51 protein-coding genes (2 of these 51 running past the window's edge) are annotated in these 57,671 nt (G+C 63.1%); 11 read left to right on the top strand and 40 right to left on the bottom strand.

Annotated elements, in window-relative coordinates; genetic code table 11:
- From sufD to BTW07_RS09675, 15 genes are all read right to left on the bottom strand, one after another.
- Positions 1-92 carry the beginning of a Fe-S cluster assembly protein SufD gene (sufD, locus tag BTW07_RS09605; protein ID WP_075569955.1) on the bottom strand. Its footprint begins 1,246 nt before the window's first position, so the window shows 92 of its 1,338 coding nt (coding positions 1-92); its start codon is at positions 90-92; the stop codon falls past the left edge of the window.
- Positions 89-841, bottom strand: coding sequence for a Fe-S cluster assembly ATPase SufC (gene sufC, locus BTW07_RS09610; RefSeq protein WP_075569956.1), 753 nt, complete (start codon positions 839-841; stop codon positions 89-91). Before sufC ends, sufD begins: the two co-directional genes overlap by 4 nt.
- Before the next feature lie 75 nt (positions 842-916).
- Complete coding sequence (sufB, locus tag BTW07_RS09615; protein WP_075569957.1) at positions 917-2,359, bottom strand: Fe-S cluster assembly protein SufB; 1,443 nt, start codon at positions 2,357-2,359, stop codon at positions 917-919.
- 102 nt (positions 2,360-2,461) lie between these two features.
- A complete protein-coding gene (locus BTW07_RS09620) occupies positions 2,462-2,941 on the bottom strand; it encodes an SUF system Fe-S cluster assembly regulator (RefSeq protein WP_075569958.1) in 480 nt (159 codons plus the stop codon).
- Positions 2,942-3,163: 222 nt separating this feature from the next.
- Positions 3,164-4,456: an adenylosuccinate synthase gene (locus BTW07_RS09625; RefSeq protein WP_075569959.1), complete on the bottom strand. Its 1,293-nt coding sequence runs from the start codon at positions 4,454-4,456 to the stop codon at positions 3,164-3,166.
- An 89-nt stretch (positions 4,457-4,545) separates the two neighbouring features.
- On the bottom strand, positions 4,546-5,727 hold the full coding sequence (locus BTW07_RS09630; RefSeq protein ID WP_075569960.1) for an ATP phosphoribosyltransferase regulatory subunit: 1,182 nt from the start codon (positions 5,725-5,727) through the stop codon (positions 4,546-4,548).
- Between the two features lie 264 nt (positions 5,728-5,991).
- Positions 5,992-6,957 carry a protease modulator HflC gene (gene hflC, locus BTW07_RS09635; protein ID WP_075569961.1) on the bottom strand — a complete coding sequence of 322 codons (966 nt, stop codon included), beginning with the start codon at positions 6,955-6,957 and terminating at the stop codon, positions 5,992-5,994.
- On the bottom strand, positions 6,957-8,204 hold the full coding sequence (hflK, locus tag BTW07_RS09640; protein ID WP_075569962.1) for an FtsH protease activity modulator HflK: 1,248 nt from the start codon (positions 8,202-8,204) through the stop codon (positions 6,957-6,959). The genes hflC and hflK overlap by 1 nt, the downstream gene beginning before the upstream one ends.
- A gap of 198 nt (positions 8,205-8,402) precedes the next feature.
- The gene (gene hflX / locus BTW07_RS09645) at positions 8,403-9,725 is read right to left on the bottom strand and encodes a ribosome rescue GTPase HflX (protein ID WP_075569963.1); all 1,323 of its coding nucleotides are present in this window, start codon (positions 9,723-9,725) and stop codon (positions 8,403-8,405) included.
- Between the two features lie 14 nt (positions 9,726-9,739).
- Positions 9,740-9,991, bottom strand: coding sequence for an RNA chaperone Hfq (gene hfq / locus BTW07_RS09650; protein ID WP_075562615.1), 252 nt, complete (start codon positions 9,989-9,991; stop codon positions 9,740-9,742).
- A 127-nt stretch (positions 9,992-10,118) separates the two neighbouring features.
- On the bottom strand, positions 10,119-11,075 hold the full coding sequence (miaA, locus tag BTW07_RS09655; RefSeq protein ID WP_075570019.1) for a tRNA (adenosine(37)-N6)-dimethylallyltransferase MiaA: 957 nt from the start codon (positions 11,073-11,075) through the stop codon (positions 10,119-10,121).
- Between the two features lie 54 nt (positions 11,076-11,129).
- Entirely contained in the window at positions 11,130-13,109 is a 1,980-nt protein-coding gene (mutL, locus tag BTW07_RS09660) for a DNA mismatch repair endonuclease MutL (RefSeq protein ID WP_075569964.1), read from the bottom strand.
- Between the two features lie 27 nt (positions 13,110-13,136).
- Complete coding sequence (locus BTW07_RS09665) at positions 13,137-14,585, bottom strand: N-acetylmuramoyl-L-alanine amidase (protein ID WP_075570020.1); 1,449 nt, start codon at positions 14,583-14,585, stop codon at positions 13,137-13,139.
- A gap of 122 nt (positions 14,586-14,707) precedes the next feature.
- On the bottom strand, positions 14,708-15,202 hold the full coding sequence (gene tsaE, locus BTW07_RS09670; protein ID WP_075569965.1) for a tRNA (adenosine(37)-N6)-threonylcarbamoyltransferase complex ATPase subunit type 1 TsaE: 495 nt from the start codon (positions 15,200-15,202) through the stop codon (positions 14,708-14,710).
- A complete protein-coding gene (locus BTW07_RS09675; RefSeq protein ID WP_075569966.1) occupies positions 15,186-16,703 on the bottom strand; it encodes a bifunctional ADP-dependent NAD(P)H-hydrate dehydratase/NAD(P)H-hydrate epimerase in 1,518 nt (505 codons plus the stop codon). Before BTW07_RS09675 ends, tsaE begins: the two co-directional genes overlap by 17 nt.
- Positions 16,704-16,881: 178 nt before the next feature.
- Here BTW07_RS09675 and queG point away from each other — a divergent pair, with 178 nt between their 5' ends.
- Complete coding sequence (queG, locus tag BTW07_RS09680; protein ID WP_075569967.1) at positions 16,882-17,973, top strand: tRNA epoxyqueuosine(34) reductase QueG; 1,092 nt, start codon at positions 16,882-16,884, stop codon at positions 17,971-17,973.
- A gap of 56 nt (positions 17,974-18,029) precedes the next feature.
- On the opposite strand, the gene orn is transcribed toward queG, so the two are convergent.
- Positions 18,030-18,599, bottom strand: coding sequence for an oligoribonuclease (gene orn / locus BTW07_RS09685; protein WP_075569968.1), 570 nt, complete (start codon positions 18,597-18,599; stop codon positions 18,030-18,032).
- Between the two features lie 136 nt (positions 18,600-18,735).
- On the opposite strand from orn, the gene rsgA reads away from it, so the two are divergent.
- Positions 18,736-19,779, top strand: a complete 1,044-nt coding sequence (rsgA, locus tag BTW07_RS09690; RefSeq protein WP_075569969.1) for a small ribosomal subunit biogenesis GTPase RsgA — start codon at positions 18,736-18,738, stop codon at positions 19,777-19,779.
- 448 nt (positions 19,780-20,227) lie between these two features.
- On the opposite strand, the gene BTW07_RS09695 is transcribed toward rsgA, so the two are convergent.
- Positions 20,228-21,544 carry an NCS2 family permease gene (locus tag BTW07_RS09695; RefSeq protein WP_075569970.1) on the bottom strand — a complete coding sequence of 439 codons (1,317 nt, stop codon included), beginning with the start codon at positions 21,542-21,544 and terminating at the stop codon, positions 20,228-20,230.
- Positions 21,545-21,846: 302 nt separating this feature from the next.
- Here BTW07_RS09695 and BTW07_RS09700 point away from each other — a divergent pair, with 302 nt between their 5' ends.
- Together BTW07_RS09700 and asd are read left to right on the top strand one after the other, a co-directional pair.
- Positions 21,847-22,677: a sulfurtransferase gene (locus BTW07_RS09700; protein ID WP_075569971.1), complete on the top strand. Its 831-nt coding sequence runs from the start codon at positions 21,847-21,849 to the stop codon at positions 22,675-22,677.
- A gap of 132 nt (positions 22,678-22,809) precedes the next feature.
- Positions 22,810-23,655, top strand: a complete 846-nt coding sequence (gene asd / locus BTW07_RS09705; RefSeq protein ID WP_075569972.1) for an archaetidylserine decarboxylase — start codon at positions 22,810-22,812, stop codon at positions 23,653-23,655.
- An 18-nt stretch (positions 23,656-23,673) separates the two neighbouring features.
- Here the strand turns inward: asd and BTW07_RS09710 are convergent, their stop codons facing one another.
- Entirely contained in the window at positions 23,674-24,273 is a 600-nt protein-coding gene (locus tag BTW07_RS09710) for a TetR/AcrR family transcriptional regulator (RefSeq protein WP_075569973.1), read from the bottom strand.
- A gap of 186 nt (positions 24,274-24,459) precedes the next feature.
- Between BTW07_RS09710 and BTW07_RS09715 the strand changes: the two genes are divergently transcribed.
- Genes BTW07_RS09715 through arfB form a run of 3 tightly spaced genes read left to right on the top strand, consistent with a single transcriptional unit; the run spans position 24,460 to position 26,645 of the window.
- Entirely contained in the window at positions 24,460-25,740 is a 1,281-nt protein-coding gene (locus BTW07_RS09715) for an FAD-dependent oxidoreductase (protein ID WP_158025875.1), read from the top strand.
- Positions 25,740-26,186: a nucleotide triphosphate diphosphatase NUDT15 gene (locus BTW07_RS09720; RefSeq protein WP_075569975.1), complete on the top strand. Its 447-nt coding sequence runs from the start codon at positions 25,740-25,742 to the stop codon at positions 26,184-26,186. Before BTW07_RS09715 ends, BTW07_RS09720 begins: the two co-directional genes overlap by 1 nt.
- A 42-nt stretch (positions 26,187-26,228) precedes the next feature.
- Entirely contained in the window at positions 26,229-26,645 is a 417-nt protein-coding gene (arfB, locus tag BTW07_RS09725) for an alternative ribosome rescue aminoacyl-tRNA hydrolase ArfB (protein ID WP_075569976.1), read from the top strand.
- Between the two features lie 28 nt (positions 26,646-26,673).
- Here the strand turns inward: arfB and BTW07_RS09730 are convergent, their stop codons facing one another.
- The 7 genes from BTW07_RS09730 to BTW07_RS09760 all read right to left on the bottom strand — a co-directional run bounded on the left by BTW07_RS09730 (position 26,674) and on the right by BTW07_RS09760 (position 35,889).
- Positions 26,674-27,804, bottom strand: coding sequence for a M20/M25/M40 family metallo-hydrolase (locus tag BTW07_RS09730; protein ID WP_075569977.1), 1,131 nt, complete (start codon positions 27,802-27,804; stop codon positions 26,674-26,676).
- Positions 27,801-28,997, bottom strand: a complete 1,197-nt coding sequence (locus BTW07_RS09735; RefSeq protein ID WP_075569978.1) for a M20 aminoacylase family protein — start codon at positions 28,995-28,997, stop codon at positions 27,801-27,803. Before BTW07_RS09735 ends, BTW07_RS09730 begins: the two co-directional genes overlap by 4 nt.
- Before the next feature lie 46 nt (positions 28,998-29,043).
- The gene (locus BTW07_RS09740) at positions 29,044-30,564 is read right to left on the bottom strand and encodes a M81 family metallopeptidase (protein WP_075569979.1); all 1,521 of its coding nucleotides are present in this window, start codon (positions 30,562-30,564) and stop codon (positions 29,044-29,046) included.
- Positions 30,565-30,629: 65 nt separating this feature from the next.
- Positions 30,630-32,354: an ABC transporter ATP-binding protein gene (locus BTW07_RS09745; RefSeq protein ID WP_075569980.1), complete on the bottom strand. Its 1,725-nt coding sequence runs from the start codon at positions 32,352-32,354 to the stop codon at positions 30,630-30,632.
- Positions 32,351-33,154 (bottom strand): ABC transporter permease, encoded by an 804-nt coding sequence (locus tag BTW07_RS09750; protein ID WP_198651260.1) that lies wholly within the window; start codon positions 33,152-33,154, stop codon positions 32,351-32,353. Before BTW07_RS09750 ends, BTW07_RS09745 begins: the two co-directional genes overlap by 4 nt.
- A gap of 86 nt (positions 33,155-33,240) precedes the next feature.
- On the bottom strand, positions 33,241-34,188 hold the full coding sequence (locus tag BTW07_RS09755; RefSeq protein ID WP_075569982.1) for an ABC transporter permease: 948 nt from the start codon (positions 34,186-34,188) through the stop codon (positions 33,241-33,243).
- 63 nt (positions 34,189-34,251) lie between these two features.
- Complete coding sequence (locus BTW07_RS09760; RefSeq protein WP_208605396.1) at positions 34,252-35,889, bottom strand: ABC transporter substrate-binding protein; 1,638 nt, start codon at positions 35,887-35,889, stop codon at positions 34,252-34,254.
- Between the two features lie 217 nt (positions 35,890-36,106).
- On the opposite strand from BTW07_RS09760, the gene BTW07_RS09770 reads away from it, so the two are divergent.
- A complete protein-coding gene (locus tag BTW07_RS09770; RefSeq protein ID WP_083941734.1) occupies positions 36,107-37,054 on the top strand; it encodes a LysR family transcriptional regulator in 948 nt (315 codons plus the stop codon).
- 18 nt (positions 37,055-37,072) lie between these two features.
- On the opposite strand, the gene epmA is transcribed toward BTW07_RS09770, so the two are convergent.
- From epmA to efp, 3 genes are all read right to left on the bottom strand, one after another.
- Complete coding sequence (gene epmA / locus BTW07_RS09775; protein WP_075569984.1) at positions 37,073-38,062, bottom strand: EF-P lysine aminoacylase EpmA; 990 nt, start codon at positions 38,060-38,062, stop codon at positions 37,073-37,075.
- The gene (locus tag BTW07_RS09780) at positions 38,059-38,829 is read right to left on the bottom strand and encodes an SDR family oxidoreductase (protein WP_075569985.1); all 771 of its coding nucleotides are present in this window, start codon (positions 38,827-38,829) and stop codon (positions 38,059-38,061) included. The genes epmA and BTW07_RS09780 overlap by 4 nt, the downstream gene beginning before the upstream one ends.
- Before the next feature lie 230 nt (positions 38,830-39,059).
- On the bottom strand, positions 39,060-39,626 hold the full coding sequence (efp, locus tag BTW07_RS09785; RefSeq protein WP_075569986.1) for an elongation factor P: 567 nt from the start codon (positions 39,624-39,626) through the stop codon (positions 39,060-39,062).
- Positions 39,627-39,723: 97 nt separating this feature from the next.
- On the opposite strand from efp, the gene epmB reads away from it, so the two are divergent.
- A complete protein-coding gene (epmB, locus tag BTW07_RS09790; protein ID WP_083941736.1) occupies positions 39,724-40,770 on the top strand; it encodes an EF-P beta-lysylation protein EpmB in 1,047 nt (348 codons plus the stop codon).
- 35 nt (positions 40,771-40,805) lie between these two features.
- Here epmB and BTW07_RS09795 read toward each other — a convergent pair whose 3' ends face one another.
- From BTW07_RS09795 to BTW07_RS09805, 3 genes are read right to left on the bottom strand one after another with little or no spacing between them, the layout of a single operon-like run.
- The gene (locus BTW07_RS09795) at positions 40,806-41,153 is read right to left on the bottom strand and encodes a DUF2834 domain-containing protein (RefSeq protein WP_075569987.1); all 348 of its coding nucleotides are present in this window, start codon (positions 41,151-41,153) and stop codon (positions 40,806-40,808) included.
- Positions 41,154-41,194: 41 nt separating this feature from the next.
- Entirely contained in the window at positions 41,195-42,595 is a 1,401-nt protein-coding gene (locus BTW07_RS09800; protein ID WP_075569988.1) for an ATP-binding protein, read from the bottom strand.
- Entirely contained in the window at positions 42,592-43,254 is a 663-nt protein-coding gene (locus BTW07_RS09805) for a response regulator transcription factor (RefSeq protein ID WP_075569989.1), read from the bottom strand. Before BTW07_RS09805 ends, BTW07_RS09800 begins: the two co-directional genes overlap by 4 nt.
- Before the next feature lie 322 nt (positions 43,255-43,576).
- Between BTW07_RS09805 and BTW07_RS09810 the strand changes: the two genes are divergently transcribed.
- Positions 43,577-44,311 carry a glycosyltransferase family 2 protein gene (locus BTW07_RS09810; protein WP_075569990.1) on the top strand — a complete coding sequence of 245 codons (735 nt, stop codon included), beginning with the start codon at positions 43,577-43,579 and terminating at the stop codon, positions 44,309-44,311.
- 214 nt (positions 44,312-44,525) lie between these two features.
- Here the strand turns inward: BTW07_RS09810 and BTW07_RS09815 are convergent, their stop codons facing one another.
- The 5 genes from BTW07_RS09815 to BTW07_RS09835 form a co-directional block, all read right to left on the bottom strand.
- The gene (locus BTW07_RS09815) at positions 44,526-45,035 is read right to left on the bottom strand and encodes a DUF3465 domain-containing protein (RefSeq protein WP_075569991.1); all 510 of its coding nucleotides are present in this window, start codon (positions 45,033-45,035) and stop codon (positions 44,526-44,528) included.
- Positions 45,036-45,359: 324 nt separating this feature from the next.
- Entirely contained in the window at positions 45,360-45,704 is a 345-nt protein-coding gene (locus BTW07_RS09820; RefSeq protein ID WP_075569992.1) for a protealysin inhibitor emfourin, read from the bottom strand.
- Entirely contained in the window at positions 45,701-46,753 is a 1,053-nt protein-coding gene (locus BTW07_RS09825) for a M4 family metallopeptidase (RefSeq protein WP_075569993.1), read from the bottom strand. The genes BTW07_RS09820 and BTW07_RS09825 overlap by 4 nt, the downstream gene beginning before the upstream one ends.
- A 68-nt stretch (positions 46,754-46,821) precedes the next feature.
- The gene (locus tag BTW07_RS09830; RefSeq protein ID WP_075569994.1) at positions 46,822-47,703 is read right to left on the bottom strand and encodes an alpha/beta hydrolase; all 882 of its coding nucleotides are present in this window, start codon (positions 47,701-47,703) and stop codon (positions 46,822-46,824) included.
- Positions 47,704-47,785: 82 nt separating this feature from the next.
- Entirely contained in the window at positions 47,786-49,954 is a 2,169-nt protein-coding gene (locus tag BTW07_RS09835) for a TonB-dependent siderophore receptor (RefSeq protein ID WP_075569995.1), read from the bottom strand.
- Between the two features lie 157 nt (positions 49,955-50,111).
- Between BTW07_RS09835 and BTW07_RS09840 the strand changes: the two genes are divergently transcribed.
- Positions 50,112-51,065, top strand: coding sequence for a helix-turn-helix transcriptional regulator (locus tag BTW07_RS09840; RefSeq protein WP_144076883.1), 954 nt, complete (start codon positions 50,112-50,114; stop codon positions 51,063-51,065).
- A 29-nt stretch (positions 51,066-51,094) separates the two neighbouring features.
- Here the strand turns inward: BTW07_RS09840 and BTW07_RS09845 are convergent, their stop codons facing one another.
- From BTW07_RS09845 to parE, 4 genes are all read right to left on the bottom strand, one after another.
- The gene (locus BTW07_RS09845; protein WP_075569997.1) at positions 51,095-52,837 is read right to left on the bottom strand and encodes an HD domain-containing phosphohydrolase; all 1,743 of its coding nucleotides are present in this window, start codon (positions 52,835-52,837) and stop codon (positions 51,095-51,097) included.
- A 242-nt stretch (positions 52,838-53,079) separates the two neighbouring features.
- The gene (serB, locus tag BTW07_RS09850; protein WP_075570024.1) at positions 53,080-54,297 is read right to left on the bottom strand and encodes a phosphoserine phosphatase SerB; all 1,218 of its coding nucleotides are present in this window, start codon (positions 54,295-54,297) and stop codon (positions 53,080-53,082) included.
- Between the two features lie 70 nt (positions 54,298-54,367).
- Entirely contained in the window at positions 54,368-56,620 is a 2,253-nt protein-coding gene (parC, locus tag BTW07_RS09855; RefSeq protein WP_075569998.1) for a DNA topoisomerase IV subunit A, read from the bottom strand.
- A 1-nt stretch (position 56,621) separates the two neighbouring features.
- Positions 56,622-57,671, bottom strand: partial view of a DNA topoisomerase IV subunit B gene (gene parE / locus BTW07_RS09860; protein ID WP_075569999.1) — the 3' portion only. The gene runs 831 nt beyond the window's last position; the window shows 1,050 of its 1,881 coding nt (coding positions 832-1,881); its start codon lies beyond the right edge, outside the window; its stop codon occupies positions 56,622-56,624.

Raw genomic sequence — 57,671 nt, forward strand, 5'->3', positions numbered from 1 at the left:
GCCGCGCCAGCCTGCCGGCGTGCCGCTACCCAACTGGGATCCCCGCCTCGGCGCGCAGTCAGACGCTCGAGAAAGCGTTCCGGTGCACTCATGCGACAGACTCCTCCAGCACCCAGTCATAGCCCCGTTCTTCGAGTTCGAGCGCCAGGTCCTTGCCACCGCTCTTGACGATGCGGCCATCGACCAGCACATGAACGTGATCCGGCACGATATGATTGAGCAAGCGTTGGTAGTGAGTCACCAGCAGGATCGCGCGGTCGGCGTTGCGCAGCGAATTGACCCCATCGGCGACGACCTTCATGGCGTCGATATCCAGGCCGGAGTCGATCTCGTCGAGCATCGCCAGCTTCGGCTGCAGAATCAGCATCTGCAGAATCTCGTTGCGCTTTTTCTCGCCGCCGGAAAAGCCTTCGTTGACGGCACGCTGCAGGAAGCTCGGATCCATCTTCATATCGGTGCTTTTTTCACGCACCAGCTTCATGAATTCCGGCGCCGGAATTTCCCCCTCGCCACGCGCGGCTCGCTGAGCATTGAGGGCGGCCTTGAGCAGATAGATATTCTTGACCCCGGGGATCTCGATCGGGTACTGAAAGCCCAGCAACAAGCCGGCGCGAGCACGCTCCTCGATTTCCATCTCGAGCACATCCTGGCCTTCGAACAGAATCGTGCCCTGAGTCACCTCATAACCGTCTTTCCCGGCGATCACGGCCGACAGTGTCGACTTGCCGGCGCCGTTCGGGCCCATGATGGCGTGAACCTCACCGGCATTGATGGTCAGGTTGAGACCCTTGAGGATCACCTTGTCCTCGACCGTGACGTGAAGATCTTTGACTTCGAGCATGTGTCACCCTTGAAACGAGAGAGACCGCCGACGCAGCCTCCCGGATTGGCGTGTAAATTCGACTGTGGCGGCGGATCAGCCTACCGAGCCTTCCAGCGTCACGTTGAGCAGCGCTTCCGCTTCGACCGCGAACTCCATCGGCAGCTCCTGAAAGACATCCTTGCAGAAGCCGTTGACGATCATGCTCACCGCGTCCTCTTCATCGATACCGCGGGCGCGGCAGTAGAAGAGCTGATCGTCGGCGATCTTGGAGGTGGTCGCCTCGTGCTCGACAGTGGCGGTACTGTTGCCGATTTCCTGATACGGGAACGTGTGGGCACCGCACTGATCGCCGATCAGCAACGAATCACACTGGGTATAGTTGCGCGCGCCCTTGGCGCGCGGCCCGATCTTGACGAGGCCGCGGTAAGCCTGGTCACTACGACCGGCGGCGATACCCTTGGCAACGATGGTCGAACGGGTGTTCTCGCCGATATGGATCATCTTGGTGCCGGTGTCCGCCTGCTGACGACCGTTGGTCACGGCAACGGAATAGAATTCACCGATACTCTCCTTGCCGCGCAGCATGCAGGAGGGATACTTCCAGGTGATGGCAGAGCCCGTCTCGACCTGAGTCCAGCTGATGCGGGAGCGGTCGCCACGGCAATCGCCGCGCTTGGTGACGAAGTTGTAGATCCCGCCCTTGCCGTTCTCATCCCCCGGATACCAGTTCTGCACCGTGGAATACTTGATGTACGCATCCTCGAGCGCGACCAGCTCGACCACCGCTGCATGAAGCTGGTTCTCATCGCGCATCGGCGCGGTACAACCCTCGAGATAGGAGACCTGGGCCCGCTTGTCGCAGACGACCAGCGTACGCTCGAACTGCCCGGTATTGGCGGCGTTGATGCGGAAATAGGTCGACAGCTCCATCGGGCATTTCACGCCCTCCGGCACGTAGACGAACGAGCCATCGGTAAAGACTGCCGAGTTGAGCGCGGCAAAGTAGTTATCCGACTGCGGTACCACCGTGCCCAGATACTGACGCACCAGCTCCGGGTATTCCCGGATGGCCTCGGAGATGGAGCAGAAGATCACGCCAGCCTCGTGAAGCTTGTCCTTGAACGTCGTGGCCACCGAAACGGAATCGAACACCGCATCGACAGCAACACCGGCCAACGCAGCCCGCTCATGCAGAGGAATACCCAACTTCTCGTAGGTTTCGAGCAGTTTGGGATCGACCTCGTCCAGACTCTGCGGGCGATCTTCCGGTTTCTTCGGCGCACTGAAATAAGAGATCGCCTGATAGTCGATCGGCGGGTACTCCAGATGCGACCACGATGGCGGCGTCATCTTCAGCCACTGGTGATAGGCCTCCAGACGCCACTCGAGCATCCATCGCGGCTCTTCTTTCTTCTGGGAAATGAAGGCGATCGTGCTTTCGTCAAGCCCAGGCGGCACGGTCTCGCTTTCGATGTCGGTCACGAATCCCTGCTTGTATTCGCGACGGACCAACTGCTCCATCTCTTCGCTAGCCATGGTCTTCTCTCCTCTCCACCGAGAGTCTTAGGACGAAGACACGGTCCCGACGAGTGCGGGTGGCAACGAGCCGCCACCTCCCACCGTCATCGCCACGCCTTCTTAATGTTCGCGCACTGCCCCGATCGAAGAGGGCAACGTCACGCTTTGAATCGGTAACTGCACCGGCAGCTTGAGCGGGCTGGACTGGGCGAGATGCGCCAGCGTGACGCACTCGAGCAGTGTCCGCACCGCCTGCGACACCCGCTGCCAGTTGTCCGCCACACCGCAGGTATCCAGCAAGTCACACTCGCCATCGGCGTGGCTGCACTCGGTCATTCCGATCGGCCCTTCGATGGCGGCGATGATGTCGCTGGCCGTGATCTCCGCCGGAGACCGGGACAGCACATAGCCACCGTGAGAGCCCCGACGGGATTCCAGCAACCCACTCCTGGCCAGCATCTTGAGCGTCTTGCCCACCGTGGGGTGAGGAAGATTGACCTGCCCTGCCAACTCGGTCGCGGTGTGCGCCTGCTCGGGGTCCCGTGCAATCTGCGCCATGATCACGGCCGCGTAATCCGTCAATTTCGATAGCTTCAGCATGCGGTGATGCCCTCTCGATCCTGACAGCTGCCATATAGGACCATTTTAGTCCTCTTTACACACGCTGTGAACCCTAACCGTCGGCGCGAACGGCATGCCCGCCCGCGATCGTGCATCGGTCGATCAGGTCGGCGCTGAGTACACGACGGCCGGTTCTCCAAAACGACTCGACCCGCTGCCGGAAGCAGCGGGTCGAGCTCTTCGATCACGACCCCATCAGGATCAGTCGAACGGATTGCGCAGCACGATCGTCTCGTTACGGTCGGGGCCGGTGGAGATGATGTCGATGGGCGTCCCCACCTCCTCTTCCAGGAACGCAATATAGGCCCGTGCGTTGGCCGGCAGACCATCGATCGTTCGCACCCCGATGGTGGATTCGCTCCAGCCCGGCAGATCGTGATAGAGCGGTTCGATCGCCTCGTAGCCTTCGGAGTCGACGGGATTATCGATGGTCTCGCCATCCTTGCTGCGATAACCGACGCAGACCCGAATGTTCTCGAGACCGTCGAGCACATCGAGCTTGGTCAGGCAGATCCCCGATACCGAGTTGATCTGCACCGCGTGGCGCAATGCCACCGCATCGAACCAGCCACAGCGGCGCGCGCGCCCGGTCGTGGCACCGAATTCATGGCCTTTCTCTGCCAGATGCCGGCCGAACTCATCGAACAGCTCGGTGGGGAACGGGCCGGAGCCGACACGCGTGGTATAGGCCTTGGTGATACCCAGCACGTAGTCGAGATAGAGCGGGCCGACGCCAGAACCGGTGGCGGTGCCACCGGCCGTGGTATTGGAGCTGGTGACGTAGGGATAGGTACCGTGATCGATATCCAGCAACGAGCCCTGGGCGCCTTCGAACAGGATGTTCTCGCCGGACTTGCGAATATCGTGGACCAGCGAAACCGTGTCGCAGACCATCGGCCGCAGCTCTTCGGCAAAATCCATCGCCTGATCCAGCACTTCCTGGAAATCGACGGCCGGTTCGCCGTGATAACGGGTCAGCACGAAATTGTGATAGTCGAGCACTTCGCCCAGCTTGGAGGCGAATCTTTCACGGTGCAGAATATCGCCCAGACGCAGGCCGCGACGTGCGACCTTGTCTTCGTAGGCCGGCCCGATGCCCCGTCCGGTAGTCCCGATCTTGGCAATTCCACGGGCCTTTTCGCGCGCCTGATCGAGGCGAACATGGTACGGCAGGATCAGCGGACAGGCGGGCGACAGACGCAGGCGCTTGCGCACCGGCACGCCCTTGGCTTCCAGCTCCTTGATCTCCTCCATCAGCGCTTCCGGCGACAACACCACGCCGTTGCCGATCACGCAGATCTTGTCTTCACGCAACACGCCGGAAGGGATCAGGTGCAGGACCGTCTTGTGACCATCGATCACCAGTGTATGGCCGGCATTGTGCCCACCCTGGAATCGCACCACGGCACTGGCGGACTCGGTCAACAGATCGACGACCTTGCCCTTGCCCTCGTCGCCCCACTGAGTACCCAATACGACTACGTTCTTGCCCATTGCTCTCGTCTCTTGATCAACCCGTCGCGATCCGGTCATTCGTCGCGATTCGTTCGCTGTACCCATGTCGGCGCGTGGCCGTCATCGGCTTAGTTCAGCGGCTCGGTACGCCACTCGCCATCCTGGAGCACCAGGTGGCGATTGCAGCGGTGTGCGCCCGGACCGGTCTGCTGGTCGGGCAAGGCCTGGATCACGCGCTCTCCCTGCGCCCGCAGGCGATTGATGGCATCGTTGAGCGCGGCATTCTCCCGATTCGGCGCCCAGATACCATTGGTTGGCGGCTCTCGCTCGGCCAGAGTCGCCAACTGCTTGAGATCCATGGAAAATCCGGTGGCCGGACGGGCACGACCGAAGGCCCGACCGGTGTCGTCGTAGCGACCACCCTTGCTCAGCGCCTGACCGTACCCCGGTACATAGGCCGCAAACACCATCCCGGTGTGGTACTGATAGCCGCGAAGTTCGGCCAGATCGAAGTAGAACGACACCTCGGGATGCTCGGCCACGACGCCACGATGCAACCGAACCAGTTGGTCGAGTGCATCCATCACCGCGTCCGGGGCACCGGCCAGCGCCAGCCGGGCATGCTCCAGAATCTCCGCCCCGCCATGCAGCCGCGGCAGCTCGCAGAGCATCCGGGCAAGCTCGGGATCCGCGACATTGGCAGTCACCAGCTCGTCGATCACGATATAGGCCTTGCGCTCGATGGCATCGAAAAGTGCACGCTCGACGCCATCCTCCCACACGACGGCACCCATCAGTTCGCGATAGATCGCAATGTGGCTAAGCGCCAGGTGGATCTCTCTGGCCCCCGCCGCCTCGAGACTGGACAGCGCCAGCCTCAACACTTCGATATCGGCATCCAGCCCCGCGTGGCCGAACAGTTCGACGCCAACCTGCATCGGGCTTCGGCCGCCCTGATGCTTGTCCGCCTGCGCACGCAGCACCGTGGCGCAGTAGCAAAGTCGCACCGGGCCCTGGCGCTTCAGCGAATGTGCATCCATGCGCGCGACCTGCGGAGTCACGTCGGCGCTGGCGCCCATCATTCTGCCGGTCAACTGATCGGTCAGCTTGAAGGTCTGCAAATCCAGGTCGGTGCCGGTGCCGGTCAACAGCGAATCGAGAAATTCGACCGGCGGCGGCATGACCAGGTCGTAACCCCAGCGGTCGTACAGGTCGAGCAGCGTCCGACGCAACTCCTCCATCCGGGTTGCCTGCGGCGGCAGCACTTCATCCATGCCGTCGGGTAGCAACCAGCGGTCAGCGATCGTCATGAGCTTGTCCTGCCCAGCGTTGATTCGGTAATGATCGGGAGCAAAGGAAAGCTTCGCCATCCCATGTTAGTCGCAGCCGCAGAGCCGCGAGGTACAGCTGCCTTGCGCGAAGACCGGATCGTGTCAAAACGGGATTGCGCATAAACAGGCCGCACAAAAAAGCCGGGCGAAACCCGGCTGAACGATGGTATCACGAAACCCCCGCGGGGAAATCCCGTGGGGGTTCGATTTCCTAGATGTCGGTAGCATTCACCGGTCCGATCCTCATGGCGCCGAAGACCCCGTCGGTGTCGGATTTTTCAGATAGCGGAAGAAGTCGCTGTCATCCGGGCTCAGCACCAGCAGATCCTTGCCCTCGCCGTTGAAGCTGTCACGGTAGGCCTGCATCGAACGATAGAACGAGAAGAAGTCCGGTGCCTGCTGATAGGCGCTGGCGTAAATTTTCGCTGCCTGCGCGTCACCTTCACCCCGTGTGGTCTCCGCTTGTTGACGACCGTTGGCCAGAATTTCCTGACGCTGACGGTCGGCATCGGCACGAATCGCTTCGGCCTGCTGAGAGCCTTCGGCCCGATAGGTTCTGGCCGCCTGTTCCCGCTCCGAGTTCATGCGCTCGTAAACGGCCTGGGTCACCTCCGGGGGAAGCTCGATTCGCTTGACGCGGATATCGAGGATATGAACCCCCAACTCGTCGCGCATCGCCTGATCGAGCTGCTGCACCGGCTCGACCATGAGCTCTTCGCGGGCGCCCTCGACGGTGTCGGCGCCCTTGTCCGTGCCGGGGAGACCCTTGGCGTTGCTCTCGGCCGCGATTCGCTCCTGAATGATGGAGGACATCTCGGTCTGGCCGAACTTGTTGCGCAATGCCTCGTCGGTCCGCGGCGCGATCAGGTTTTCGGCGACCTGGATATTGCCACGCGTTGCCTCGTAGAACTGCTGGGGATCGGCGATCTTCCACTTCACGAAGGAGTCGACGATCACCGCCTTGGAGTCCGCGGTCAAATAGCGCGTGGCGCTGGAATCGACCGTCTGCACGCGCACATCGAAGATCCGCACGGTGTTGAACACCGGCAGCTTGAAGTGCAGGCCGGGGCCGATATCGTTTTCGATCACTTCACCGAAGCGCAGCTTGATGGCGCGTTCGGTTTCATTGACGACGTAGAAACTGGCGCTGGCGAACCAGGCCAGCAGTGCCAGAATGATGACCCCGATCAGGGCGCGATTGTTAAACATTAGCGACCCTCCCGCAGGCCGGAGCTACGCGTCGGCTGCTGCGAGCCACTGTTCATGTGATCCACTACCTGCTTTGAAATCTGTTCGAGCTGCTGCATGCTCATCGAGGACGAATCGCTCTGGCTGCTCTTGCCGCCGGACTGCATCTGATTGAGCGGCAGCACGGTCACGGCGTTGCCGTCGCCAAGATCGACGAGCGCCTTGGGCGTCTTGCTCAGCACCTGGCTCATGGTCTCCAGATAGAGGCGTTCACGCGTCACATCCGGCGCCTGGCGATATTCGCCCAGCAACGAATTGAAACGATTGGTCTGGCCGGTAGCATCGGATACCGAAGCGGCCTTGTAACCGTCGGCCTCCTCGATCAGACGCCGCTGCTGACCCTTGGCCTCGAGCACGACTGCCTGACTATAGGCATTGGCCTGGTTGATCGAGCGCTGCCGCTCTTCCCGGGCCCGGATGACGTCGTCGAAGGCGTTCTGGACCTGGTCCGGTGGCGCGGTCGACTCGACGTTGACGGTCTGCAGGCGCAGGCCGGTGCCGTAGGCGTCCATGTAAGCCGTCAAGCGCTCGAAGACCCGTTGTCCCAACCGGTCACGGCCGGTAGTCAGGATCTCCTGCAGATGCATGTTGCCGACTTCCTGGCGCAATGCGGAATCCATCGCATTCTGCAACGTCATTTCCGGCTCGTTGACGTTGACCAGAAATGCATGTGAATCGCTGACCACATACTGTGCCGAGACGCTGACCCGGACGATGTTTTCGTCGCTGGTCAGCATCGAGTCGGTCTGGGTCGCGGAGCGAATGCTGGTCACGTTGACGTTATCCACACGATCAATGATCGGCGGATTCCAGTGCAGACCGGGATTCAAGGTATCGGTGTACTTTCCAAGCCGGAAGACCACGCCGCGCTCGGACTGGTCGATCAAGTGGAAACCGGATCCGGCCCAGATCACGGCCGCAACGATCAGCACCAGGATCGGCAATATGAAGGGATTGCGCTTGCTGCCATCGGAGCCGTCACCGCCGGACCCACCGCCCGAACCGGAACGCTTGCCGCGACCGCCGAGCAGACGACTGATCTTGTCCTGAAACTTCTTCAGCGCTTCGTCGAGATCCGGTGGCCCCTGATTACCCCTGCCATTGTTGCCACCACCGTTATTGCCACCATTACCACTCGGGCGCTTTCCTCCTCCACCGCCCCAGGGGTCCTGCTGGTTGTTGCCACCACCAGGCTCATTCCAAGCCATACCTAGTCTCCAAGATGCAGTCAAAGCGTTGCGTCGGGCCAAAGCATTACGCGTGGCATCGGGAGCATGAGCCGCCGTGGCGTTGCACCGGTGTGCACAGGGCAAGGCTAGATCGGACCGAGGCCCAATCCCTGCCACCCTGCATCATTCGGGTCCGATCGTCGGACCACGAAGCTCCCCTGCGTCGTTTTCCTCACCTCAAACCTGTTCCCAATCGGCAACCGGCGTTTTTTCGGAGGTGGGCAAGTAATCGTCGGCGCGTTCGCCCAAGCGAGCCATCATCTGCATAAACTCTCGCCGGGGCAAGCGAATCTCCAGATTCGAGCGGCCATCCTCGTCGAACGTTTCTTCCTGTACGGCCTGCGATTCGTGCAGTGCCGCTCGTAGTCGACCCTGCTCGGGCGTCAGCGTCAAGCGGATATCGAGGATATCCTCGGCCAGCCATTCGCCGAGCGCTTCCCGCAGCAGTTCGAGGCCTTCGCCGTCACGCGCCGAGAGCCAGACGACCTGCGGGAATCCATGACTGTCGCGCTCGATTCGCGGCGAGGTGCCCAGCAGATCGATCTTGTTCATGACCAGCAGTCGAGGCACATCGTCGGCGTCGATCTCAGACAGCACACTATCGACCTGAGCGACATTGAGCTCGCGGTCCGGATCGGCGGCGTCGATCACGTGCACGATCAGGCTGGCTTCGGTGGCCTCCTGCAGCGTGGCCCGAAAGGCCTCGACCAGCTTGTGCGGGAGATGTCGAATGAAGCCGACCGTATCTGCCAGCACGACCTCGCCGACGTCCGGCACATCGAGGCGACGCAGCGTGGGATCGAGCGTGGCAAATAGCTGATCGGCGGCATAGACCTCCGCCGAGGTGATCGCGTTGAACAAGGTCGATTTGCCGGCGTTGGTATACCCCACCAGCGAGACGCTCGGGATTTCCGCCCTCGCCCTGGCGCGCCGGTTCTGATCGCGCTGCTTGCGGACCTTCTCCAGGCGCTTGTGAATCGACTTGATCCGCCCACGCAGCAGGCGACGGTCGGTCTCGAGCTGGGTTTCACCCGGGCCGCGCAGACCAATACCGCCCTTTTGTCGCTCGAGGTGGGTCCAGCCACGGACCAGCCGGGTGGACATGTACTCGAGCTGTGCCAGTTCGACCTGGAGCTTGCCCTCGTGGGTCCGCGCGCGCTGCGCGAAGATATCGAGAATCAACCCCGTTCGATCGAGCACGCGACACTCCAGCGCACGCTCAAGATTGCGTTGCTGAGAGGGAGACAGGGCATGATTGAAAATGACGAGTTCAGCACCGTGGACGCCGAGGGCGGTCTTGACCTCCTCGAGCTTGCCACTGCCGATGAAGGAACGAGGATCGGGACGGCGCCGACTGCCCTGAATCAGGGTAGCCGACTCCGCCCCGGCAGAGCGCACCAGCTCCAGGAGTTCACCCGGATCTTCGCGCTCCTGCTCGTCCTGAAAGTCCACATGGACCAGAATCGCCGTTTCGCCGGCGTCGGGACGTTCGAAAAACAATCACTACCTCTCGATTAGCTATCGAGTCCGGGCGCTGCGGCGGGATCCTGCGGCGGCAACCGGACGTTGCGGGACGGTACGACCGTCGAAATGGCATGCTTGTAAACCATCTGACTGACGGTGTTGCGCAGCAGGATGACGAATTGATCGAAAGATTCGATCTGTCCCTGCAACTTGATGCCGTTGACCAGAAAAATGGAAACCGGGATGCGCTCCTTGCGCAGAATGTTCAGGTACGGATCCTGAAGGGACTGTCCTTTGGACATGTTGCTCTCCCTAATGCTGTTATGAGTGATGCTGTTTTAGTTGGGCGGCGATTCGTTCTGACTCGGCATCACACCAGCGGCATCGCGTGCCGCGAGTATAGGTCTCGACGAAGCCCGCCATTTTACGCTAACTGCCGTGGTCACGCACGATTTTCGCAATCTGATCACCAGCATTTGCCGCGCAGCTGTCGACCCAGTGAAGGTCCGGCCAGCGCCTCAGCCAGGTCAGCTGGCGCTTGGCCAGCTGGCGCGTGGCGGCGATACCGCGCTCACGCAGTGCGACGTGATCATAGGCGCCTTCGAGATGCTCCCACACCTGCCGGTAACCGACGCTCTTCATCGATGGCAGGTCCGGATGAAGATCGCTCCGCTGTTTCAATGTAGCCACTTCCGACACGAATCCACCAGCGAGCATGATATCGAATCGCTGGGCGATACGCGCATGCAGAACGTGACGCTCGGCAGGCGCGAGAGCTATGGACAACAGCCGCCACGGAAAGTTTTCACGCTGCTGTCGTCGCCAGTGTTCGGAAAGCGCCACGCCGCTCAATCGATAGACTTCCAGTGCCCGAATCAGACGCTGGCGGTTACGCGGATGGATCGCCTCGGCCGCCTGGGGATCGAACCCGGCGAGCTCCGCATGCAGCGCCTCGAACCCTTCGCGCTCGCCGCGCTGGCGAAGTTTTTCGCGCAGTGCCGGATCGGCTTCCGGCATGGTGGCGACCCCGTCGATGAGACGCTTGGCGTACATCATCGTGCCACCCACCAGCAGCGGCAATTTGCCGCAGGCTGTGATCGCTTCCATTTCACGCAACGCATCGCGGCGAAATTCCGCCGCCGTGTAGGCTTCGGCCGGATCACGAATATCGATCAGCCGATGAGGTGCCCGCGCCAGCTCGTCGGGCGACGGCTTGGCCGTGCCGATGTCCATGCCGCGATAGACCATCGCCGAGTCGACGCTGATCAGCTCGGCGCCGAAACGCTGGTGCAGCGCGATCGCGTTGTCGGTCTTGCCGGAAGCGGTGGGCCCGAGCAGAAGGACCGCCAGCGGACGGTCGTCGCGGCGCGAACCCGACGGTGACAGCGCAGAATCGTCGTCGCGCAGGCGATCATCGTTCTCGTTCACTGGCGCCCTCGTTCACTGGCCACGAAGAAACAGCTTGTCCAACTGGGCCATCGACATCTCGGTCCAGGTGGGTCGACCATGATTGCACTGCCCACTGCGTTCGGTGCGCTCCATGTCGCGCAGCAGCGCGTTCATTTCCGGCACCGTCAGCAGTCGATTGGCTCGCACGCTGCCATGGCAGGCCATGGTACTGAGCAGCTCGTTGATACGGGTCTCCAGGCGATCGGAGCGTCCGAAACGTTCGAGATCGCCCAGCATGTCGCGAATCAGCGGTTCGATGTCCGCATCCGCCAGCAGCGCCGGCACCTGCCGTATCAGCAGCGTCTCCGGGCCGGCGGCATCGAGCACGACGCCCAAACGGGCAAAGGCATCGCGCTCGTGCTCTGCGACTTCGGCCTCGCCGGCACTGACCGCCATCGACACCGGCACCAGCAGCGGCTGCGCGTCGAGCGCTCCGGCATGAATCTGCTGCTTCATGCGTTCGTAGACAATCCGCTCATGGGCGGCATGCATGTCGACGATCACCATGCCGCGTTCGGTCTGCGCCAGAATATAGACGCCGTGCAGCTGCGCCACCGCATAGCCCAGCGGTGGCGCCTGCGTATCGTCGGTGGCCGGCAAGGTCGTCACCGCGGCAGTCGGACGCTCCTTGAGGGCCGTGTCGGCCGCTTCGCCGCCCGGCGCTTCTGCACCGTTCTCGCGCGGCGTCAGCAGCGTCGATTCATGCTCCGGGTGCAGCGCATGATAGCCGGCCATGAATTCGCGGATACGCTGGGCGGCAGGACGATTCGACCCGGACGGCCCTGTCCCTGGCGAATGCTGGCCGGCCAGCGGCATGCGCTGCTGCTGCCAATCCGGCGGCCTGTCGTTCGAGGTCGGATATGCCTGGTCATCCAGGTCTGGCCGAACCGGCGTTTCGATGTCACCGCCGATCGACTCGCCCGCCTCTGCACTCTCCGCCGCCGGCTCGTTGGGCTTCACCGACGCCAGCGCGCGGTGCAGGCTCGAGAACAGGAAATCATGAACCAGACGGCCATCGCGAAAGCGCACTTCATGCTTGGTCGGGTGCACATTGACGTCCACGACCCGCGGATCGAGCTCCAGATACAGCACGAACACCGGATGCCGACCGTGAAACATCACATCGCGATAGGCCTGACGAATGGCATGCGCGACCAGGCGATCCCTGACGATGCGGCCATTGACGAAGAAATACTGCTGATCGGCCTGAGCCCGCGAATAGGTCGGCTGCCCGACCCACCCCCACAGCCGGAGCCCGGTGACCTCCAGCTCGACGTGCAAAGCCTCGTTCAGGAAACGCTTGCCCAGCATCGCGCTGATTCGCCGCTCCCGGCCGGCCTGATCCGAGGCCACGCCGGGCAGCTGATGCACGACCTTCTGGTTGTGACGCAGCACCCAGGTAATATCGAAACGGGATAGCGCCAGACGCCGAAAGGCCTCCTCGACGTGACCGAACTCGGTCTTCTCGGTACGCAGGAACTTGCGCCGCGCCGGCGTGTTGAAGAACAGATCACGCACCAGCACCGAGGTCCCGCGCGGATGCGGCGCAGGCGTCACCCGCGGCTCCATCTGGCGGCCCTCGGCGACCACTCGCCAGCCACCGGAAGGATCGTCGGCGGCGTTGGAGATCAATTCGAGGCGCGAGACAGAGCTGATCGATGCCAGCGCCTCGCCCCGAAATCCCAGACTGGAAACGTCCTCGAGATCGTCGAGGGAGGCGATCTTGCTGGTGGCGTGGCGGGATAGCGCCAGCGGCAGGTCACCCTCGCCGATGCCGATCCCGTCGTCGCGCACCCGAATCAACCGCGAGCCACCCGCCTCGAGTTCGACCTCGATACGCTGGCTGCCGGCGTCGATGGCGTTCTCGACGATCTCCTTGACCACCGAGGCCGGACGCTCGACCACCTCTCCGGCAGCTATCTGGTTGGCCAGTCGGGGATCGAGAATGCGGATGCGAGACGATTCAGTCATCGGTGAACTCCCGTTCGTTGCCCGGCTTCATGGGATCGTCAGCACCTGGCCAACCCGCAGGATATCGCTATCCAGCCCATTGGCCTGTTTCAGCACCTTCATGCTGATGCCATGGCTGGACGCCACCTGGGACAACGTATCCCCGCCCTGCACCCGATACTCGTTGCTGGCGCTGCCGCGACCCTGATCACGTTGCCAGGCCAGCAGACTCGAGGGCGGCGGATGCTGGCGGAAATGCGCCACGATCCCTTCGTAGATCGCCTGGGCGAGCTCGGCCTGATGTGCCGGCGACTTGAGCTGGGCCTCCTCGCGGGGGTTGGAGATAAAGCCGGTCTCGACCAGCAGTGACGGAATATCGGGTGATTTCAGCACCACGAAGCCGGCCTGCTCGACGCTGGACTTGTGCAGCTTGTTGATCCGTCCGAGCTGGTCGAGCACCTGACCGCCGGTGGCCAGCGAATCGTTCATCGTCGCCGTCATCGTCAGATCGAGCAGCACGCCGCGAAGCACCTCATCCTTGTCGTCGAGGCTCAAATTGCCGTCGACCCCGCCGATCAGGTCGGACTGGTTCTCGCTCGCCGCCAGCCAGCGCGCGGTTTCCGAGGTCGCGCCACCCTGGGACAAGGCGTAGACCGAACTGCCGTAAGGCTGGGCGCTGCGTACCGCATCGGCGTGGACCGAGACGAAGAAGTCCGCCTTCTGCTGTCGGGCGATCAGCGTGCGCTGGCGCAGGCCGATATAGTAGTCGCCGTCGCGGGTCAGGAAGGCCTTGAACCCCGGCGTCTGATCGAAGCGCTGCTTCACCTTGCGCGCGATCTGGAGCACCACATCCTTCTCGTGCGTACCGTCGGGGCCCGAGGCGCCGGGGTCTTCGCCACCGTGTCCCGGATCGACGGCGACGATGATGTCGCGCCTGGGATGCGGCTGCGCCTCGACCGCGGAGGCGACCGCCTCGGCCTTCCGCGGGTTGCCTTCGGCAACGGCTTCGGTCTGTGCGCGTTGCGCGGCGATCTCCTGGTCGCGAATCATCGCTTCGATAGGATCGATGGGGTCCTTGACCGCACTAGCCCCGGGATAGTCGAGATCGACCACCAGACGATCGCTGTACTGATCGTTGGGCGGCAGCGTGAAACTCTTGGGCGCGACGGCGCGGCTGACGTCGAGCACGACCCGCAAGCCGCCACTCTCGCGAACCCCGGTCCGCACCTTGGAAATGGCGCTGTCATCCAGATCGAGCTTGCCGATATCGAAATCCAGATCGGTGCTATCAAGGTCGATCACGACGCGGTCGGGGTTATCGAGCGTGAAGACGTTGGCGTTGACCGGCCCCGACATGTCGAACACCAGCCTGACGTGATCCGGCGCCGACCACAGCCGCATGTTGTCCACCTCGACGGCCTGAGCCTGGGCGCTGACGCCAAGGCAACAGGCTGCGATCAGCCCCGCCATTCGGCGCTGGCCACTGCATCGGCGCATGCGCAGCCAGGTGCGCGCCATCAGGCTCAACAGCAGAGATGTGGCATGACGCAGGGTGACAACGGGCTTCGCTAACGACTCACGACCGGGCTGGGTGGTGTCATGGCGCGTCTCTTGTACATCTATCGGCATTCATCTTCCTTGTGACTCACTGAATCTCGCAATCCAGCCGGCAGTTGAGCCAGCACGGTGTTTCCCTGTTCGCTGTGAGCGATGCCCGTGGCGACGCGCCCCGAGGCGCAGACCGCGAGATGAATCTCGAGATCCGGCCTGGGTAGCCACCCTGCGCCACGGCTCGGCCACTCGATCAGACAGAGTGCGTCGTCGCCCAGCATGTCGCGGGCACCGAGGAACTCCAGCTCTTCGGGATCACCCAGACGATAGAGATCGAAATGAAATATCCGGGCCGACGCGGTCTCATAGGGCTCGACCAATGTGTAGGTCGGACTCTTGACCGCGCCGACATGGCCGTAGGCCCGAAGAATGCCCCGCGCCAGCGTGGTCTTGCCGGCACCGAGGTCGCCGATCAGGTGGATCTGACCGCGACCGGCCAGCGCCCGGCCCAGAGATTCCCCGAAAGCTACCTGGGCGGCTTCGTCGTTAAGCGTGATCGGCATGAGTCGAGACAGATTGAGGGTTGGCCAGAGTTCGCGCATAGGATGCCAGATCGGTCGCCAGCAAACCACGCTCGCCGGCATCCAGCGCCGCCGCATCGGCCGCCAGTGCGTGAAGCAACACTCCGATTCTCGCCGCCTCGCCGAGCGATCCGAGCTGGCCGACGAGCCCTGAGATGATGCCGGTCAGTGCATCGCCCATGCCACCGCTGCCCATACCGGGATTGCCGAACGGGCAAAGCGTGAGCCGTTCGCCGTCGTAGACCAGCGTCCCCGCGCCCTTGAGCACGATGGTGCCGCCCCAGCGCCGCTGCAGGGCAATGACGGCATGGCGTCGATCCCGCTGCACCTCACCGGTGGAGAGCCCCAGCAGTCGTCCGGCTTCGCCGGGGTGCGGTGTCAGAATCCAGTCGTCGCGGCGAGACTGGCCGTCATCCCCCGCCAGCAGATTGAGCGCGTCGGCATCCAGCACGCAGGATTTCCCGGCCGCGAGAACACTCTGCAGCGCCGCCTGGCCCCAGGCCCCGGTACCGATTCCGGGGCCGACGGCCAGGACATCGGCGGTTTCTACCATCGCCTCGATATCCGGCGCGCCGCGAACGCCCCGTGCCATGATTTCGGGAAACCGGGTCAGGCTGGCCGATACATGCGCGACATCGGTGGCAAGACTGACCTTGCCGGCCCCGACGCGCGCCACCATCTCGCTGGTCATCAGTGCCGCGCCGCCCATGCCCGGCGCACCGGCCACCACCAGCACGTGGCCATGACTGCCCTTGTGGCTGTTGGGCGCTCGCGGCGGCAGTGCTATCGCCAGGTCTTCGCGTGTCTGGCGCCAGGCCACCGGCACGATATCGGCATGACGCCGCGGATCCACGCCTAGCGTGGCATGGATGATCTCCCCGACCGCGTCGAGCGCCGCACCGGTATGCAGCCCGAACTTGTCACCGATGAACGTGATCGTCAGCGTCGCCCGGACTGCCGCAGCCTCGACGTGGCCGGTGTCGACATCGACGCCGGACGGCACGTCGATGGCCACCACCGGACGACCGCTGGCATTGACCTCGGCGATGGCCGCGGCATAGGGCGGGCGCGGGGCTCCCCGGGCACCGGTGCCGAGCATCGCATCGATGATCAGCTCTCCGTCCAGGGTCAACTCGTCCGCCCAATCGATCGGTTCGACGCCCGCTTCTGCTGCCAGCGCCGCCGCTTTCCGCGCGCTGCCCTCGAGCTCGGCCGCCGGTTTTAGCGCGACCAGTTCGACCACCAGGCCATCGGCCGCGGCCAGCGCCGCGATGACGTAACCATCGCCACCATTGTTGCCGCCGCCGCAGAGTACGCAGAGTCGACGCACCTGCGGCCATCGGGCGCGCAAGGTGTCGTAGGCGGATTCACCGGCACGCCGCATCAACGCGAAGCTGTCGCCCTCGGCCTCGATGGTTCGGCGATCCAGTTCGCGCACCTGATCGGCGAGATAAAGCGGGCGCTGAGAGAAAGAGGCGGACATCGTGACTCCTGTCGTCTTCCGAAAATGGGAGGTGACCCCGGAGGCCATGGGTAAACGCAATCCGTGATGAACGGCGCTGCCGAACGCCAGCACGGGTGTACCGGTGACGTTCGGCTGACGTCAAGCTGAATAGTGGTGTAGGGTAGCGCACCCCTATCCCTGTTAGCGTTTCGGCGGTATGTCACAGCCATCCAGCATCGATCTCAATGCGCTCGCCTCACGCATCAAGCAGTGGGGACGAGAACTCGGCTTCCAGGCGATCGGTATCACCGATACCGATCTGTCGAGCCATGAGCGCTATCTGCAACGCTGGCTGGAAGCCGGGCACCATGGCGAGATGCACTACATGGCCAAGCACGGCAGCAAACGCACGCGGCCACAGGAACTCGTACCCGGAACGCTACGGGTGATCAGCGCGCGCATGGACTATCTACCGCCCGAGGTCGAGACCACCAGAATACTCGGACAACCCGAAAAGGCGTACGTTTCACGCTACGCGCTGGGCCGCGACTATCACAAGCTGATCCGCAAGCGGCTCGATCAGCTGGCCCGCCAGATCGAGGATGAAGTCGGCCAGATCGGCTATCGTGCCTTTGTCGACTCGGCACCGGTGATGGAGCGAGCGCTGGCCCAGAAAGCGGGGCTTGGCTGGTTCGGCAAGAACGCCATGCTGCTCAATCCTCAGGCCGGCTCGCTGTTCTTCCTCGGCGAACTCTATACGGATCTCCCGTTGCCGGTGGATCCGCCCTTCGAGCGCGAGCACTGCGGTTCCTGCTCGAGCTGCCAGACCGCCTGCCCCACCAATGCCATCATCGACGACAAGGTGATCGATGCCAGGCGCTGCATCTCGTATCTGACCATCGAGCTTCACGGCAGCATCCCCACCGAGTTTCGCCGGGCCATGGGCAACCGGGTCTACGGTTGCGACGACTGCCAGCTATTCTGTCCTTTCACCCGCTTCACCCGCGCCAGCACCGAGCCGGATTTCGCCCCGCGTCATGATCTGGACCGTGCCGAGCTGATCGACCTGTTCGCCTGGAGCGAGACCGAATTTCTCAAGCGCACCGAAGGCAGTCCGATCCGGCGCATCGGTTACGAGCGCTGGTTGCGCAACCTCGCTATCGGGCTCGGCAACGCGCCCTGGAGCGAACGCGTCGAGAGCGCTCTGCGCGCACGCCTCGCCTACCCCTCGGACCTGGTTCGCGAACACGTACGCTGGGCACTGGAAGAGCAACGCACCAGGCGCGAAGCGCGTATCGCCAGCACCTAATTCTGGCGAAAGCGATTCGTGCCCGACATGCCGATCCGGTCTTTGGGAAGACAGCTTCAGGTAGAGAGCTTCAGGAACGTCTCGCGATAATGCTTGAGCTCCGCCAGCGATTCTCGAATGTCATCCAGCGCCTGGTGGGTATTGCGCTTGGTGAAGCCGCTTGCCGCCGCCGGATTCCAGCGCTTGGCCAGCTCCTTCAGCGTCGAGACATCCAGGTTGCGATAGTGGAAGAAGTTGTTGAGCGTCGGCATTTCCCGCTCCATGAAACGCCGATCCTGATGCACGCTGTTGCCACAGACCGGTGACGTGCCTGGCGTGACGTAGGTCCCGAGAAACTCGAGTGTGCGCCGCTCCGCTTCCGAGGTGTCGATGGTGCTCTCGCGGACGCGTCGAATCAGGCCGGACTCGCCATGGGTCTTCCGGTTCCACTCGTCCATGCCATCGAGCAGCGCATCCGGCTGATGGACGGCCAGCACCGGCCCTTCGGCGATCAGGTTCAGATCGCCGTCGGTGATCAGCGTCGCCACTTCGATGATGCGTTCCCGATCAGGGTCGAGACCGGTCATTTCCAGATCGATCCAGATCAGAAGATCACTGCGGGCGCCGGAGGCGGATGGGTCGGACATGAACAACTCCAGAGTCGGTGTCGGCTGGCCACGGGGACGCGGGCGGACACGGCAAGTCGGTAAAGGCTACAATGCCCGCCATTCTACCCCCAGGGCATGACGGGTAGGCAAACCCCGATATGAGTCACCGCCAACCATGAGCCGCCGTAAACTGACCCGACAGCAGCGCTGGCGCGTCGAGAAGATTCAGGCCGAACGCACCGAAAGAGCGTCGAAGAAGGACGAGCGCGACAGCGAACGTCTCGATGCCGGTGAATACGGCACCGAGCGCCCGGGCCGGGTCGCTGCCCACTTCGGCCGTTCGCTGGAGGTCGAATCCGTCGAGGGCGACCAGATTCGACTGCACCGCTGCCATCTGCGTGCCACCCTCGAAGGCCTGGTAACCGGCGATCAGGTGATCTGGCGCCAGGCCAACGATGACAGCGGCGTGGTGGTCGCCCGCGGCGAGCGTCACAGCGTGCTCGAGCGTCCTGATGTCCACGGTCAAATGCGCCCGGTCGCCGCCAATATCGATCAGATCCTGATCGTGGTGGCGGTCGAGCCGGAACCGCATCCCAACCTGATCGACCGCTACCTGGTCGCCGCCGAAAGCACCGGGATTCCCCCCGTGCTGGTGCTCAACAAGAGCGACCTGCTGCCGGAAGAAGGCGGGGAATTGCGCGCGATGCTGACCCGCTACGGCGAGCTGGGGTATCCGCTGATCGAAGCCTCGGCGCGTGGCGAGCAGGGGCTGGAAACGCTATGGACGCAACTGGCGGGGCGAACCTCCGTCTTCGTTGGCCAGAGCGGGGTCGGCAAATCCTCGTTGATCGACCGGCTGCTGCCCGACGAGACCTTGCGGATCGGCGCGTTGTCCACCGATACCCGCAAGGGCAAGCACACCACCACCACCGCCCGTCTCTATCCGCTGCCGTTGGAAACGGCGGTCGACGGAGAGCGACGCGGCGATCTGATCGACTCGCCCGGCATCCGGGAATTCGGCCTTTGGCATCTCGACGAGCGCGAGCTCGCCGAAGGTTTCATCGAGTTCCGCCCCTATCTCGGCCGCTGCCGCTTCCGCGACTGCCGCCATCGCCAGGAGCCCGGCTGCGCCCTGCTCGACGCCGTCGAGCGCGGCGAGATCCATTCCCAGCGTTTCGCCAGCTTCCAGCGCATCAGAGACGACATCGCCGCGTCCTGAGAGTCACCAAGGTTTATCGAAGCCGCCGCCCCAGGCGCCTTTCGAGACGACGCTGAACGGCTCCCGTTGCGCCGGGTCTTGTGGCATGGATGCCACAAAAGGCGCGCCTGGACAGGGATGTCCTTGTGCGCCGACCCAGGCGCAAGCGGAAAGTCGTTCAGGGTTTCGTCGTCTTGTGGCGCAAAAAAAGGGGGAGCGACGAGGGGGCGAGCGTTAAGCCCCCTCGTCACGGTGAGCCATAGGCTGGATTGGACTCGGCAGTCGTAGTTCCACTGCAATCTCTCGTCATCCATGACGCGAGACCCGGCTCGACGCTCTGCGTTCAGCGCCGTTCTGGAAGGCGTCCAGGGTGCGAGACTTCGAGCAAATCAACTAGGCTCAGAAATGCAACGCCGCGCCCTGAGACGCGGCGATTGCTTAAGAGCGGCCTGAGCGCAGGCCGTCTGGATCAGCCCTCGAACAGCATCAGGATCGAGAGGAAGAACAGCACCCACATCGCCGGGCGCACTTCCTGTGACTTGCCGACCCCTACCTTGACCACGACGAACGTCAGAAAGCCGAACACCACGCCGTGGGTGATCGAATAGGTCAACGGGATCAGCAGCATCGCCACGAAGGCCGGGATCGCGTCGTCGTACTGCTGCCAGTCGATGGTGCGGATCGGCGAAAGCATGAACACCCCGACCATGATCAGCGCCGGCGCGGTGGCAATCGCAGGAACCAGTGACAGCAACGGCGACAGGAACAGAAACGGCAGGAACAGCAGCCCCGCGACCACGGCAACCAGACCGGAACGCCCGCCCTGACTGATACCGGCCGCGGATTCGACGTAGGCGTTGGCCGGGCTGGTACCCAGCGGTGCGGAAATCAGTGCGGAAAAGGCATCCACCATCATCGAACGGCGAATGTTGCGCGGCTCGCCATCTTGGTCGAGCAGATTGCCCGCCTGGCACACGCCGATGAAGGTCGACATCGCGTCGAAGAAGGTGGTGAACAGAATCACGAAGATGAAAGGCCAGTAGGCCACCGACAGCGCACCGACGAAGTCGACCTGCCACAGCGCGCCGAAATCGGGCCAGGCGAAGATGCCGTGGAAATTGACCAGCGTCGGCGAACCGGTGGGCGACATGGTGCTGGCATCGCCCCACAGACGGCCGATGGGGATGGCGAGCAGCGTGGTGACGATGATCCCCAGGATCAGCGCGCCCTGCATGCGCTTGGCCACCAATATCGCGGTAATGCCGAGACCGATCAGAAACGTGACCAGGGTCGGCGTCATCTCGCCGAGCCCGACGACCGTCGCCGGATTGGAGACCAGCATGCCGGCATTGACCAGCCCGATCACGGTAATGAACAGGCCGATACCGCAGGCAATGGCATGGCGCAGCGTCGCCGGAATGGCATCGACCACGTAGCGACGCACGTTGAACAGCGCCAGCAGTCCGAACAGCACCCCGGACCAGAACACGCAGCCCAGCGCGGTCTGCCATTCGATGCCGGCCCCCAGCACCATGGTGTAGGTGAATAGCGCGTTGATCCCCATGCCCGGCGCGACCAGGATCGGGTTGCGCGCGTAGAGACCCATCATCACGCTGCCGAAGAAACTGATCAGCACGGTAGCCGTCAGCGCGCCGGCAAACGGTACACCCGCGCTGGAGAGGATCGAGGGGTTGACCACGATGATGTACATCGCCGCCAGGAAGGTCGCGATGCCCGCCAGCACTTCGGTCTTGACCGTCGTTCCCAGCGAACGTAGAGAGAACATTTTTTCAAGCACGCAGCAATCTCCTGGCAATCATGATTGTTATTGGTGACGCGAGCCGCTCGCGTCCGTGAATTTTGTAGCCGAGGATGGCCCCCGTGAAAAGTGCCGAGACGCCATTGGGTCAAAAAACCGGTCCGGGCTCGGCGAAACGACGGGTAGACGCCACCCTCGAGCGGCGCGCAGTATAGCGAATCCGCTCGGCGACGCCATCCGCTACCCTCACCCAGTATCGTTGTGCCATCATCGTCCCCATCGCCGCATGACGATGACGGCAGCAACGATCACGACAGGAGTCACCGCTCATGAGTTCGGAAATCCCGCAGTTGCCGCTGATTCTGGATTCGGCCACGCTGTCCCGACACCTCGAGGATCCCCATCTGCTGATCATCGACGTGCCTCTCAAGCCCGAAAGCTACGAATCGGGCCACGTGCCGGGTGCAGTCTTTCTCGACGCCCGGCGCCTGCTGGCAGGCTCGGGCGAAGTCCCCAACGACGTGCCCTCGGAAGCCGCACTGAGCGCACTGTTTTCCGAACTCGGGCTGACGCCGGAAACCCACGTGGTCGCCTATGACGATGAAGGTGGTGGCTGGGCCGGGCGGCTGCTGTGGACACTGGAGCTGATCGGACATCGTCGCTACTCGTATCTCAACGGGGGCATTCACGCCTGGCGCGCCGATGGCCAGCCGCTTTCCACCACGCCAGCCTCGCCGACCCCGAGCGAGTACGAGGCGGCCTATCTCAATCCCCAGGTCCAGATCCGGCGCGAGGAACTGCTCGAGCGTCTCGATGATCCGGCGCTCGCGATCTGGGATGCCCGTTCCGACGAAGAGTACCGGGGCGTCAAGGGCGACAACCGCCAACTCGGCCACATCCCCGGGGCGGTCAATCTCGACTGGCTGGAGGTGATGGACAAGGGTCGCGACCTGCGGCTTCGCGATTACGCCGAGCTCGTCACCGAGCTGGAAGCTCGCGGCCTGACTCAGGACAAGGAGATCGTCACTCACTGTCAGACCCATCACCGCAGCGGCCTGACCTGGCTTGCCGCCAAGGCGCTCGGCTACGACAACGTCCGCGCCTACCCCGGCTCCTGGAAGGAGTGGGGCAACCGCGACGACACTCCGGTCGAGAAATAGCTCGCGCTACTGACACCAGTAGCGCACATCGTGCCGTCTATTGCGCGGGCCGGGTAGTCTCGCTACCTTGTCCGCCTTCCCGCTCGTCCGTCTTTCAGTTAGTCCGCCTTTCCAAATATCGGGGTCGTCATCGTGGATCGCCAGGAACTCTTCGCCAGAATTCAGTACCCGCTACCTCACCACGCGATCTCGCGTCTGATCGGCCTAGTCGCCGACTGCCGGGTTCCCTGGGTCAAGGATCAGTTCATTCGTCGCTTCATACGCACCTACGGCGTCGACATGACCCAGGCTCGGGAGCCGGACCCGAACACCTACGCCTGCTTCAACGACTTCTTCACCCGCGCACTCAAGCCCGACGCTCGTCCCATTGGCGAGGGCCTGGTATCGCCAGCCGACGGTGTGCTGTCGCGCTACGGTCGTATCGAGCACGGCACTCTGATCCAGGCCAAGGGTCAGACCTATTCGCTGGGCGCCCTGCTCGGCGGTGACGTCGCGCGGGCCGCTCCTTTCCGCCAGGGCAGCTTCGCCACGGTCTACCTGTCGCCGAAGGACTACCATCGCGTTCACATGCCGATGACCGGAACCCTGCGCGAGATGACCTACGTACCCGGACGGCTTTTCTCGGTCAATCAGGCCACCGCCAGCTACGTACCCGGTCTGTTCGCGCGCAACGAGCGTCTGGTCTGCATCTTCGATACCGAGCACGGGCCGCTGGCCATGGTACTGGTCGGCGCGATGATCGTCGCCGCCATCGAAACCACCTGGGCCGGCCAGGTCACGCCGCTGAGCGGCCGCATCCAGACGACTCGCTTCGACGAGCCGATCGTGATCGAGAAAGGCCAGGAGATGGGCCGCTTCAAGCTCGGCTCCACCGTGGTGATGTGCATGGGGCGAGACACCGCGTTCGGCGCTTTCGACCCCGCAGGCAGCCCGATCAGCATGGGGCAGACGATGGGCGCCCTGCCAGGGACCGCGTGAACCGGCTGGCACCGGCTATCAGTCGGGCCGGTCCCGTACGTAGGGCCCCAGCGCCCGATCGATGACCGCTTCGACGAAAGCCTGGTCGATCTCGCAAAAGGAGACCGACAGCCGGTAGTAGACTGCCCCGTAGATCAGATCCATGCTCAGGTCCGGATCGATCTCCGGGCTAAGCTCGCCTCGCTCGACAGCACCGACGATGGCTTGCCGCCCCATCTGGCGACGCGGTCCTATCCAACGCTCGACGAAGGCACGGCTCAGTACGGGGTCGGATTGGGCGGCGCCCAGCAGATACTGCAGCAAGCGGCCATGAGGGCCGTTGAGAACCTCGGCCAGCGCCAGCACGCTGTGACGGAAACTGGCAACGACGGGCAGTTCGTCATCGTAGGCGATGCTCGGCCCTACCGCCTCCAGAAAGGCATCCATGACGATGGCAACCGCGTTTGGCCAACGTCGATAGATGGTCGACTTGGCCACGCCCGAGACGCTGACTATCCGCTCGACGGTGGCATGGTGAATCCCTCCCTCCAGCGCCAGTTCCAGGGCTGTTCGCATCACCTCGGCAGACGCCGTGGCGCTGCGTGGCCGACCAGGGCGTGCAGGAGAAACAACGGGCATGGAAGACATCCTTGTCAAAAACAGCTCCTGAAAGATACGATAATATAGGATACGCAGCGTATCGTATCATTTTTTAGTAAAAAACTGTTACCCGCCGCCGCGACTCGGATCCCGCCGACCCCGATGTCACGGGCATCCCATCGTCGTTCGACAAGCATTGCTGCTCGAGCCTCATCATGGAGAGTTATGATGGAGAGTTATGACGTCACCATCGTCGGAGCCGGTCCCGCCGGGCTGGCCGCCGCCCAAAGACTCTCTGGTCAGGGACGCCGGGTGCTTCTCATCGACCGGGGTCCGGATATCTCGAGGCGCAACAGAAACGACGAAGTCGATCTGACCCAAGGCCAAGGCGGAGCCGGCCTCTACTCGGACGGCAAGTTCTCGTTCTTCCCATCCGCAACGCGGATATGGCAATTGCCGGAACGCGAGGCCTTGCATCGCGCCTACGCCTGGACCTGCGATCTGCTCGAATCCTATGGCATGCAGACGCCACCGTTCCCGGACAGAACCGACGTCTACTCGCCGGAGGAAGGCCGCTGGAACCTCAAGGACTACCCCTCCCGCTACCTGCCGCTGCAGGCGCGGGAAGAGATGGTCTTCGGCCTGGTCAATGGCGTCGATATCGACATCCTAACCGGAACCTGCGTGATCTCCCACCGCTACGACGCCAACGAGCAGCGCCATCACCTGCAATTGGAGGGTCCCGACCCAGCGCTCGGCGCGCTTGTCAGCAGGACACTGATCTGGGCCACAGGGCGTTTCGGTGCGCTGGACATGGGCAACATCGAAAAGGTCTTCCGCCGCCTGGAAGTCGGCTTCCGTATCGACCAGCCCAGCGAACAGGCTTTCTTCCAGACATTCTCCAATCTCGATCCCAAGCTGACACTGCAGACGGCCGAAGACGGTATCGAATGGCGCACTTTCTGCGCCTGCCGCAACGGCACGACCGTGCTGACCCGAACGCAAGGCCTGTGGACGGTATCGGGACACTCGGACGGCCCTCCCACGGCGCGCTCCAATGTCGGTTTCAATACGCGCATTCTCGACGAGTCGATGGCGCGGGAGGCGATTTCGGCATTACAGGACGCCATGGCCGAGCGGGACGCCTACTTCGAGATTCCCCTGTCGGCATGGCTGGAAGAGGACGCAGAGACCACGGCCCGGATGCGGCGCCTCTATGGCGACGCCGTGGCGTGTGCGATGCTGCAGGGGCTGCGCCAGCTCGTCGGCAGCTTTCCCCGGATCGAACATGAAGCGACGCGCCTGATCGGCCCGACCCTCGAGGGCGTCGGCTGGTATCCCGGCGTCGACGGCCAACTGCGTCTGCCCGGACAACCGACCTGGGTGGTCGGCGACGCCTGCGGGCTGTTCCGGGGCATCGTGGCCGCCTTCATCAGCGGCCACTATGCGGCCAGTGCAGTGCTGTCGACCTTGTCGGAAACGTCGCTACAGGAGAAACCGCTCTGATGGCTGTCCCCCTTTCCCGCGTGGGTGTCGGTGTCATCGTCACCCGCCCCGGCGGCGACCTGCTGCTCGGCTATCGTATCAAGGCCGGCGAAACGCCCACCTGGTGTCTTCCCGGTGGACACGTCGAGCCCGGGGAGACCTTCGAGGCCGCGGCACTGCGGGAGCTGCACGAAGAGACCGGCATCATCACTCGACAGCCGGTCGAGATATTCGCCTTCCTGCAACAACTGGACAGCGACCGCACCGCGATCACCGGCGCGGCGCTGATTTCACTCGGCGAAGAAATCGCCGAGCCCCGCGTAACCGAGCCGGATGTATTCGATCGCTGGACGTGGTTTCCGCAAAAGGAGCTCCCCACGCCGCTGTTTCCGGCCAGCGACGCCATGCTCAGCCTGTGGCAGGATAGGCCCTGCCCCGAAGGCTGGCGTATCTATCGCGTCGACTAAGCGAGGCATTACCTTCATTTTCGAACACTCAGGGAGCAGCCGATGCCACTGGAAATCTCCCGCAACGTGTCGATCCCCGACAACGAGATCGAACTGATTGCCGTACGCGCCCAGGGCGCCGGTGGCCAGAACGTCAACAAGGTCTCCTCGGCGATCCACCTGCGCTTCGACATCCGCGCCTCCAGTCTGCACCCCGGGTTCAAGGAGAAGCTGCTGGCCCTGAGTGACAAACGCATCACCCGCGACGGCGTCGTCGTGATCAAGTCGCAGGAGCACCGCACCCAGGAGCTCAACCGGGAAGCGGCACTCGTTCGTCTGAAACAGCTGATCAAACCCGTGCTCTACGGCGACAAGCCGCGGCAGGCCACCAAGCCGAGCCGCAGCGCCAAACGCAAGCGCGTCGACAGCAAGACCCGTCAAGGGCAGAAAAAGCGCCTGCGCGGACGCGTCGATGACTAGATCGAGCGACAATTCCACACGCTAGCGATCAGCGCAGCGCCGTCATCAATCCCGCCATCAACCGAGCGCGCTCGATCAGACTGTCGACCTCGATATGCTCGTCCAGCGTGTGGATTCCTGCACCGCGCACGCCTAATCCGTCGAGCGTCGGCAGTCCCATCGCGCCGGTGAAATTGCCGTCGGAGCCGCCACCGCTGCTGGCGTGCGGCAGCGGCATCTTCAGCTCATCGGCAACCCTACTGGCCTGGGCGTAGAGCGATAGCGTCGCCTGGCCCGCTTCCCATACCGGCCGAACCACACCGAGCTTGACCTCGAAGCCGATCCCGTCGGCATCGCGCTGGGTGAGCGCCAGCATGCGTTCGATACCGCGATCCAGGTCGGCCTGACGCTTGGCCATGCTCAGCGCCTCGCCACGGCAGTTCGTAGAGACACAGTTGACCCATTGACCGCCCTGTACCACGCCAACACTGAAGGTGCAGTCATCATTGGTCATCGACTCGATCTCCGGAATTCGTGCAACCATCTCACGAATCGCGGAATGGCCATCCGCCAGCGCCGCCCCGGCATGGCTCGGCCGACCGTGAGCGAGCAGCTCGAAACGCGCGATCGCATAGCGCCCGGTGATCACGCCATTGCCCGCACGCGCCGGTTCCGGAACCAGGATGTAACGATGCCTCGCCGCCTCTCGCTCGATCAGTTCGCGGGTACCGGGGCTGCCGATCTCCTCGTCGCAGGTCAGCAGCACATGGATCGGCAGCGCCATGTCGACACCCGCCTGCTGGAGCGCAACCACGGCGCGAAGCGCCGCATAGGTGCCGCCCTTCATGTCACAGATTCCAGGGCCATAACAGCGATCACCGTCGCGCCGAAACGGCAATGTCTCCAGCGTGCCGACCGGATGGACGGTATCCAGATGCGCCATGATCAGGATGCCGCCTTCGGCCTGCCTGGGATGCGGAAAGCTCGCCTTGAGACAGTCGCCCAGCCCCGCAGGCCCGGCAACGCGTTCGACGTTCGCCCCCATCGCCACGAGATCGTCCGAGGCCAGCGTCATCATGCGATTGACGGCAGCGATATCGAAGGTCGGACTCTCGCATTCGACCCAGCGCTGTAGCCCGGCCAGCATGTCATCGAACTCGAGGGTGGCGGCGAGACTCATGCGCTCATCGCCTGGGTAGCGCTCATCTCCACCCGTTCGTCGAGACGACGTTCAGCGATCCGCGCCAGCAGGCTTGCCCCGATCGGCAGGATTCCATCGTCGAGCACGAACGCCGGATTGTGCACCGGAATATCGCCGGCATGGCCAACCCAGCAGTAGGAACCCGGCACCATTTTCAGCATATCGGCGAAATCCTCGCTGCCCATCGCCGGTCGGACGAGATCGGCCACGTTGGCATCACCGACGATATCCCTGGCCGCGGCCGCCAGCGCCTCGGTCTGCTCGGGATGATTCTCCAGTACCGAGAAGATGTTGCGGATATCGACCTCGATCTCGACCCCGTAGGCGTCCGCAAGCCCGGTGGCCAGCTCACGGATGCGTCCGTGGATCAGCGCGGCGACGGTGTCATCGAAGGTGCGAATGGTGCCGGAGAGCGTGGCCGACTGCGGAATCACGTTGTAGGCGGAGCCCGAGTGCAACTGGGTGACCGACACCACCGCTGCGTCCAGGGGATTGACGTTGCGGCTGACGATGCTCTGCATGGCCTGGGAGAGCTGCGTCGCCACCACGATCGGATCGCGGGCGTTGTTAGGCTGCGCGCCATGACTGCCCCGACCGCGAATGACGATATCGAAGAACTCGGCGCCCGCCATCGCCTTGCCGGACATCACGCGGACCTGTCCATGATCGAGGTGCGGCGCATTGTGCAGCGCATAGATTTCGTCACAGGGAAAACGCTCGAACAGCTTTTCGGCGATCATCGCCCGCGCACCGCCCAGCCCCTCCTCCGCCGGCTGGAAGACCAACATCACGCGCCCGGCGAAGTCCCGGGTCTCGGCAAGGTAGCGTGCTGCGCCCAGCAGCATCGTGGTATGACCGTCATGACCACAGCCATGAAAGCGACCGGGGTGCTTCGAGGCGAACGGCAGCTCCGTTTCCTCGTTCATCGGCAACGCGTCCATGTCGGCACGCAGCCCGAGCGTCCTGCCCGGCCCTCGCTGGCCGTCGATCAGGCCGATGACGCCGGTCTTGCCGATGCCGGTGTGAACCTCGAGTCCCAGCGCTTGCAGATAGGCGGCGACGATCGCGGAGGTACGCTGCTCTTCGAAACCGATTTCCGGATGGGCGTGAATGTCGTGACGAATCTCGATCAGTTCGTCGGTAAAGCCATCGATACGGGGCAACGTGGTCATGAGAACTCCTCGGTAGGGGAAACATCGGCATTGGCGAAAGTCGCGCTCAGGCGGGTTCGACGACAGGGACGAAGGGCCTGCCGAGAGGCGACGTCCGGATGCCTGGGCGAAGGCGTTGCCACGGCAGATCGGCCGGATCGACGGCCATTGGCCCCGGAGCGGCGCAGACCAGAATCGTCTCCGCGATCGGCGCGAAATCGGCCCGGAAATGCACCGAACTCTTGTTGACCAGAATGGCCTGCTCCAAGGGTTCGATGCCCACAGAACGATACATCGCCTGGTCCGCCATCTGCGCCTTGCGGCTGACCACCACGACACGTACGTCGCCGATTCGCAGGCAGGCGGATGGGCCCATGTCGAGACGCCCACCGCCGTAATAGGGGCCGGGCGCGACAAAGCGACCGTCCGAGAGCGCTTCGACCGTGAACTCAGCCTCCAGCGGCGAATCCCCTTCCACGCCGGAATGCCCGCCGAGCGCCAGCCGGACCACCGCGCCGACGCCCGCCTCGTGCGCGGCCCTGGCCGCTGCCGAGTCGAACACGTTGCCGATCGCAGCGCGCTCCGCCCCGCAAGCGATGAGCGCTTTCAGCATGCCCATGGTGTCGGAATTGCCGCCGGCGCCAGGGTTGTCCTGGGTATCGGCGATCACCACTGGCCTTGCCGCGCTTTCCGCCAGCCGCATCGCCTCACGCACGCCCGCTTCCGGCTCGAACACTCGCCCCGCGAACGCCGGCTCCTGCGCCGCTATCCTCGCCGCCAGCCGACCGGCGGCCTGATCCGCACTCTCAGGATCGGTTCCGTACACCACGACGCAAGGGCCGCAGTCGGCGAAATCGGCGGCCGGAAAGCCGGTCAGGAACGACACCGAGGGCAAGGACTCGCTCTCCATTGCCGCCACCTCGGCATAGAGCGAGCGGCACGGCTCCTGCGCCGTGCACTGCCAGGCGATCGGCATCAGAAAATCGAGCTGACGAAACGCCTTCGCCGGGCGGCTTTTGCCCGATAGCAGCCTCGCCATGGCAGTGGCGCAGCGGGCGCCGGTTGCCGCCATGTCGATGTGCGGATAGGTACGATAGGCGATCAGCATATCGGCCTGCTCGACCATCGTCGGCGTGACGTTGCCGTGCAGGTCCAGCGTCACGACGATCGGCACACCATCACCGACCAGCGCGCGCACTCGACGAATCAGTTCGCCCTCGCCATCGTCGAGGTGCTCGGTGACCATGGCGCCGTGCAGATCGAGATAGACGCCGTCGAGCGGCATGGCTCTATCGATGGCCGCCAGCAGACGCGCCGCAATACGCTCGAAGGCGTCCTGCGTGACGTGAGCCGACGGACTCGCCGCCGTCCAGAGCGTAGGGATCAGACTCCATGTCCGGGCTTCGGGGGCATCGATGAAACCGCAAAGGCCAATATTGCTATTCGCCACCGCGTCGAAGATCGCTTCGCCTTCGCTCAGCGGGGGCGCGCCCCCACCGCGCAAGAAGTCCTCGTAGGTCGCCGGGCTGGGCGCAAAAGTGTTGGTTTCGTGGAGAAAACCGCCGACGGCAATCCGGGGCTGTGACATGAACAGTTCCTTGAGTCCAATAAGTCGTGAAGAATCGGCGACTTCGCCATGTGGCACCCGGCCAGTCACTGATAGATGATGGCGGTCGATGTGGCCGTCGAGGTCTCTTCGAAGACGCGATCGAGAGGCCGGAATTCCGAAAAGTCCCAGTGCCGTCCGGGCGCCGCCAGCATCAGCGAGCGCGTGTAGGAATGTTCCGGCGAGCCCAGCACGCGCTCGGCCGGGCCATATTCCACGACCACGCCTTTCTGCATCACCATCACCTCGTCACAGATCTGGGCGGCGACACGTAGATCGTGGGTAATGAACAGCACGGCGATGCCGAGCCGGCGCTGAAGGTCGTCGAGCAGCTCGAGCACCTGGGCCTGGACCGAGACATCCAGCGCCGAGACCGCTTCGTCGGCGACCAGCACGTCGGGCTCCATCGCCAGCGCCCGCGCAATGGCGATACGCTGACGCTGTCCGCCGGAAAACTGATGGGGGTAGCGGTCCAGTGCATCTTTCGGCAACCCCACCAGCGCCAGCAGTTCGGCGGCTTTCGCCAGCGCCTCTTCCCGAGACGTACCGTAATTGACCGGACCTTCGACCAGACTGGTGGCAATCTTCAGACGCGGGTTGAGCGAGCGGAAGGGATCCTGAAAGATCATCTGGATACGCTTGCGATGGGGCTTCAGCGCTGCTCTCCCCAGGCTGGCAATATCCTTGCCCATGACCCTCACGCCCCCGCCGGTCGGCTCGATCATGCGCATCACGCAACGCGCGACGGTGGACTTGCCGGAGCCGCTCTCGCCAACGATGCCCAGCGTCCGCCCGCGCGTCAGGGCGAAGTCGATATCGCTGGCCGCGAGCGTCTGCGACGTCGCCTTGCCGGTCCAGCGCGCCCAGGCCGAGCGCTCGCCATAACGTTTCTCGAGTTCGATCGCCTCCAGCACGATTTCGCGGTCGGTCACGGCGCGTGCCGCTCTCGGCCGCAGACTCGGCACCGCCGTCAGCAGCTGGCGGGTATAATCCGTCCTGGGCCGTCGCAACAGCTCTTCGATGGGTTGCGTCTCCACGACCTCGCCATGGCGCATCACGCAGACACGGTCCGCGATATCGGCCACGACCCCCATGTCGTGCGTGATGAACAGCACCGAGGTGCCATGGCGCTCCTGCAACGCCTTGATCAGCTTGAGAATCTGCTTCTGCGTAGTGACGTCCAGAGCCGTCGTGGGCTCGTCGGCAATCAGCAGCTTGGGTTCGAGAATCAAGGCCATGGCGATCATGATGCGCTGACGCTGGCCGCCGGAGAGTTGGTGTGGCCAGCTGTCGAAGACACGTTCGATATCCGGCAACTGGACCTGGTCGAGCATCTCGAGCACGCGTTCGCGCCGCTGCGCCGAAGAGAGACCTTTCTGGTGCATGATCAGCACCTCTTCGATCTGTTCCCCGACCCGCATCAACGGATTGAGCGCGGTCATCGGCTCCTGGAAGATCATCGCCATGCGGCTGGCCCGCAGGTCCCGCAGCCGCGTCGAGGAAACCTCGAGCAGCGAATCGCCCTCCAGTTCGATGCGCCCGCCGGTCGCTTTCAAGCTGCCTTTGGGCAGCAAGCCCATCACCGCCAGCGAAGTCACCGATTTGCCGGAGCCGGACTCCCCCACCAGGCAGAGCGTCTCGCCCGGCGCGATCGCGAAATCGATACCCTTGAGGATGGGCTTGGCAGGCGACGATTGCGTCGCGACCTGGAGCCCTCGGATATCCAGCACCAGCGCTGATGCGGATCCTGAATGAATGACGTCGTCGCTCATTGCGCAGCTCCTCGCTTCTGCAGCCTGGGGTCGAGACGGTCACGCGCGGCATCGCCAAGCAGATTGATCGAGAGAATGCAGATCGACAACACGATACCCGGCCAGAAGATCAACGATGGCTTGATCAGGAAGTAGGTTCGGCCCTCCGCCATGATGTTGCCCCAGGTCGGCGTTTCGGTACCGAGGCCGGCGCCCAGGAAGGAGAGAATGGCTTCGGTCAGAATGGCCGAGGCGCAGATGTAGGTGCTCATGACGATCAACGGGGCCAGCGTATTGGGCATCAGATGTCGCCACATGACCGTGGGAAGGCTGCTTCCCAGCGATACGGCTGCCTCGACGTAGGGTTCTTCCCGCGCCGACAGCACCACCGAACGGACCAGACGCACGATCCGGGGAATTTCCGGAATGGTGATCGCGGCCATGACCGTCCACAGGTTGGCGCTGATCAGGGAGACGATGGCGATTGCCAGCAGCACGCTCGGAATCGCCATCAGACCATCCATGACTCGCATGATCACCGCATCCAGGCCGCGAAAGAAACCCGCGAGTATGCCGAGCGGCAGGCCGACGACGACGCTGATCAGCGCGCTGCCGATACCCACGATCAAGGAAATCCTGGCACCATAGAGCACTCTCGACAGCAGATCCCGGCCATAGGCATCGCTGCCCAGCCAGTAGGTATCGCTGGGTGGCTTCAGACGATCGGCCGGTGACATGTCGAGCGGATCGTGAGGCGCCAGCCAGGGTGCCAGAATGGCGATGATCACGATCGACGCCAGGCAGATGGCAGCGACGATCACCGCCCATCCTGGACGATGATGGCCTGGCCATAATCGCCATCGACGCTGTGGCGATATCGCTGCGGGGGAGTCGGGGGATGACAGGTTCATTGGTAGCGAATCCTCGGGTCAAGCAGCGCATAGGAGAGGTCGATGGCCAGGTTGATCAGCACGTAGACCCCGCTCGTCACCAGGATCAGTCCCTGAATCACCGGATAGTCACGCGACAGGATTGCATCGACAGTCAACCGCCCCAGTCCCGGAATGTTGAACACACTCTCGGTCACCACCACGCCGGTGATCATCAACGCGAAACCGGTACCGATCACCTCCAGAATCGGCACGCCGGCGTTGCGCAGCGCGTGCTTGAACAGGACCCGCTTCTCGCTGGCGCCCTTGGCGTGCGCAGTACGGATATAGTCTTCACCCAGCACGTCGAGCATGCTGGCGCGGGTCATGCGCGCAATCAGCGCGATATAGATCGTCGACAGCATCAGCGCCGGGAGAATCGCATGCTGGATGAAAGGTCCGAAGCCATCCTGAGAAATTCGCTTGAAGCCCTGGACCGGCAACCAGCCGAGATCGATGGCGAAGATCTTGATCAGGATGTAGCCGGTCACGAACACCGGTACCGAGAACCCCAGCACCGACAGGGACATGATCGCGTTATCGATCAGGCTGCCGTGTTTCCAGGCCGCGATGACGCCCATCGGCACTGCCACGACTACCGACAGCGCGATGCTCAATAGCGCCAGGCTGACGGTCGGCTCGAGACGCTGCGCCATCAATTGCGTCACCGGAAGATTCGACATCAACGACGTGCCGAAATCGCCGCGCAGCAGCTCGCCGGACCAGTGGAAAAACTGAATATAGATGGGCTGATTCAGCCCCAGGGTTTCGCGGATGCGATCCAGTTGCTCCGGCGTAGCCATATCGCCGGCAATGATCGCAGCGGGGTCACCCGGCGAGAGTCGCAGCAGCAGAAAGACGAACAGCGCGACCACCACCATCACCGGTACTGCCGCCAATGTCCGACGCAGACAGTAGCTGAACATGAGCGTACTCCGTTGCAGTTCGCAGCAGGAACGGGACGCGACGACAGTCGCGCCCCGCCTCGATCACTCGGACTTGGTGATGTTCCAGAACACCGGCACCGGCGAATGCAGAATGCCGGAGAGATCGTTATTCCAGGCTGCGGGGATCGAGTACTCGCCCAGCGGGATATAGGTCACCTGTTCGAAGGCATGCTGCTGAATGCGCTCGGCAATCGCCTTGCGGTCATCGTCACTGGTGGCCTTGGCGAACTCGTTGCGCATCGACTCGAGTTCGGCGTCGTCCGGCCAGCCGAACCAGCCGCCGTCCTTGCCGCGACCGTTGAGCATCGGGTTGACCAGCGGATTCCATACCTCGGGGATATACCAGTTGGTAAAGAACATGTTCCAGCCGCCTTCCGACGGTGGCTGCTGGCTGGCGCGACGCGTCACCAGCGTCTGCCAGTCCATCGGCTGCAGATCGACCGTGAACCCGGCCTGGCGCAGCAACTGCGCGGCGATCACCGGCTGCGGGCTGACCGTGGGCGCATCGGTCGGCTGCATCATCACGACAGGCGTACCGTCGTAGCCAGCCTCCTCCAGCAGCTTCTTGGCCGCCTCGGTCCCGCCACCGGTCGCCAGCGAATCCGGCGCGCCGGCATCGGTCGCCAGCGGCGTCTGACAGCCATACATCGAGTCACAGGTGGAATAGAACTCCGGATTGCCGACCAGCGAAGCCAGGACGTCTTCCTGATCCATGGCCATCAGCGCCGCTTGCCGGATCTTGGGATCGTCGAAGGGAGGGTAGAGGAAATTGAAGCGACCGATGGTCTGGCTACCCAGCTCGTTGATCTTCTCGATAGTCAGATCAGGATTGGCCTGCAGCACTGGCAGCAGATCGACGGAGGGCGATTCGAGGAAATCGATCTCGCCGGAATTGAGAGCGTTGAGCGCGGTCTGGGCATCACTCATGTTGATCCATTCGACTCGATCGACGTTGACCACCTTGCCGCCGGCGGTCCAGCTGGCCGGCTCCTTACGTGGCACGTAGTCTTCGAATTTCTCATAGACGACCCGGTTACCGGGATCGTACTCGTCGGCAACGAACTTGAACGGCCCCGAGCCAATCTGATCTTCCACCGTCAGCGTCTCGTCGGGAGATTTGCTCGCGATACGCGCCGGCATCACGAACAGCGGCACCGACGAAGGCTTCGCCATCAGCTCGAGCACATAGGCAAACGGCGACGATAGCGTCAGCGTCATGGTCTGTGGATCGGTGGCCTCGACGCTGGCGACATGGTCCATCAGCATCTGGCCGCCGCCATCCCGCGCGGCCCAGCGCTTGAACGAGGCCACCGCGTCGCTGGCGGTCACTTCCCCGCCGTCATGCCACTTCAAGCCATCGCGCAGAGTAAAGGTGTAGGTCATGCCATCGTCGGAGACCGACCAGTCCGCCATCTGCGGCTGTGGCTGGAACTGGTCGTCCATGCCCAGCAGCGTATCCCAGATCATGTAGCCGTGATCGCGGGTGATATGCGCGGTAGTAGTGATGGGATCGAGCACCCGCAGGCCTGAATGCATGACAGCCCGAAGGGTACTGGCCTCCGCTGGAGCCGCAGCCAGCGACGAGATCGCACCGCAAGTGGAGAGAAGTGCCATCATCGCCATGCCACCCAGAAGACGGCGGCGCGCCATGGAGAAACGACGCGATAAGGGAGTCGCCATGAGAAACCTCGTTGTCGATCTTATGATTGTCGTTGGCGATACGGTCGGACGCGTTTGTTGTTGTTACTCCACGAGCAGGATCGCCCGACCCATGCCGCTCCTCTCCGAGAGTAGATCGCTTAGGGAGGAAAACAATACTTTCGTCGACAGGTTTGTGTTGCTTGAAAAGCAACACTCAAAGCATGCTTTGTCACTCTGACCTTTCGGAATCGTCTCCGTGGCCAATGACAACGACAAGTTCCCGACACACCTGAACAGCCGCTGGCTCTATTACCTTTCGCAGGCGCTCGACGCAGGCTCGATTCGCACGGCATCGGACCGTCTGGATGTCGAACCTTCCGTCATCAGCCGCCAGATCCGGCAGCTCGAACAGGCGCTCGGCCTGACGTTGGTCGAGCGTCACGGTCGCGGTGTGCGCGCCACCGAGGCCGGCGACATTCTGCTCGACTTCTACCGGGAACGAGACGTCGCCGAGCAGACGCTGTTCGGACAGCTAGCCGAGCTGGACGGCCTTCAGCGCGGCCACATCAGCCTGTCGATTAGCGAGGGGTACAGCGACCGACTGATGAGCGGCGTGATGAACGACTTCTGCGCCCGCCATCCGCAGTTGACCATCGAAATGAACCTGGCCAGCGTCAACGACGTGGTGCGCCAGGTCTACGAGAGCCAGGCACACATCGGCATTGCCTATGCGCCCCGGCTGATTGCCGGTATCGAATCGGTCGCCGCCGTCCGTCAGCCCCTCTGCGCCATCGTTCACCCCCAGCATCCGCTCACCCGGTTGCCCCAGCCGCTCGCTCTGGACGCCATACTCGAATGGCCCCTGGGCCTGGTGGGTCACGGCTACGGTATCCGGCAACTGATCGATGCCGTGGAGGTCCTGAGCAAGCGCCATTTCCATGCCAGCCTGGTCAGCAACTCCCTGGCGACACTGAAGCAGTACGTCAGTTCCGGCAACGGCGTGACCTTCATCGGCAGTGTGGCGCTATTGCACGAATTGCGACGCGGCCAACTGGTGGCGCTGGAAATCGATCATCCGGTGTTCCGGGAGGCCGAGTCCCACGTCATCGTGCGCCGCCAGCGGCCGCTCTCGCCGGCAGCCAAGCAGCTGCTAAGAGAGATCGTGACGCTTTGGCCCTTCGGTGAACGACGACGGGTGGAGTAGCAGCAGCGAGACGGCCGGTCAACACCGCGGCGTCGGGAACGCCATGACCTCGGCAAGGAATTCCTTGCCCAGCGCCAGCTGGATCAGGCGGTCGACACCCAGCGCCACTCCGCTGCCGGCGGGCAGGCCGTGCTCGAGCGCGGCAACCAGCCGGCGGTCGACATCGACGGCCGGCTTGCCCAGGGCGGTACGTTGCCGATTGTCCGCGGCGAAACGCGAGGCCTGTTCCGCGGCATCGGTCAGCTCGTCGTAGCCGTTGGCGAGTTCGAGGCCGTGGAGATAGACCTCGAAGCGCGCGGCGACTTCGACCCCATCCTCGGGGTCGATCCGCTTGCGTGCCAGCGCCGCCTGGGAGGCGGGATAGTCGATCACCACATCGATGCCCTCGCCTCCCAGCGTCGGCTCGATGACCAGACTCATCAGCAGGTCGAGGCAGCCGTCGCGGTCGGCATCGTCCATCGACAGTGCGCCGATCTCACCGGCGCGTCGGCGCAAGTCCGACAGCGGCGATTGAAAAGGATCGACATCGAGATGATCACGCATGAGGTCCCGATAGCGGCGCCGACGCAGCGGACCGGGATCGCCGGGCAGCACCGTTCGGATCAGCGCCTCGCACTCCTCGATCAGCTCGGCCAGCGAGAAGCCGGGGCGGTACCACTCGAGCATGGTGAACTCGACATTGTGGCGCCGCCCCACCTCGCCGTCACGGAAGCTGCGGGCGAGCTGGAAGATCGGCCCGCTGCCCGCCGCCAGCAGCCGCTTCATGTGGAATTCGGGCGATGTCTGCAACCACAGGCGTTCGCGACCCGCTGGCGTCGTCGCCTCGAGCGAGAGCGAATCGAGATGCGGATCGGTGCTGCCGGCGTGGCCGAGAACCGGCGTCTCCACCTCGAGCACGTCTCGGGCCGTGAAGAAGGCGCGAATCGTCGCCAGCAGCCGCGCCCGCTGGCGCAGCGTCTCGATCGTCGCGGCGGGCGGCCAGTGGTCTGGCCGAGGCGTATTCGTCACGAGTGATAGACCTGGCTGCGGCCACCGTCGATCAGGATATCGGTGGCGTTGATGAATCGCGCTTCGTCACTGGCCAGGAACAGCGCGGTATTGGCGACTTCGTCGGCGTCACCCAGCCGCTTGCAGGGCAGCAGCTCGATCTGCCGCTGGCGCTCCCGCTCGTCGCACTGCGCCAGCCAGGCCTCGGCAGCGGGCGTGCGAATCAGTCCCGGCGATACCGAGTTGACCCGGATGCCGCGATCCGCGTACTCGATGCCGAGCGAGCGTGTCAGCCCGATCAGGCCGTGCTTGGCAATGGGATAGGGAAAAGCGCCGGGAATGATCTTGTGGCCATGAACCGAGGCGATATTGACGATATGGCCATATCCGGCCGTCAACATGCCGGGCAACAGGGCCTGGATCATGTGCCACGCGCCCTCCAGATTGATCGCCAGGCAGCGCCGCCAATCCGATTCCGGCAACGACAGCGGATCGCCGAACACGTTGACGCCGGCCGAGTTGACCAGGATATCGATACGTCCGGCCATGGCGAGCGCCTGCTCGACGGCAGAAGCGACGCTGACGGCATCGGCCACATCGGCTTCGACTCCGAAACAGCGCGTCTCGAACCGCGCATCGAGCCTTGTCGACTCGCGCGCCAGCCCCTCCGCATCGCGGTCCAGCATCACGACATCGGCGCCTTCCGCGAGAAAACGCGCGACCGTCGCCAATCCGATGCCGCTGGCACCGCCGGTGACCAACGCCTTGCGCCCCGTCAATCTGGCCATTCCCTGCCTCCCGTTCACGATCCGGCAAACCATCCAGAAAACGATCTAGCAAACATAATGCGATCGGCGAACGGCAGTCGATGTCGTCCCGGCCATCTCGGACCGTTACTTTAACGAAGAAAGGTCACTTTAACGAAGAAAGCCACGCGCGGGCGTGGCTTTCGAAGAAGCAATATCGAGGTTCTTCCGCGAACGCCGTGTTCTCTCCGAGCGCTCGCAGGAAGAACTTCTCAAGCTCGGGAGACGTACTCGCCGGAGCGTGTATCCACCTTCAGAATCTCGCCGCGGTTGATGAACAAGGGCACGCGCACCACGGCGCCCGAGGAGAGCGTCGCCGGCTTGGAGCCACCCTGGGCGGTGTCGCCCTTGAGGCCCGGGTCGGTCTCGATCACTTCGAGCTCGAGGAAGTTGGGCGGTGACACGGAGATGGCGTTATCGTTCCAGAGCGTTACCGTGTAGACCGCCTGTTCCTTGAGCCACTTCTCGACATCGCCAATGGCCTTCTTGTCGACCGCATACTGCTCGAAGGAGCCATCGGTCTTCATGAAGTGCCACATGTCGCCGTCGGTGTAGACATATTCCATGTCCAGATCCATCACGTCGGCGCCTTCCAGCGACTCGCCGGACTTGAACGTGCGCTCCCAGACCCGGCCGGTGTTCAGGTTGCGCAACTTGACGCGACTGAAAGCCTGGCCTTTACCCGGCTTGACGAATTCGTTCTCGAGAATGTTGCACGGGTCGCCATCCAGCATGACTTTCAGGCCGCCCTTGAATTCGTTGGTAGAATAGTTCGCCATGATTCCTCACTAGTAACCGTTCGCGGGCCGTCCGCGACGAAAAACCCCATTTCCGCGCGATGCCTGACAGCATGCGCTCTGATGTCGAGTGGCCAGCATGATAACCCGAACCCCGATCGCTGTGCATTGCGAAGAGGCCGTCCCCGAAGCGCCGGGATTCGATACCCCGCCGGGCGACTGGCAGCAGCAACTGCGCGAGGTGATCCGCGACCCCGCCGCGCTCTGCCGCCACCTGGGACTGGATCCCGAGCGAGTGTCGGCGGCCACACGCGGCCATGAACTGTTCCCCGTGCGCGTGCCGCTGGCCTATCTCTCGCGTATTCGACGCGGTGACCCCGACGACCCTCTGCTGCGTCAGGTGCTACCCCTGCGCGCCGAGGGCCACGCCGTGCAGGGCTTCATCGACGATCCGCTGGAAGAGCGCGACCACACGCCGAAGCCGGGACTGATTCACAAGTATCCGGGGCGAGCACTGCTGATTGCCAGCCCCACCTGCGCGATCAATTGCCGCTACTGCTTCCGCCGGCACTTCCCTTACGCCGACAATGCCCCGTCGATGCGCGAATGGGATCGAACGCTGGATTATCTGCGCGAAGACACGTCGATCCAGGAAGCGATCCTCTCCGGCGGCGACCCTCTCGCCTCGCCGGACCGCCGATTGGCGGTACTCGTCGAACGGCTGGACGCGATCCCCCACCTCAAGCGGCTGCGCATTCACACTCGCCTGCCGGTGGTGATCCCGGATCGAGTCGACGACGCGCTGCTCGAATGGCTCGAGGGCACGCGGTTGCAGACAGTGGTCGTCCTGCACATCAATCATGCTCAGGAAATCGACGAGGCCGTGGTCACGGCGTGCGCGCGACTCAAGACCGCAGGTGTCACCCTGCTCAATCAGAGCGTGCTGCTACGTGGGGTCAACGACGACGCAAAGACACTGGCGGCGCTTTCAGAGCGCCTGTTCGAAGCGGGTATCCTGCCCTATTACCTGCACGTGCTCGACCCGGTATCGGGCGCCGCCCATTTCGACGTGCCCGACGCCGAGGCGCGCCGGCTGGTGGAGACATTGCGTCAGCGTCTCGCCGGTTTCCTGATGCCCCGGCTGGTGCGCGAAGTCCCCGGCGAGCAGAGCAAGACCCCGCTGTGACACTTGTTCGCCATCCAGCCCTCGCTCGGCTCCCCTCAGGTTGTCGTGTCAGACGCGCGGCTGCCGACCCGCATCTGACGATAGTCTCGCCAGCCGCGAAGGGTCAGATACGCCAACGGACCGGCGGAGCCAAAACAGAAGGTGATGACATAGAACACCAGCAGGTAACCGATACCATGACCACGCCGGCGCGCATCGAAGAACATCCAGGTCGCGATCATGAGCAGCGCCAGATAGACATCGAACACTACCAGCGCGGTGGTCGGCCGACGCATCAGATCACCGGCGAACTGGCCCAGCGTCTGATCACTGGTCGCTATCGCGAAGATGGTGTATCCCATGAAGACGATCAGCGTCACGAATGGCACGAGAAAACGTAGCATCGACAATCCCCTTTGATAGTTCGGTAAATGGGAGAGGGCACTCATCCCGTGAGTGGCAGCTTCACATGAACGCTCAACCCGCTGGCGACCGGCAGCGACGTCTCCTCGAGCCGAATGTCGCCTCCCAGTCTTTCGACCAGTTCCTGGACGATCGACAACCCGAGGCCCGACCCGCTGGTACGCTGCCCCGCCAGACGCACGAAGCGCTCGAAGACCCGCTCCCGTTCGGCGACCGGAATCCCCGGGCCGCTGTCGGCGATCTCGATCTGCAGCCTTCCCTCGACAGACGACATTTGCAAGCAGACCTCGCCCCCTTCCGGGGTGTAACGAAGCGCATTGTCCAGCAGATTGCGCAGCAGCACGTAAAGGCCGTTTTCATCGCTGAGAATGCTCGAAGCGGCCGGTATCTGCTGGGTGAAGCGAATGTCTCGGCGATCGACCAGCGGCTGCATGTCCCGCAGCAACTCGCGACCCAGCCGGGTCAGATCCACTGTCTGGCGGTTCCGGCCCTCGCCACTTTCGAGGCGGGAAAGCGTCAGCAGCTGCTCGACGACGCGGGTCATTCGATCGACACCGTCGATGATCGAGCGGGCGCCGCGCTGGGAGCGCGCTTCGGTGGTATCACCCAACAGATTCTGGGCATGGACCTTGATCGCCGCCAGCGGCGTGCGCAGCTCATGGGCGGCATTGGCGGTGAAGCGACGCTCCTTTTCCAGCGTTTCGGCCAGACGCCCGAACAGGCCATTGAGCGCGACGACCATGCCGCGAATTTCATCCGGCGCCTGACTGCCATCGATGGGCTCCAGATAGCTCGGCCGACGCGCGGTGATCTGGCGGCTGATTCGCAGCAGTGGGGAAAAGCCCCGTGCGACGACAAAGGGGATCACCAACGCGATCAGCAGAACGCCAATCACCGGCGGCATCAGATTGCGCAGTGCAATCTGCCAGGTCAGCTCGTCGCGCACGTCATCGCGCTGCGCGGCGCTGGCCCAGACGCCGTGAACCTCGTCATAAAGCGTGAACGTCCGCCAGTCGTGACCGCCACCTTCGGCCTGCGCATAACCCGGCGCCGGAATCATCGTCTCCAGCACCCCTGGCGTTCTCATGCCCAGCAGGGCGTGGCCATTATCATCCCATATCTGAAATCCGAGCTTCTTTTCATAAGGGTGACCCAATGGCGTCGGCGCATCGGTCGGGTTATCCGGCACCATGACTGGCTCGATCTGCAGATCGCGGATCATCTGTTCGGGGTCGCGGCCCTGGTCGCCGCGATACTCGAAGTAGAGCGCGACCATCGTCCGCGTGGTCTGCGCCAGTTCCGCATCGAACAGCTCGTTGATCTGGTCGCGCGTGTCGTGATAGCTCCATAGCGCCGCGATCGAGGTGATCAGCGTCACCGAAATCAGCAGAACGCGCCTGAGATAGCGACGGATCGAGATCAACCCGCCACTCCCAGCCGGTAGCCGACGTTCCGCACGGTCGTCACGACCTCGCTGCCGAACTTGCGCCGCAGATGATGGACGTGAACCTCGATGACGTTGCTCTCGACTTCAGCATCCCAGCCGTAAAGCACTTCGACCAGTTGGTCGCGGGTGAACACCTGTCCGGGGTGCGTCATCAGATACGCCAGCAGATCGTGCTCGCGACGCCCCAGCGCCACCACCGTCTGATCGAAGCGTATCTCGTGCGCTGCCGGATCCAGCGTCAGCCGGCCACAGCTGACCTGCGGCGAAGCCCGGCCCGCGCTGCGTCGTACCAGCGCCCGCAGGCGCGCCAGCAGTTCGCCGTTATCGAACGGTTTGATCAGATAGTCGTCGGCGCCACTGTCGAGCCCGCGAATCCGATTGACGACATCGTCTCGCGCCGTCAGCACCAGCACGGGTATTTGACTCTGCGCCTCTCGCAGCTGTTTCAACACCTCGAAGCCGTCGATGTCCGGCAGCCCCAGGTCCAGAATCAGGGCGTCGAAGGTGGAGCCTTCGAGCGCCTCGCAGACACCGCGGCCCTCCATGAGCCACTCAGGCACCATCTGCTCGCGCCGCAGCACGTCGACGACCCCTTCTCCCAGCAACGGATCGTCCTCAACCAGCATTACCCTCATGGCACTCTCTCTTGTGACACGCTCTCTTAAAGGTCGCCATCGTTCCTACGCTCGCCGGCGTTGGCGAAACTCGGCTTTCAAATTTTCTACCCTATCCATACCACGCCACTGCAGCGTTGGTTCCCGCTCCGCTGCCATGCCGTTGTCACGACCTGACCGGATAATGACGGCACGAATGGTGGCCTGAACCTCACGTCACTTTGCCGCTCACAGAGCCAATCATTAAACCAGTCACTAAGCCGATGTTAAGAATAGGCTGTCATAGTGGTGCTTCCGACAGGACGAGCAAAGTCGACACTTTGAAAACCAACGGGATTTCATGATGCTCGAACTACCCAAACTATCACTGGTCGTCACCGTCCACGATACCTTTCACCAGGTGGGTCGCGTCGTGGCCGAAGCGTCCAGCGCACTGCGGCACGCGGCGAAGCTGGAATTCATCGTCATCGACGATGCCTCGGGCGAGAACGACGAGGGGGAGCTGGCGCGGCTGGCCGCCGGCGACAATCGGATTCGGCTCTACCGTCAAGCCACGCCGATCGGCACCGACGCGGCATTCTGGCAGGCCGGCAATCTGGCGCGGGGCGTCTGGGTCGCCACGCTCGATGCCGAAGGCCGAGACGATCCTCACGATATTCCCGACATGCTCTGCCAGGCGCAGCATCAGGGTCTGGCACTGGTCGAAGGCATTCCTCTCGACCCTCGCTGTCGTTGGAAACGTGCCATTTTTCGCGGTGCCAGGAAGTTGGGGATCGAGCTGGCGGGTAGCGAAAGGGCTGGCCTGCGCCTGATTCGTCGCGACGTGCTGGTTGCCTTGCCATCCGTCGAAAGCCTGCATCGTTTCCTGCCGCTACTGATTCGACGCGGCGGCGGCCGCATCGGCAGTTATCGGGTCAATCTGCGTCAGGCGGCCCGGTCGTCCCGGTTCTCGCCCTGGTATCTTCCCGCCCGCCTCACGGCGCACGCCCGGGACTGGCTGGGCATGTGGTGGCTGTCCCGTCGCTGGCATGTGCAGCGCGTATCGAGCAAACGGCGTGTGCGCGGCTACGCTCGCTAGGTGCTCTCTGAAAAGTCGACGAGCGAAGGCAAGGCCGGGGCGCGTAGCCAAGGCAAAAATCGCCGAAGACGGACCGGGCTGGCGTACCAGTTTACGGGATGTAAATGAGCATCTTGACCGGGCTGGCGCACCAGCCGATTGTTAACGCCGCATGGGCAAGCGCAGTACTTTTCAGACAGTGCCTACACTTTGACTGACACCTCCACGACCTGTCTTACCGATAACGCCGGCCCCGATGCTCAAGCCACCCCCCGGCGCCAGAACCATCAGGGTCGTGGTGGGTCCAGTGAATGACCCCACCCTGGGCGTTCCAGACATACTCCCCTCGAAAGCGCAGACGGTCGCCGGGTTCGACGTATTCGATGCGCGGCGCGAGATCGATGTTGTGCGCGATCAGCAGTGTCTGGCCAGTCTCCAGTGCAACGATGATTCGCTGATGACGACTGCCTTGTCGATCATCCGGCAGCACGCGAACGACTCGCCCGGCTGCCTCGATCCAGAATCCCTCTTCATGCGTATCGAAGGCGCGCTCGAGTCTTTCTGCGGCCTCTGCCTGCGTCACGGGATTCTGCGAGAAACCGGACACGCGTTGTGTCGAGGGCGAGCCACCCCCAACCTCCGGCCAGCCGCCCGCCAGTCTGGTGATGAGAGGGGCGACGACCACCAAGGCCAGCAGTGTCACCACGACCGGTCGACGTAGCGTCTTGATGAAGCGTTGTGACATTTCTTTCGTTACCGTGAAGGGATGTTCGCGAATCGTCGACCCGTGAAATCGGCGCCGCTTCCCTCGCATGATACGCCAGGCGCCGCGTGTGACCCACGTGAAGCACCCGCACTGACGGGGTCCATCCAGAATGGATCGCATTCGGGGACAGTGAGAGTCGAGAAGAGAGGCGGGTATTGGAGAAACGACGGGCAAAAAGAAGCCGGACCCAATTCAGGCCCGGCCTACGCTGTGCGCCCATCCTGGGCTACTAGGTCAGAGTACGATGCCTCGGTAGAGTTCCTCACAAATACAAAAAAACTCGCTCTCGTCACGCCTCCCCGGTTAGCCGTCACTTTCATCAAGCCCCTGGGCCCCGTGTTTCCAGAGCCCAATCAATGATCTAGGCGCAGCGCTCTCATCCAGCTCCCACTCCCTTTCGGGTCGCCCCGACGTGACCTGCAATGTCACCCGGAAGGATCGCCGGTCAGCGCCCTCCGAGCGCAAGCCCCCCCGCTGGCGATCGAGCTCCTCGAGCACCGTCTGCAACCGTAATCGCTGGTGCGCGCTCAACTCCCGGCAGTCGATCCGCCGCGGCGCCGCCAAACCCGGCGTGACCACGAACCCGCCCTCACGGGTGACCAGAATGACGCTGGTGGAATCGAGCTCGAACCTGCCGTTGTGGCTCATGACAGAACGCCCACCTGGATCCAGGCCTGATTGACGACCTGCATCACCTCGCTGTCGGCGCCGAAGCGCTTGGCTGCGCAATCGACCGTGAGTCGGGCGAACTGGGCGAAATCACCGTCACGCTCGAGACGTGGATCGGTGAGCGCATCGAACCAGACCGGCCCCGCCTTTTCCCAGGCGAAGCCGCCGAGGCCAGTTGCCGCAAGATAGAATGCGCGGTTGGGAATGCCGGAATTGATGTGCACGCCCCCGTTGTCCGAGGAGGTGCGCACGAAATCGTCCATGTGACCCGGCTGGGGATCCTTGCCGAGCACCGGATCGTCGTAAGCGCTACCCGGATTGGCCATGGAGCGCAGGGCGAGACCGTTGACGCGATCGGTCAGCAGTCCTTCACCGATCAGCCAGTCGGCCTCCTCGACGTTCTGCTCGAAATGGTGCTGCTTGACCAGGGCGCCGAAGACATCCGCCAGCGACTCGTTGAGCGCGCCGGACTGATCGGCGTAGACGAGACCGGCCTCGCGTTCGATGACGCCGTGCGTCAATTCATGAGCAACGACGTCCAGTGCCACGGTGAATCGATTGAACAACTCCCCGTCCCCGTCACCGAAGACCATCTGGGCACCGTTCCAGAACGCGTTGTCGTAGTCTTCGCCGTAGTGAACGGTTCCGAGCAATGCCATCCCCTCGCCATCGATGGAATCACGCTGGAGGATCTGCCAATAGAAAAGATGGGTGGCGCCCAGCCACCGATACGCTTCATCGACGGCGATATCACCGCTATCCGGTTCGCCCTCTTCACGAACCAGATTGCCGGGCAGCGCCTCTTGATTACCCGCCGTATAGATGTAGCGCGCCACTTCTCCGGGTCGGCTGCTATCCGCGGGCCGCGCAGCCGGCGCAGACGCATTGCGCAACCGGAACTGGGCGTCGGCCTGCAGCGTCATGCGCGCGCATCGCTGTAGCCGCGCGCTGCCATGCGACATGATGCGCTCGAGAACATGGGGCGGCATGAATCTGGCGAAAGCCTCTCTGTCGCGACATGGAGCCATTCGATCGTCTCCTGCGATGCATTGGGGTCACGCTTAGTGTGGCTCAAACACTGCAATTTCGCCTTTCGTCAACGTGAGATGGACGAGGTCGCATCCAGGAAGCGCCAGGCCGCCTGCATCGCCGGCCACATGACGTTGCCGTGATTTGAGCCAACGAATGACTGGTGCTCGATGGTCCATTGGGGATGATGAGATTCCAGCCATCGTGCGAAGCAGGCGACGTTGTCGCACATCGCCGGCGAGGCGTCGCCTTGCCTGGCGGCATTCGTTGCGAATGCCGGCTTGCGCCCCCGTTCCTGGTTGCCTGCACCCAATAGCACCCGGGCGTTTACGTTACCCGAGACTGGCGGCAACTCGTACAGGAAGCCGTCTCCCCACCAGAGCGACGGGCTGATGGCGATGTAGTCGCTGAAGAGGTTGGGTCGGGTCAATGCGGTGTACAGCGCGAACAGGCCGCCGTAGGAGTGCCCGAGCAGCGCGCGTCGAGAAGCATCGACATCGAATCGTACGGCGACCTGCGGCAGCAGCTGATCCTGCAGAAAACTCTGAAAACGATCCGCGCCGCCGACCGGGCGGCCACGCGAGTCGACCGCCGGCATGCTCGATACGGCCGGCGTATAGTCTTCGCTGCGCGCACTGCTGTCGAAACGACGGGTATCGGGATAACCGATTCCTACGATCAGCCATGGGCTGGTGCCACCGTCGGGGCCTCGCAGCGTCAGGCTGTCGCGCCCTACCATCGCCAGCGGAAAGCGTGCATTGCCATCGAGGACGTAGAGCACCGGATAGCCTCCGGCCGGTGGCGGCGCATCGGGCAGGGAAACCTGAATGAGATAGTCGCGCCCGGTGGCCTCGCCATGCAGCTCCCATTGCTGCGTATCAGGCAGCATGACGGGTTGTGTACCGGCGGGCCGTGTATCAGCGGGCTGCGTCGCAGAATCGGCGGTCATGGTTGGCTCCTGAGCGACGGCAGCGGGCAGAATGAAAACGGCCGCCCATGACAGGCAGCCGAAGATCCAAAGACGTAACGCATTAGAAGTCATAGCGCAGTGACGCAACCACATTGGACGGCGCCCCGTACATATTGAAAGTCCCCATCGACCCGACCCGCTCATAGTAAGTCTTGTCGAAGATATTATTGAAATTGAGCTGGCCTTTGAGGTTGGACGTGAAGTCGTAACCGACCATGGCATCCACTACCGCATAACCCGGCGCCTCGATACTGATGGGCGCTCTTGCCGAGGTGGCCGTCTGAAAATCACTCAGTGCAGTGACCCCGCCGCCGATGTGGAAGCCATCGAGGATGCCACCTTCGAAGCCATACTGAGTCCACACATTGAGCTGATTCTTCGGCATCAGTACGAAGGCCGTATCCTCCGATCCCTCACTTCTGATATCGATATCGAGATAGGTATAACCAACGATAATGTCCCAGTTGGGCAAGGGAGTGCCCGTCAGTTCGAGCTCAGCGCCTTGTGTGCGTGTTTTACCCACGGAGGCGTAGACGCCGCTGACGGTTGCGCCGTTTTCCACTAACGGGGCGGCTCGATTATCGTCGTACAAGCGGAATGCAGATACACGTGCATTCAGGTCGCCATGGAAATAGCTGCCCTTGATCCCGATTTCATACTGTTTGCCTTCACGGGGTTCAAGCAGCCTGCCGTTGGCATCAGTGTAAGTCTGGGGATTGAAGACTTCGGAGTAGCTGGCATACAGCGAATGACGATCGTCAAGATCGAGTACGGCCCCCGCATAGGGCGTGAACTTGCTGTCATCGCTGCGGCTGGCAACGGCGTCATCATCAGTATGGTCAGTGACACGAGCCTGATAGGAGCTGACGCGACCACCGGCAATCAGCGCCAGCGGCTGGATCGGTCGGAAAGTCAGCTTGGAGTAGAGACCATACTCCTCGAGCGTCTCGCGATCGTCCGTGCTGACCGTACCCACGTCGGAGACATCGACGTAAGCGATGTCATTGATCTGGTCCAGAGTCGTGCTGCCCAGCACCGAGACGGCCTGAAAGGTCTCGGTCTCGTAACGCTTGTAGTCCGTTCCCACGACGAACTCGCTGACGTTGCCCAGGGCTGCGAATGGCTGACTGTAGCTGGCATCCATCGAGAGCGATTGCTGATCGACGTCGCCGCCAAGGCCTCGCGCCGTGAAAGTGCCATCCTCCGCAACACCCGTAATGCCGTAGGCATAATTGAAATCCGCATTACGGGTTGAATAGCGAGCGGCGATGCGACCGTAGCCACCATTGTCGAACCGGTGGGTCAACTCGGCGATGTAATCATTGCTCTGCATCTCGAAACCATTCCAATCCGCCCCGGCAAAGGTAGAACGGGTGACATCGAGCAGATTGCCATTGGCATCGGTCGGCAGCCCGTTGTTGGGTACCAGATCCCGATGCTGACGCAGATAGGCGAGCGACAGCATGGTGTCCTCGTCGAGATCGATATCGAGCGCACCGTAGAAGGTCTGGTTGGTATTCTCGTTGTCGTCGACGTAGCCGTTGGTATCGTCGTTGCTGATCACCATGCGCCCGCGAACGCGACCAGTGGCATCGATCGGTCCCGAGATATCGGTCTCGAGATAGTTCTGGTCCCAGCTGCCGTAGCGACCGATCACGTGGCCCTGGAAATCCTCGGTCGGTCGCTTGCGCACCAGATTGATGATGCCGCCCATCTCGCTGGTGCTGTTGAACAATCCCGATGGCCCGCGCATGACCTCGACGCGGTCGAACGCAGCCAGATTGGGCACGGTGCCGACGATGCTGGCCATCGGCGCCGGCAGGCCATCGACGTTGTATTCGTCGTACTCGTAACCACGGGCGTAGATCGAAGAGCGGCCACTGTCGTTGGGCAGTACACGCATCCCCGGGGTCCGTCTGGCCATCTCATCGAGTGTGTCGAAGTTCTGCGCCTCGATCGCCTCGCGGGTCACCACACTGATCGACTGCGGAATGTCCCGCAGCGCGGCGGGCGTCTTGGTGCCCACCGTGGCCGCATCCACCGCATATCCGCCGGTCACTTCGGACGGCAGCATCTCGTAGAGGCGATTGCCTTTGACGGTCAGCGTCTTCAGAGCGGGATTGTCGGCCCTCTGGGTTTCCTGCGCCTGCAAAGAGGCCCAAGGTGCGGAAAGACTCAGACCAACAGCGACCGGTACGCAGTAGCGGAAGCAATGCGGATGGCGAATCATGGTGTCGTTCCTTGCTCATGCGCCCGTGGCCGCAGCGTGTCGAGCGCTTATGATAATGAGAATGAGTTGCAAACGAGATTGGCGACACGCATTATTCCAGAAGCGCCATCCGGCGACCTGTGCGAAACCCTCAAATACCTGTGCCTAGTATCCAAACGTGATCTCTTCTCATTCCACGACCCTCGACTCCCCTGAGGTGTTGGGCCACGACGCCTTGAAACGTCACGCCATTCATGTGAGCCGGCGCTACCGTGTCGATAGCGTCGCGGACGATAGGCTGCTCGAGGGTCGCTTTGGCGTCGATGTCATCGATGAAGGCATGACCCTACGCTACGCGGCGGTTCAAAATCGCCACGGAATGCGCAATCACGCCGAAATGACCCCTGGACTCAAGCTGATTCTGGTCATGGAGGGAGCCGTCGACGTGCGCTTCGGCGGGATGCGTCTGCCGATGGCGCCGGCAGCGCCGACCGCGCTACTGGTCAACCTGCGAGAAGAAACGGCGTTCGAGCGAGTGGCCGAAGCCGGGACACGAGAATCGAGCCTGACCCTGACTTTATCGCCGGACTGGCTGCAGGCAGTTCCGGAGACCGCGCGTCTGCTCGAGGAGCTTCCCCATCTGGCGCTACGCCAGTGGCAACCTGGCGCGGGCTTGCTGGCCATGGCTCGCTCGTTGACGGCAGCGGCTGGCGTCGGACTGGCTGCACGTCTGCAGCGCGAGGGGCTGGCGTTGACGATGGCGGGAGAAGGCTTGGCGCCGCTGTTGCGACGGACCGACGAGAGCAGCATGGAAACGCGTCAACAGCGGCGATTGTGGGAATTCATCGACACGGGAAAGGGCGATATCGCAACGCTCACGGAGATAGCCAAGCACTTGGGCATGAGCGTGAGCACGTTGCAGCGACTCAGCCAAATCTGCTATGGCATGCCGCTGCAGCGTCATCTGCGAAAGCGGCGTCTGGACGCCGCAAACCGGGCGCTGCGGAACGATCAAATCAGCGTCAACGCCGCCGCGGAACTCGCGGGCTACAATGACGCCACCAATTTCGCCACCGCGTTCCGTCGCGTCTTTGGCATCACCCCCCGCCAAGCCAGAGAGCGTAAGCGTTAGCGCCCGGCATCGGTTATCGAGAACGAACCTTAGGCTGAGGCACGCGACGCGCTGCCGCTCAACGACAGACCGTATTCGCGAGGTTCGACCACGCCCTCCAATCGCCCCAGCTGATCGAGGCCGCGCTGCGCCAGCACCAAATCGAGACGCCGCTGACGGCTGTTGGCGTTGAGCACCATGTGGACCTGCGACGGCCGACCTTGCGCATCCAGACGTTGAACCCAGGCCAGAGCGCCACTGGCATACTTCACCAGCGAGCCCACCGGAATGACGCCGAACAGACGAACATAGCGTTGCGCCCAGACATTATCGAAAACGTCGGCGTGACCCAGCACATGACGGTAGGCATCGACCAGCGCCCAGGCCTCGCGATCCGCGCGCGCGCGCGTCAGCGCATCGATCACGTCGACCACCGCGACCATCCGGCCCAGATCGCCGATCGCCTCGGCGCGAAGCCCACGAGGGTAACCGCTGCCATCGAGTCGTTCATTGACCTGTTCCAGGACCGACGTGGAGATCTCCGGCGACAACCAGCGGCAGTCCGCCAGCCGCTCGCTGACCCGCTGGACATGTGCCGGCAGCAGCGCTCGCTGGGCCTCGCTCAGCGGCACTCGGCTCTCGAGCAGTGCCGCCGGTAGCGACGCCTTGCCGAGATCGTGCACGAGTGCGCTGGCAGCCATCGCCTTCAAAGTCTCGTTGTCATGACCTTGCCAGCGCGCCAGATCGACGGCACGGACTGCCACGGCCAGCGCATGCTGTACGCCGACCGGTTCGGATTCAAGATACCCCAGAGCATAGAGCAGCGACTCCCGACTTTGGGCCCCGAGCGAGACCAGCGTATCCGCGTGCCGAGACAGCAACGACGACGCCATCAAGCCACCATTCTGGAGCTGCAGGCTCTGCGCGTTGAGGTAATCGGCAATTTTCCGGAGCCGCCGGGCGATCGCGTTATCACTCCCCGTGGCGGGCGTTGCCGTGCTGGTTATCGAGCTGACCGGGTGCGGCCGGCGTCCCTGAGGCAGCAGGAACAGCAACGACGGTTCGAGCGGCTTGTCACTGGTCAGCGCGCTACGCGCGCCCTCGCGCTCGATCTCCTTGACGCAGTACCACAGCAATCGCTCGCTATCGATCGGCAGCTCATCGAACTCGAGGCCGACCAATGCCAGAGTCCAGTCGTCATTGGTGCGTATATGCCGGACGCGCCCCTTGAGTTCGAGCCGTTGCTGATTGGGAAAGCACAATTCGAGAGCGTCGATCCGCTGATCGGGCGTCAGCGACACAGCGTCTACCAACCGCATGGCGAGCAGGCAGCCGCCCAGCGAGAGATTGCGGATCTCGGTGTCGACGGCAGGACCATTCGCGGTTGGCGTGAGCCGGCTCGTGACTCCCATTTCGGCGCGAAAGGGAGCCCGAAAAGTGCCACGTCGGTGAATGGTGCTGACGTACTCGGGATAGCTGCAGCGAAACTGTATTCGCCGATCATCGGCCAGGCGTTCGATCACCGTCAACGGTGCGGTGCGAACCAGGGCTCCCATGACATGACCGATGAGATGAAACTGATCGCCCCGGGCGAGGGGCTCCTCGAGCGTCGGCACTGCCGATACATCGACGATCAACGCCTGATCGACAATGGCGTCATCCAGCAGTACCGGCCATGACGTGCTGCCCGCAGGCTTGAACTCGAGATTGACGCCGCCCTGCAGGCATAATGGCTCGAGCCATTCCCATATGGCTTTGGCGTGAAAGACATCCGTGGAAGCAGTGTCGGGCATGGAGATTCCGATAACGCATGGCGCAAGGCTGAAGTTAGACGCTAGGAAAATGAGCGGGTGACCAGGGGCTGAAATAAAATACCGGTTCACGACCCGGCACCCACCCCATGTAACTTTTCGTTATCGACCCGCACAAAGCGAACTTAACCCTTGTTGGCCTTCATTTCCATCCGTTCATCGCTGACGCCGGTCTGGTAGACATCCCCAGACCGATCCAGCCCGACGATCCAGCCCGCTATCTCTCACTCCCCTGCCGACAAGGCCGTCAGCTCCGCTTCCGAATACCCCAGCAAGTAGAGCAACCCGTCCAGACCGGTGACGGACACGGATTGCTGTGCCTCGCGACGAACCAGAGGCTTGGCATGAAAGGCGATGCCCATGCCAGCCGTCGACAGCATCTTGAGATCATTGGCGCCGTCGCCAACGGCTACGGTCTGGGCCAGCTGCCAACCTTCCCGTTCGGCGATCTGCCTGAGTATCGTTGCCTTGCGCTCGGCGTCGATGATCGGCGCCTGAACCTCACCGGTCACCTTGCCGTCGCGGATCACCAGTTCGTTGGCATGGACCTCGTCGAAGCCAAGCCGCTCCTGCAGATAGCGGGCGAAGTAGGTGAATCCGCCAGAGAGAATTGCCGTCCGGTAACCCAGTCGCTTGAGATAGCGCATCAATCGCTCGAGCCCCGGCATCAGCGACAGCGAATCGGCGATCTCCGCCAATACCGACTCATCCAGACCCTCGAGCTTGCTCATGCGCTCGCGGAAGCTCTGCTGGAAATCGAGCTCGCCGCGCATGGCGCGCTCGGTCACCGCCGCCACCTCGTCGTAGACGCCGTGACGTCGCGCCAATTCATCGATGACTTCCGCCTGGATCAGCGTCGAATCCATATCGAAGCAGATCAGCCGGCGATGACGCTGCCATAGATTCGCTGGCTGCAGGGCCACATCGACGTGGAAGCGTTCGCTCAGCGCGAGGATCTTCTCGCGCAGCGATGTCGAGTCGTGTACCGCGCCACTGAGCCGCCATTCGAGGCAGGCCCCGGCGTCAGTCGGCGAGACCACATCGAGCTGGCCCTTGGCGGAAAGCCGCTTTACCTGCTGGATGGTCAAGCCCTGTTCTGCCGTCAGCGCCCCGACTTCCGCCATCACCTCTGCAGACAGTGCAGGCGCCATCAAGGTCAGTATCCAGCGGGCATCCTTGTCGACGTCCGCCCACAGTGCCTCGCTTTCGGCGGCCACTTTCTCGACTCGGCAATCCAGCCCGAACACGTCGCCGGCAGTCGGCAGCAAGGCCCCGAGATCGTCCGCCGTCTCTACCAGCGCCTCCAGCGTCACTTCACCGAAAGCGACGTGCTGGCTCAAGTCCAGCAGACGACAATTGGCGCTGACCAGCGCCGTGCCCAGTGCTGCCGTCTGACCGGGCCGTGCGGGTCCGGTGGCACGCACCACAAAACGTTGTGACATCATTTCCCCACGGGGCGCAGCGATGCGCCCTCTCTCTTTATCGATTGAGCCGGCAGCCATCCAGTGTCGATCAGCACTCGACCTCGAGCCGATCGACCTTCTGGAACCCACGTGCCAGCTTGCTGCCACGGCGACCGCGTTCACCGGTGTAGTACTCGAGATCCGCCGTCTTCAGCGTCTGTTTGCGCTTGCCGGCATGCACGACCAGCGATGCGCCTTCCGGCAGCAGCACCAGATCGCGGACGAACTCTTCCCGGCTTGCGGCCTTGGCCCCCGGAATGTCGATCATCTTGTTGCCCTTGCCTTTCGACATCTCGGGTAACTGCGACAGCGCGAAAACCAACAGACGCCCTTCGTTGGAAACCGCCGCCACCCGCACGCCGTCACCCGTCGGTATCGCCTTGGGTGGCAGCACGTTACATCCCTTGGGTACCGAGAGCACCGACTTGCCGGCCTTGTTCTTGCCGAGCAGATCCTCGAGCCTGGCAACGAAGCCATAGCCGCCATCGGAGGCCAGCAGATAGTGCGCGCTGGGCACGTCGAGCATCAGCCCGACCATGCTCGAGCCGGCCGGCGGATTGATTCTCCCGGTCACCGGCTCACCCTGGCCGCGTGCCGAAGGCAGGTTGTGGGCAGTCAGCGTATAGCTGCGACCGCTATCGTCGAGCAGCACCAGCGGCTGATTGGTCTTGCCGCGCGCCGCCAACTGGAAGCTGTCACCCGCCTTGTAGGAGAGCCCGGCGGGGTCGATGTCGTGACCGCGCGCCGCGCGAATCCAGCCCTTCTCGGACAGCACCACTGTGACCGGATCGGCGCCCACCAGTTCGACCTCTGAGAGGGCCCTGGCTTCGCTGCGTTCGACCAGCGGCGAGCGGCGGGGATCGCCGTAGGCCTCGGCCGCTTCCCGCAGCTCCTTCTCGACCAGGTCGGTCATCGCCGCCTCGGAACCCAGCAGCTTGTTGAGACGTTTGCGTTCGGCCTCGAGCTCGTCCTGCTCGCCGCGAATCTTCATCTCCTCGAGCTTGGCGAGATGGCGCAGCCGCAGCTCCAGAATCGCTTCCGCCTGCCGCTCGGTGATACCGAACGCGCTCATCAGCGCCGGCTTGGTCTCGTCCTCCTCGCGGATGATGCGGATCACTTCATCGATGTTCAGATAGGCGATCAGCAACCCTTCGAGCAGATGCAGACGATCCTCGACCTTGCCGAGACGATGCTCCAGGCGTCGACGCACGGTGGTGCGGCGGAACGTCAGCCACTCACCGAGCATGTCGTTCAGCGCCAGCACTCGCGGCCGGCCATCGAGCGCGATCACGTTGAGATTGACGCGGACGCTCTTCTCGAGATCGGTGGTGGCGAACAGGTGCGCCATCAGTCCATCGGCGTCGATTCGGTTGGAGCGCGGCTCGATCACCAGCCGCGTCGGCGTCTCGTGGGTCGACTCGTCACGCAGGTCCGCGACCATCGGCAGCTTCTTGGCCTGCATCTGGGCCGCGATCTGTTCGAGCACCTTGGCTCCGCTGACCTGATACGGCACCGCGGTGATCACGATATTGCTGTCTTCGCGCTCGTAGCGCGCGCGCAGCTTGACCGAACCGCGACCGGTCTCGTAGAGCTTGCGCAGATCGGCCGGCGGCGAAATGATTTCGGCGTCGGTGGGAAAATCCGGCGCCGGCAGGTACTGCATCAGATCCGCGACGCTGGCGTCGGGATGGCGCAACAGATGGCAGGTGGCTTCGACCACTTCCACCACGTTGTGGGGCGGAATATCGGTGGCCATGCCGACGGCGATACCGGTGCCGCCGTTGAGCAGCACGTGCGGCAGCCGCGACGGCAGCACCGCCGGCTCGTTCATGGTGCCATCGAAGTTGGGCGTCCAGTCGACAGTGCCCTGCCCCAGCTCCGCCAGCAGCGTCTCGGAGAACCGTGACAGCCGCGCCTCGGTATAGCGCATCGCCGCGAACGACTTGGGATCGTCCGGGCTACCCCAGTTGCCCTGACCGTCGACCAGCGGATAGCGATAGCTGAACGGCTGCGCCATCAGCACCATCGCTTCGTAGCAGGCGCTGTCGCCATGGGGATGGAACTTGCCCAGCACGTCGCCGACGGTACGCGCCGACTTCTTGTACTTGGCGTTGGCGGTCAACGCCAGTTCGCGCATGGCATAGACGATGCGTCGCTGAACCGGCTTCATGCCGTCGCCGATATGCGGCAACGCGCGGTCGAGAATCACGTACATCGAATAATCGAGATACGCCTTCTCGGTGTACTCCTTGAGCGAAAGGCGTTCGACGTCGCCCTCCGCCACCTGAATATCCATGGTCATTTCAAACCTCGATGTCGGCCATGTTGCCGTAATCTTCCAGCCAGCTCTTTCTGTCGCCCGCCCGCTTGCGCGCCAGCAGCATGTCCATCATTTCCAGCGTGCCGTCGTCGCGCTCACGGGTCAGCTGGACCAGTCGTCGCGTATCCGTGGCCATGGTGGTCTCGCGCAGCTGTAGCGGACTCATCTCGCCCAAACCCTTGAAGCGCTGAACGTTGGGTGTTCCCCGCTTGCCTTCGAGACGTTTCAGCGTTGCCGCCTTTTCGCTTTCGTCGAGCGCGTAGAAGACCTCCTTGCCCAGGTCGATGCGGTAGAGCGGCGGCATGGCGACGAAAGCGTGGCCGGCATCGACCAGCGCCGGAAAATGTCGCACGAACAGCGCGCACAGCAGCGTGGCGATGTGCAGACCGTCGGAATCGGCATCGGCGAGAATGCAGACCTTGTGGTAGCGCAGCTTGGAGAGATCGTCGCTGCCCGGATCGAGGCCGATCGCCACGGCGATGTCGTGGACTTCCTGCGAGCTGTAGATGTCGGCGGATTCGACTTCCCAGGTGTTGAGAATCTTGCCGCGCAGCGGCAGGATCGCCTGCGTCTCGCGATTGCGCGCCTGCTTGGCACTGCCCCCGGCGGAGTCACCCTCGACCAGAAACAGTTCGCTCGAGACGGGATCCTGGCCGGAGCAGTCGGCCAGCTTGCCGGGCAAGGCGGGCCCTGAAGTGATCTTCTTGCGCGCCACCTTCTTGGCGCTCTTCTGGCGTCGCTGGGCGGCGTTGATCACCAGCTCGGCCAACTGCTCGGCCTGGTCGACATGGTGGTTGAGCCACAGCGAGAAGGCATCCTTGACCACGCCGGAGACGAAACCCGCCACCGTGCGTGACGACAGCCGCTCCTTGGTCTGACCAGCGAACTGCGGATCGAGCATCTTGATCGAGAGGACGAACGACACCTTCTCCCACAGATCCTCCGGTGACAGCTTGACGCCCCGCGGCAGCAGACTGCGATACTCGCAGAACTCGCGTACCGCCTCGAGCAGACCGCTGCGAAAGCCGTTGAC

The organism is Salinicola socius (genome assembly GCF_001937195.1).
Classification (GTDB): Bacteria; Pseudomonadota; Gammaproteobacteria; order Pseudomonadales; family Halomonadaceae; genus Salinicola; species Salinicola socius.

What these genes read in the sequence shown, in the direction of transcription:
- sufC (WP_075569956.1), bottom strand. Translation starts at nt 841, where the DNA reads ATGCTCGAAGTCAAAGATCTTCACGTCACGGTCGAGGACAAGGTGATC.
- sufB (WP_075569957.1), bottom strand. Translation starts at nt 2,359, where the DNA reads ATGGCTAGCGAAGAGATGGAGCAGTTGGTCCGTCGCGAATACAAGCAG.
- BTW07_RS09620 (WP_075569958.1), bottom strand. Translation starts at nt 2,941, where the DNA reads ATGCTGAAGCTATCGAAATTGACGGATTACGCGGCCGTGATCATGGCG.
- BTW07_RS09625 (WP_075569959.1), bottom strand. Translation starts at nt 4,456, where the DNA reads ATGGGCAAGAACGTAGTCGTATTGGGTACTCAGTGGGGCGACGAGGGC.
- BTW07_RS09630 (WP_075569960.1), bottom strand. Translation starts at nt 5,727, where the DNA reads ATGACGATCGCTGACCGCTGGTTGCTACCCGACGGCATGGATGAAGTG.
- hflC (WP_075569961.1), bottom strand. Translation starts at nt 6,957, where the DNA reads ATGTTTAACAATCGCGCCCTGATCGGGGTCATCATTCTGGCACTGCTG.
- hflK (WP_075569962.1), bottom strand. Translation starts at nt 8,204, where the DNA reads ATGGCTTGGAATGAGCCTGGTGGTGGCAACAACCAGCAGGACCCCTGG.
- hfq (WP_075562615.1), bottom strand. Translation starts at nt 9,991, where the DNA reads ATGTCCAAAGGACAGTCCCTTCAGGATCCGTACCTGAACATTCTGCGC.
- mutL (WP_075569964.1), bottom strand. Translation starts at nt 13,109, where the DNA reads ATGACTGAATCGTCTCGCATCCGCATTCTCGATCCCCGACTGGCCAAC.
- BTW07_RS09665 (WP_075570020.1), bottom strand. Translation starts at nt 14,585, where the DNA reads ATGCGCCGATGCAGTGGCCAGCGCCGAATGGCGGGGCTGATCGCAGCC.
- tsaE (WP_075569965.1), bottom strand. Translation starts at nt 15,202, where the DNA reads ATGCCGATCACGCTTAACGACGAAGCCGCCCAGGTAGCTTTCGGGGAA.
- BTW07_RS09675 (WP_075569966.1), bottom strand. Translation starts at nt 16,703, where the DNA reads ATGTCCGCCTCTTTCTCTCAGCGCCCGCTTTATCTCGCCGATCAGGTG.
- queG (WP_075569967.1), top strand. Translation starts at nt 16,882, where the DNA reads ATGTCACAGCCATCCAGCATCGATCTCAATGCGCTCGCCTCACGCATC.
- orn (WP_075569968.1), bottom strand. Translation starts at nt 18,599, where the DNA reads ATGTCCGACCCATCCGCCTCCGGCGCCCGCAGTGATCTTCTGATCTGG.
- rsgA (WP_075569969.1), top strand. Translation starts at nt 18,736, where the DNA reads ATGAGCCGCCGTAAACTGACCCGACAGCAGCGCTGGCGCGTCGAGAAG.
- BTW07_RS09695 (WP_075569970.1), bottom strand. Translation starts at nt 21,544, where the DNA reads ATGTTCTCTCTACGTTCGCTGGGAACGACGGTCAAGACCGAAGTGCTG.
- BTW07_RS09700 (WP_075569971.1), top strand. Translation starts at nt 21,847, where the DNA reads ATGAGTTCGGAAATCCCGCAGTTGCCGCTGATTCTGGATTCGGCCACG.
- BTW07_RS09710 (WP_075569973.1), bottom strand. Translation starts at nt 24,273, where the DNA reads ATGCCCGTTGTTTCTCCTGCACGCCCTGGTCGGCCACGCAGCGCCACG.
- BTW07_RS09715 (WP_158025875.1), top strand. Translation starts at nt 24,460, where the DNA reads ATGATGGAGAGTTATGACGTCACCATCGTCGGAGCCGGTCCCGCCGGG.
- BTW07_RS09720 (WP_075569975.1), top strand. Translation starts at nt 25,740, where the DNA reads ATGGCTGTCCCCCTTTCCCGCGTGGGTGTCGGTGTCATCGTCACCCGC.
- arfB (WP_075569976.1), top strand. Translation starts at nt 26,229, where the DNA reads ATGCCACTGGAAATCTCCCGCAACGTGTCGATCCCCGACAACGAGATC.
- BTW07_RS09730 (WP_075569977.1), bottom strand. Translation starts at nt 27,804, where the DNA reads ATGAGTCTCGCCGCCACCCTCGAGTTCGATGACATGCTGGCCGGGCTA.
- BTW07_RS09735 (WP_075569978.1), bottom strand. Translation starts at nt 28,997, where the DNA reads ATGACCACGTTGCCCCGTATCGATGGCTTTACCGACGAACTGATCGAG.
- BTW07_RS09740 (WP_075569979.1), bottom strand. Translation starts at nt 30,564, where the DNA reads ATGTCACAGCCCCGGATTGCCGTCGGCGGTTTTCTCCACGAAACCAAC.
- BTW07_RS09745 (WP_075569980.1), bottom strand. Translation starts at nt 32,354, where the DNA reads ATGAGCGACGACGTCATTCATTCAGGATCCGCATCAGCGCTGGTGCTG.
- BTW07_RS09755 (WP_075569982.1), bottom strand. Translation starts at nt 34,188, where the DNA reads ATGTTCAGCTACTGTCTGCGTCGGACATTGGCGGCAGTACCGGTGATG.
- BTW07_RS09760 (WP_208605396.1), bottom strand. Translation starts at nt 35,889, where the DNA reads ATGGCGACTCCCTTATCGCGTCGTTTCTCCATGGCGCGCCGCCGTCTT.
- BTW07_RS09780 (WP_075569985.1), bottom strand. Translation starts at nt 38,829, where the DNA reads ATGGCCAGATTGACGGGGCGCAAGGCGTTGGTCACCGGCGGTGCCAGC.
- efp (WP_075569986.1), bottom strand. Translation starts at nt 39,626, where the DNA reads ATGGCGAACTATTCTACCAACGAATTCAAGGGCGGCCTGAAAGTCATG.
- epmB (WP_083941736.1), top strand. Translation starts at nt 39,724, where the DNA reads ATGATAACCCGAACCCCGATCGCTGTGCATTGCGAAGAGGCCGTCCCC.
- BTW07_RS09795 (WP_075569987.1), bottom strand. Translation starts at nt 41,153, where the DNA reads ATGCTACGTTTTCTCGTGCCATTCGTGACGCTGATCGTCTTCATGGGA.
- BTW07_RS09805 (WP_075569989.1), bottom strand. Translation starts at nt 43,254, where the DNA reads ATGAGGGTAATGCTGGTTGAGGACGATCCGTTGCTGGGAGAAGGGGTC.
- BTW07_RS09810 (WP_075569990.1), top strand. Translation starts at nt 43,577, where the DNA reads ATGCTCGAACTACCCAAACTATCACTGGTCGTCACCGTCCACGATACC.
- BTW07_RS09815 (WP_075569991.1), bottom strand. Translation starts at nt 45,035, where the DNA reads ATGTCACAACGCTTCATCAAGACGCTACGTCGACCGGTCGTGGTGACA.
- BTW07_RS09820 (WP_075569992.1), bottom strand. Translation starts at nt 45,704, where the DNA reads ATGAGCCACAACGGCAGGTTCGAGCTCGATTCCACCAGCGTCATTCTG.
- BTW07_RS09825 (WP_075569993.1), bottom strand. Translation starts at nt 46,753, where the DNA reads ATGGCTCCATGTCGCGACAGAGAGGCTTTCGCCAGATTCATGCCGCCC.
- BTW07_RS09830 (WP_075569994.1), bottom strand. Translation starts at nt 47,703, where the DNA reads ATGACCGCCGATTCTGCGACGCAGCCCGCTGATACACGGCCCGCCGGT.
- BTW07_RS09835 (WP_075569995.1), bottom strand. Translation starts at nt 49,954, where the DNA reads ATGATTCGCCATCCGCATTGCTTCCGCTACTGCGTACCGGTCGCTGTT.
- BTW07_RS09845 (WP_075569997.1), bottom strand. Translation starts at nt 52,837, where the DNA reads ATGCCCGACACTGCTTCCACGGATGTCTTTCACGCCAAAGCCATATGG.
- serB (WP_075570024.1), bottom strand. Translation starts at nt 54,297, where the DNA reads ATGTCACAACGTTTTGTGGTGCGTGCCACCGGACCCGCACGGCCCGGT.
- parC (WP_075569998.1), bottom strand. Translation starts at nt 56,620, where the DNA reads ATGACCATGGATATTCAGGTGGCGGAGGGCGACGTCGAACGCCTTTCG.